The sequence below is a fragment of the Mycoplasmopsis felis genome (assembly GCF_034647055.2).
Lineage (GTDB): Bacteria > Bacillota_I > Bacilli_A > Mycoplasmatales > Metamycoplasmataceae > Mycoplasmopsis > Mycoplasmopsis felis.
The window spans coordinates 173,014-230,684 of the sequence record NZ_CP141047.2 but is presented as its reverse complement, the minus strand read 5'-3'; the positions used below and the strand labels follow the sequence as shown (position 1 = coordinate 230,684).

Sequence of the window (57,671 nt, the reverse complement as noted above, 5' to 3'; positions counted from 1 at the left end):
TTCCGCTACACATAGCACCATATAAAATTGCTATATTACCTCTTGTTAAAAAACTTTCAGAACCTGCTCTTGAAATATTCAACAAATTAATTGACAAAGGTGTTTCTGTAAATTATGATGAAACAGGTTCAATAGGAAAAAGATATCGTCGTCAAGATGCAATAGGAACTTTTTGGTGTTTAACTGTAGATTACCAGACCTTAGAAGACCAAACTATAACATTAAGAAATAGAAATTCAATGGAACAAATCAGAATTTCAATAAATGAAATAGACAAATATTTATAATCTGTAAAAAGGGGGATAATGAACAAATCAATTCCAACTGAATTATATAATTCAATTATCTCTCAAGTAAATATAGTTGATATTATTTCTAATTTTGTTTCTTTGTCTAAAAAAGGGAACAATTATGTAGGTTTATGTCCTTTCCATCAAGATTCAAGTCCAAGTTTTATGGTAAATCCTACCAAAAACATTTATAAATGTTTTCCTTGTGGAAAAGGTGGTGATGCAATAAAGTTTTTAAGAGATAAAGAAAATATGTCTTTTATCCAATCGCTAGAATATATAGCAAATCAACTTGGAATGGATGTTAACTTTGAAGAATTTAAAAATAATTCTAATTTCACTAGCAAATACAATGAAACTGAATTAGAATTATTAGAAATCTTAAAAGCTGCTAATGCTTTTTACAAAACTCAATTAATAAAAAATCAAGATGCTATTAATTATTTAAAACATAGACAAATATATCAAAGTGATATTATTGATAAATTTGATATCGGTTTTGCACCAGAAAATAATTCATTATCTAATTATTTAATTACTAAATTAAATTACTCACCTGAACAACTGCTAAAAGTTGGATTAATCAATGATTCAGGAAATGAGTTGTTTAGAAATAGAATTATGTTCGGAATAAGAAACTCATTTGGTGAGATTGTAGGTTTTTCAGGAAGAATTTTAAATAAAGAGAATTTACCTAAATACATTAATACTTCAGAAACCATTTTTTTTAATAAGTCTAAGTTATTATACAATTATCATAATTTCTTTGAATTAAGCAATAATTCTAATGAAATTATTATTGTTGAAGGATATTTAGATGTTATTGCTTGTTATCAAGCAGATATTTTTAATGTAGTTGCTTTAATGGGTACTTCTTTAACAAAAGAACATTTATATTTGTTAAAAAATAAAAAAATTAAGTTGTTTTTAGATAACGATAATGCAGGTTTAAATGCAACACTTAAAACTTTAAAATTTCTTTTGAGTAATAATATTAATAATATTGAAGTAATCAGAAATCCATATGAAAAAGACGCTGACGAGATTTTAAAAGAACATGGAAAAGATATTTTAATTGAATTAATAAATTCTTCTAAAATTGCAATAGAATGAATTTATAACTCATTAAAAAATATTTTAAATGTTAATCAGAATTCTGATATAAACACAATTAAAACTCTTGCAAACGAATTTACTGATTATTTAAATTATTATGATAATGATATACAAAATTATTTTAAATATAAATTTTTATCTGATTACAAATATGAATTAAAAGTAAATTCTTATATAGATGATAATACTTATTTAAATAATTCATTTATTAGTTCTGATGATTATGCATTTGATATTTATGGTCAATTACCACAAAATACCAAAAACATAGATAAAGATGAATTTTTAGAATCAATCAATGAATTAAAAAGGTTGAGATTTTTAATGTTTATGATAATGAATAATGATTTTTCTAATTTATTTTTAGAAGATGAAAATTGTAAAAATCTTTTTACTCAACCTGAAGAAATTAGAGATTTATTTATTAAAGTAAGAAGTTTTAACAAAGATATTAATGACAAAATTAGTCAAAATATTTATGAAAATTTTCAAAAAGCATATGAAAATATAAATATAGAAAACAAAATAAAAGAACTAAAATCAGAAGTTCTTAAAACTTTTATAAAAATAAAAAAACAAAGAAATGCAAATGAATTAACTGAAAAATTCAATGAATTTTGAATAGAAAAAGAAAATGAAATAAACAATGGTTTTCAAGAGCAAGCTTCTATTCCTTTATTTCCGATTGTTATAGAAGCAAAAAAAGAATATAACAATTTTATTTTAGAAGTAGGTTCAGTAAATCCTAAAACTTTTAGTAATTATATTAACTCAATAGAAAAATACAAAAATATCAAAATAAAATTAGAAAAGAGGTAATATGTCTGAATTTAAAAGCACAATAAAGTTATTAAAAAAAGATATGAAAATTCTTCAAAAAAAGACTCTTTCGCAAGAAGAAGTTTTTGATTTACTGGATAAACACAACATTTTTGTAAACGAAGAAGATTCAAACTTATTTTTTAGTGAACTAATTAATGAAAAAATAATGGAAAATCACTCTGATTTTGGTGATTTAGATGATGTTTCGTTTGATGATTTCCAAGGCTTTACTTCTAAAAATAAAAAAAATGAGATGGAAGATGATAAAGTAGATTTCAATCAAAAAATTGATGAAGATGATGATTTTATTGAATCTGATGAAGAAAATGGTGAAGAAATTCATTATGATTTAGATAATATTAAAGATATTCCTCAAGATAACGAAAATGAAGAAGAAGAAGAGGAAGAAGAAGCAGAAGATGAAGAAGAAAATTATTATGATAATTCATTATTAGAAGATGATAATGATATTAGTGATTTTAACTTTGAATTCCATAGTACTCAAACAACTCTTTTAGAAGCAGAAACTAAGAAAACTAAAAATCTTACTAATAAATTAACTGAAACTAATGATATTGTAAAATGGTACATGCGTTGGATTGGGAAGTATGGAAAACTTCTCGATGATGCTGAAGAAAAAAAATTATGTAATGAAATTGAAAAAGGTGGCTTTAGAGGTAAAAGAGCTAGAGATAAATTAGTTTTACGTAATTTACGTTTAGTTATCAATAATGCTAAAAAATATAAAAATAGAGGCTTATCATTCATAGACTTGATTTCAGAAGGAAATCAGGGAATAATGAAAGCTGTTCAAAAATTTGATGTAAGCAAAGGTTATAAATTCTCTACTTATGCTACTTGGTGAATTAGACAAGCAATTACAAGAGCTGTTGCAGACCAAGCTAGAACTATTAGAGTACCTGTACATATGGTAGAAACAATAAATAAAGTATCAAAAATTGAACGCGAATTACAACATGAATTAGGAATTGAACCTACCATCCAACAAATAGCAGATCGTTTAGGTGGCGAATTTACAGCAGATAAAGTAAGTCATATTAAAAGAATTAATATGGACCCTATCTCATTAGATAAACAAGTAGGTAAAGAAAACGATTCATCTTTTAGTGATTTTGTTAAAGATGAAGCAGTTATTAATCCTATTGATTTTGCTGCTAATGAAGAATTAACAGGGTTGTTATTAACTATGATAGATACAGAATTAGAAAATGATGAAAAGCAACTAATTTGTAGACGTTATGGAATTGGTTCTGATGCAGATGGACAAAGATATAGAGTTCACAGTCTTGATGAATTAGCAGTAGAAAGAAAAGTTTCTAAAGAAAGAATTCGTCAAATTGAAAATAAAATTTTAAGAAAACTTAAAAATAGTCCTAAATATGGAAAAAATTTAAAAGACTTTTTAAGATATTAATATGACACTAAAGAAATTTATTGAATATCTTGAACTTAAATATCCATTACAAAACAAAGAACCTTGAGACCCTTCTGGATATTCTGTTAAAACACAACAACATAAAAAAATTACTGGTGTTGTTTTAGCTATGGACTTAACTTCTGAAGTTTTACAAAGTGCAATCAAAAACAATTGTAACTTAATTCTTAGTCATCATCCTTTTTTATTTGAAGAACATTTAAAAGACGAACATATTAAAGCACCATATAAAAGAGAAATTATTAAACAATTAAGAAAACATCAAATTACTTCTTATTCATTACATACTAATTATGATGGGGCTTTATATGGTACTTCTTATCAAATAGTTAAATATTTAGATTTACTTGATTTTTATGATATAAATTCTGAAAAATATAGTGCAACTATAAATAAAGAATTTACTATAGATGAAATTTCTCACTTAATAAAAGAAAAACTTTTATTAAGTGAATTTAGAACAAATGTAATCAATCATAATCAAAAATTTAAAAAAATCTGTTTTTTAAGTGGTTCTGGATATATAGGACAAATCAATCAACTAGTTTTAAATGGAATTGATTTAATTATTACAAGTGATTTAAAATGAAGTGATTGAATTAATTATCAAGAAATAAAAGCAAATATTTTAGAAATCCCTCATTTAGACGAAGAAGTTTTTGCTTTTGATTTACAAGAACAACTAAATAATGAATTACCTGATTTAAAGGTAATTGTCAAGAAAATTAAACAACCGTATAGGAATATATAATATGAATAAAAATAAAAAAATTGGATTCTTTCTTTCGTTAATGATGTTAATAGGATCTGTAGTAGGAATTGGTATCTTCTTTAAAAATGGTGGTATATCTAGAGCAGTAAACGGTGATGGTCTATCATGATTACTTGCTTGAATAATCGGTGGAATAATTTCAATTACAGCAGCTCTAAGTTTTGCTGAAATTGGTTCATTTAAAAACACAAAATTAACGGGTTTAAGTAATTGAGCATATAAAGTAGGTAAAGCAAGGTTTGGATATTTTACTGCTACTTCTTATACATTATTTTATTGAGGTATTTTAGCAACTGTATTAGGACTTTTCTTTTCTGAAATATTCTTTCAGTTTCTTAGTACTGTAACTACATTAAATTTTAAAAATATACCAATATATGTTCATATAATAGTTGGTTTTGTTATTATGTTAATGTTTATAATATTGAATTATTTATCAACTGTAGCTAGTGGTTATTTCCAAACAATAGTTACAATTATTAAATTTATTCCTCTTATTTTTGCTTTATTTATTGGTATTTTATTTCCAAATACCCACAATGCAGAAGGAATGAATGCATTTTTAAAAAATTCATTTACTATTAAAGGAATAATAGCAGCATTACCTTTTGTATTATTTTCTTATGATGCATTTTTAGTATCTGGGTCATTATCACATAAAACAAAAAATCCGTCTAAAACATTACCAAAAGTTATTTTAATAGGATTAGTATTTGTAACCATTTTATACACATTAATTGCTTTATCCTCAATATTCCATAATGCTGGTTTTATAGGAACATTAATAGCTGATTCTATTAGTGTATCTGCAGCTAAATATGTTACACCAATTATTTTCTTCTTTTTAATTATTTCAACACTTGGTGTAATTAATGGTATATCTTCTGGTTTTACAAATGAAATTAGAAATTTAATAAATAGTAATTTGTTGTTTGGCTCAACTAAATTAAAAAATAAATTTGGTTATACAAAAACTACATTTATTTATATGGGTATAATAATGACATTATGATCACTTATTATATTTATTCCATCTATAGTTCTTAATTCAGATATCTTAATTGATGGGATTTCAAACTTTACTACTGTTTTCTTTTTTAGTATTTATGCAATTGTTATTTTACTTTATACAATTAAAAGAAACAAATTTAGTGAAACAACAAAAATGAATAAATATTTATACTATATAACTGCTATAACTACAATTATAGGGATTACTATTATAGAAATTGCTTTTGTTGTTATAAACATAGAATTCTTAAGTGATTTATCTAAAACCAATCCAGCAGGATGAGGATTGTTTTTAGATAACCAAAGCAATAAAATACCTGCTTATTTACCAATTTTATTATATGTAATCTTCTTATTTACTTTTATATCATTACCATTTATTAATTACTACTTAGAATTAAAAATAAATAAAAGAAATTTAATTAAATCATTTAATGAACTAGTTATGTTAAAACAACAAGATTAAAACAAAAACATAGAACTTAATGGTTCTATGTTTTTGTTTCTTTATTTACTTTCTTTTGATTATACAGATATTAGTCTTATACAAACATTTTTTGTAATAAACCTTCTTTGATTTGTTTAAGTTTGTTGAGTTTGGAATGGTAGAGAGTTATGAGGGAATCTATCTTACAAAAGAAATCTCCGATTTTTTGTTGTTCAGAAATATTCGGTAATAAAATATTTAGTTTCATAAATCTTCTATTAGATATATTAAATCTTGAAATACCTTGAGCAAGTAAAACTATGTCTTTTCTTAGTTCATTGTTTCTTAAGTTGTATGCAAGGAAGTTTATATAATAATTATTTATGTTGTTTAAACTTATGCCAAAACAAAATGAATTTAAATATATATTTTCCTTATCTTTAAAAGGTCAAATCGATGTAATTCCAACTTCTTCTGGTATTTCAGAAGAAGTTGTAACAAAAATATCTCCATACTTTACACTGTTTTGCTTACAGTCTTCTTCGATTCTATCTAGTCCTTTAAGATTAGCAATGGGGTTATTAAAAATATTTAAATATGTAATATACCTTGAATTACCATGACCAAAATCTTTTTTTGTTTTACCCGACAAACCAGTATATGTTTGTCCTATTTCTTCTAATTTCTCCTCTTTCCACTCTTCATTAAATCCTTTAAATCTTATTCTAGGTGTTTTTGAATTACCTTCCGGGAACATTTTTTGTAAGAGAGTTTCTTTAATTTGTTTGAGTTTATTGAGTTTAGTTTGTTCGAGGGTGATTAGATTATCAATATTTTCTATAAGAATAGATATTTTTTCTTGCTCAAGTTTATTTTTAGAAAAATTGATTAACACTTCATGAAGAACATTTATCATTAATTTAGGATTTCCAGCTTTTATCACATGTTTTTTTACTTTAACATTTATTTCATGTGCAAAATATGAACTTGGTTTTATGCTTGTTTTTTGGAGCATAACACCACAAACATTTGTAGCATAAAATAAACCATCTCTGTATAAAACTGTTCCAGCATTTGCTCCATCTGTTGTTCAGGTTATACTATTTTTAAATAAAAAATTATTATAAAAGCCCAAAAGACCATTATTTAATGTTTGAGAAGAAAAGACCGGATAAATATATTCACCCATCTTTTTGTTTCTAATTTTGCGTTGAGATAAAACCTCGCCTCTTGTTAATTCAAAAACTTCTCCTATGTTACCTTGCTCTCAGTTATCATCAAACCCTTTAAATCTAACAGATGGAACTAAAACTTTTTTCATAATTACCCTTATTTATTTAATTATAACATTATAAATATTTATAACTGTTTATAATACAAACTTAAAATTATAATTATTAAAAATTTAAATTTAGATAGTAAATTAATATTAAATTGAATATATCAAAAAAATCCGGAAGTACCCGGATATTTTTGTTGTATAATATACTTTTATATTTAATTTGACTAAAATTACTTATCGTTTTTTGGTTTACTATTATCATTAATAGTAAGTAATAATTCTGTTAGTTTTTGTATAAATCTTTCATCTAAAACTGAATAATCACTATTTTCTAAACCTTTAAGTTGTGCTAATTCGTTTGTGAAATTATGGTTTGCTTCAACGTCAATCAAAGCATTTTCCATTTGTAATTTTAATGACATTCTTGTATTTGCAATAAGTTGCTCATTTTTTGCTGATGCTTCAGCATCTGCTTCAAAACTTGCAATTGTTTTTCTTGTTGCTTTTTCTATTACATTTGTATATGCATCTATAAATTTGTCTTTATTAGATTTCTTTTCTTCGTTTGTACATGACATTGAAATAGTTGGTATTGCTATTGTAGAAATTAATGACATTGATATTAATAATTTTTTGTATTTTTTCATTTTTTCTTTATTCATTTGTTTAGAAAAGAACAATTTAAATTGTTCTTTTGCTTATATTATTTAACTACGTGTTCTGTAAATTTATCATTTTCAACTACTAAATATTTATCACCCTTTTGGATTCCATAAGGTAATAAAGCAGATTCTGCTTTTGATGTATCTTTTTTAACTTCAAAGAATAATTCTTTTGAATCTACAGAAACAAATACTCCTGAGTAAACTCCAAATCCGTTTAATAATTTTTCATCATTTACTAGACCGATTGTTATTGTATTTGGACGGAATTTAGCAACACGTTTTAATAATTCACCAGTTCTTGATAAAACGACTACGTATTTGTAATCTCCATCTTTTGCTTTTTTAGCTACATTATATGAAATTTGATTTCTTTTATCTGCTTGATTTACATTTGATCAAACTGACTCTAATTGTCTTTCATAGTAATTTCTTGAGTAGAATTCTTTTTCTGCACGTTTTGAAATTGAAGTCATTGTTTTAACTGCTTCAAGCGGGAATGAACCGTTAGCACTTTCTCCTGAAAGCATTGTTGAATCAGCACCTAGTTCAACTGCATAATAAACATCTGTTACTTCTGCACGTGTTGGATGAGGTGAATTTTCCATTGAATCTAGCATTTGAGTAGCTACTATAACTGGTTTACCTGCTTCTCTACATTTTCTAATCATTTTCTTTTGGTAATATGGAACATCGTAATAAGGTATTTCTAATCCTAAATCACCACGAGCTACCATTATACCATCTGATGCTTCAATAATTTCATCAATATTTAAACATCCTAAATGTGATTCAATTTTTGAAATAATTTGAATGTGTGAACCACCATTTTCATTTAATAATTGTCTTAATTCATTAACATTTTTTGCTGAGTTAACAAATGATGCAGCAATATAATTTACACCTTGACTAATTCCAAATTTAACATCATCTATATCTTTTTGTGCTAAGAATGGTAATGAGAAATCTACACCAGGTAAATTAACACGTTTGTTTGTTTTTAATTTATGAGTGTTTTCTGCTTTTACTTTTACATAACCACTCCCTACTTCTATAACAACTGTAGAAAGTTTTCCATCATCTATTAAAACTTGATTACCAACAGATAAATCTTGAGCCATATCATATGCTACTGTAATTTCTGTTGATGTTCCTTCTAATGATTCATATTTATCTTTTGTTGTATGTATTAAAATTTCTGTTCCTGCATTTACAACTTGTGCGCCATCTTTCATTTTTCCAATACGAATTTCTGGTCCTTTTGTATCTAACATTAGAGATACAGGAATTTTTAATTCTTTTGAAATTTGTTTTGCTAAGTTAAATTTATTTGCTTGTTCTTCATGTGAACCATGACTAAAGTTTGCTCTTATAGTTGTAACACCATTTTCAACTAATGAACGTAATGTTTGTAAATTATCACTTGAAGGTCCTATTGTTGCAACTAATTTTGTTCTTTTATCAGTAAGTTTCATTATTCTCCTAAAATTAAATATTTATAATTTTATTTTATCAAAAAATAGATTTTTAATTAATGAAAATTAAACAAAACCACTTCTATACTTTATATTTAAAAAACTTAAAATATAAAAATTTAATATATAATTTTAAATAATATTATTCACAAGGAGTTTGAATGAAAAAAACAATTAATGATCTTAATTTAAAAGGTAAAAAAGTCTTGGTTAGAGTAGACTTTAATGTTCCTTTAAAGAATGGTGTAATTACTTCTACAAAAAGAATTACAGCTGCATTACCAACTATTAAAAAAATCTCTGATGAAGGTGGTAAAGTAATTCTTTTATCACACTTAGGAAGAGTAAAAACACAAGAAGATTTAGTAAGTAAATCATTAAAACCTGTAGCAGTTGAACTTTCTAGACAACTTAACAAACCAGTTATATTTGTTCCTGAAACAAGAGGAGTAGTTTTAGAAAAAGCAATTAAAGATATGGAATTTGGTGATGTATTACTTGTTCAAAATACACGTTATGAAGACTTAAACGATAAAGCTGAAAGTAAAAATTCAGAAGAACTAGGTAAATACTGAGCATCATTAGGAGATGTATTTATTAATGATGCCTTTGGAACTGCACATAGAGCACACGCTTCAAATGTGGGAATTTCTAAAAACATTAAAGATTCAGCACTTGGTTATTTAATGGAAAAAGAAGTTTTATCATTAGAAAAAGCAATTAAAAATCCTGAACATCCTTATGTTGCAATTATTGGTGGTGCTAAGGTTTCAGATAAAATACAAGTTTTAGAAAACTTAGCAAAAATAGCTGATAAAATGATTATCGGTGGTGCAATGGCTTATACTTTCTTAAAAGCTCAAGGTAAAAAAGTAGGAACTTCTCTTGTAGAAGATGAATTTTTAGGATTAGCAAAAGAATTCTTAGCAAAATACTCTCAAAAAGTTGTTTTACCAATTGACCATGCTACTGCAACAGAATTTAAAGATGTCACACCAGTAATACAAGAAAATGAAATTAAAGATGGATACATGGGACTTGACTTAGGACCTAAATCAATTGAATTAGTTAAAGAAACATTAAAAAATGCTAAATGTGTTGTTTGAAATGGACCAATGGGTGTTGCTGAATTTGAAAACTACAAAGAAGGAACACTTGCTGTATGTAAATCAATATCACAACTAAAAGATTGTTATACAGTTGTTGGTGGTGGTGATTCAGTGGCTGCTGTTGAAAAATTAGGAATGGAAGATAAATTCTCACATGTTTCAACCGGTGGTGGTGCTAGTTTAGAATTATTACAAGGTCTTGAATTACCTGCTGTTTTAGCTATTAAAGACAAATAAGAATAATAAAATATCAATTTTAAATTGGTATTTTATTTTATACATAACTTAAAAATAAATCTATCCTTCTTTTTAAATGAAATTCTTCTTGATTTTTTTAAAATTAATAAAACATCTCCACTTTTAATATGAATATCATTGATAAAACCGCCACCGTTTAAAACAACTAGTTCAATATAATGATTAGTTAAATCAGTATTTATTTTAATACCTTGATTTTTTAAGTCTAATTTCTGTAATTTGAAATAATTTATTTTTAAAATACATTCTCATCTGGTTCTTTTTGAATTTATGCTTTTAAATTAAATTTAATAGTATCTAAAGATTCTTTTATATGAATATCTCTTTTTTTACAATTTATATCTAATCTATCATAATCATAAATTCCATATGTAATATCTGATGATTGTTGTAATTCAAAGACCATTAAATTACCTGGAAGACCATAAATCATTCCTGCATCAATATAAACAAATCCTTGTTATTTAAATTAATTTTATTTAAATAAATCTCTACAAGATTTGTATTAATAACACTTTTAAACTCGTTAATATCCTGTGTTTTTGAACCTAAAATAAATGGTTCATCAAAATTTTGTAGAACAGTATATGCAGTTATACCAATTACTTTTTTACCTTGTTATTGAACTACTTCTTTTTCTTTTGTTAAATATTAATTTAACAAATCAACTATTTCTTGTTCACTTGTTGTTGGTTTTAATTTAATTAAATTATCTTTATCTAACAACATTGTTGAAACTTTAGAAAGTGTTTCTAAATGAATATTATTCTTATTTGTTTTTGGTACAAGTATGCTAAAAAGATACTTAACTTTTGAACCATCAAATGTTTCTCATTCAATATTATTTTTTAATTTAATAAAAAATAATATAGGTTCCAAAATAGCATCAGTTTGTCCGTGAGGAATTGCTATTCCGTTTTCCATACCTGTAGAAACTTGATTTTCTCTATTCAATAAAGCTTCAAAAACTTCATTTGGATTGTTAGTTATTCCGATTTCTTTACTTTTTGAGCAAGAAACTGAAATACATCTTCTTTGCTATGAAACTCTTTATCTAAGAAAATCGTTTCCTTTGAAAAAATTTTTATTTTGCCTCCTATTTATTTATATATTTTTATTATAAATAAATAAAATGCTATCTTTTTTTATCTGAAAAAGATTTTTCAATTTAACAAGAAAAACAAAAAATTATTTTCAAATTAAAAGTATAATAGCAGTATGAATAAAAAGAGATTGAATTTATTTAAAATGCTTAGTTTAACCGTTCCTGTGACAGGCGTTATTTCTTGTGTTTCATGTAAAGAACCTTTAAAAGAAGAATACAAAATAAATGAAATTGAATTTACTGAAACAAATGAAAATGAAAGCATACTGAAGATTAAGTTTAATAAGGAAATAATTAATAAAGATATAAAAATTAACTTTAATAGCAATTTAAGTTATGAAATAAAAAAAGAAAATAATTTAGTAATTCTTGCATTTAATAATCTGGAAGAAAATAGAATTTATGAAATTAAAAGTATATTTATAGATAATAAAGAACTAACAAACCCTTTAGAATTAAACTATAAATTTAATAAAACTCTGAAATTACAAAAAGAAGTATCAGTTAAAGATTTAAATTTTTCTAATATAACTCAAAACTCAGCGAATTTAAATCTTAAATTAGAAAACTTTGTTAATAACATAGAACTTCTAATTAATTTAAATCAAAACACTTATACTTATAATTTAGATCAACCAGAAACAACTATTAATTTAAATAACTTATTAGAAGATACTGTATACAAAATAAATTGAATTAAAATAAACAATATTATTGTTAAAGTTGATAATTTTCAATTAACTTTTCAAACATTAAAAACTATAACTAATATAGATAATAAAAAAGAAAATACTATAACAGTTCAAGACATACAAATAAATGAAATTTCTAATAATTCTGCTTCTTTATTAATTTCTTTTAATGAAATCAATCAAGACCAAAATACCTTGTTAGTTGAATTAAACAATAGTTTAATTTTTGAAAAAATATTTTCAGTTAAAAATAACTTTAAATTTTTTATTAATAATTTAAATCCGGATACAAAATATCAAATCACAAAACTAAAACTAAACAATAAAGAAATTGAACTAACAAAAGAATATTCTTTTAATACACTAAGCAATCCGCCAGAAAATGATTTTATTAGGTCTTATGATATCCCTAATAGAAATCCTATTCATAAACATTATGCTGAATCTCTTAATATTTTAGATATTAATGAAACGCCTATAGAAATTAATGAAGTTTATAAAAACTTTATTAATAATATGAATAATGATGAAGTTAATGAGAATTTAGATATTTTTAAAGACCAATATAAACTAAATAATTATTTTATTAATGACAATCAAATAAATGCTTATTTTTCTATTTATGATGATGGTGAGTTTGTAATTAATTATAAGATTATTAATCCAAACAACACTATAACAACGCATTCAAAACCATTAACAAAAATTAACAAACAATATTTGTTTAACTTAGATAATATAAATGACAATATAATAATTATTGATAATATTACAAAAAACAATTCACCTCTCAGATATAATAAAGAAAAAATTCTTTTATTTAAGAAAAATAAAAATCAAAATTCTGATAATTTTAAATTATTAAATAATTTTGATTTTTATGCATATGATGAAACACAAAATGGTAATAAAGTTTTATCATTCAGTTCTAATATTTATTTAAAAGATTATTCTACTAATTATCCAGAAATATATTGGAAATATCTTGATAAAAACTTTCATATACAATCTGCACAACTATCTGGAAATAATTTAACAGGTTTATTTAAAGGGACAATAACTAATAAGGATAATTATTTAACCTCCCTAGGTTTATTTTTTAAAGAAGATAATAATTATTTTTATATAAATGACCAAGAACAAATAAAATTATTAGATGATACGAAAGATAATTTCAAAACAGCTAAAAATAAATATAAACTTGACTTAAATAGAATTAATATAGAAAATAATTTAATTAAAATTTCTTATAGTTCAAATTTATTTGATAACTTAAATAAAGTTCAATTATTAATTAAATCAAATAATCCCTTTGACAGATGATCTAAATTAATAAACACAAATATAAATAAAAACAATAATACACTATCATTTTCTCAAGATTTATTACCTAAACACATTAAGAGCTTTGTTATAACAAATTCTGTTATAAATGATAAAGAGATTAATGAGTATTATTTAAACAATAATAACCAATTTAATGTACCAAAAAACATAAATTTAAAATTAAATTCATTTAAAGTCTTTAAAGATAAAACAAATAATCAAATTTTTGGTTCATTAGATTTTAATTTTAATAATGAAAATATTGAAATCTTTAAAAATAAATTTTTTGAATTAAAATTTGATGTTGATTATTTATCATCTGAATATGAAATTAATTTTATTAATAATCCTGTAGTTTATGTTAAATTTAATGAATTAAGTAAATTTCCTTTATCAAACTTTTTAAATAATGTTAAATATACACTAAACTCAATTAAAGTTGTTGAACCTTATACACTTCAAGATTATGTAAATAATGTTGTTTTCAATGAAACAAATTATTACTTTGTAAATAATGATGTTATAAATAAATCAAATTTAAATGATTTAATAAATCAAGAAAATAGTGAATTTTCTTCTAATAATCAAGGCCTAATAACTAAAAAAACTAACCTTAATCTAGATGATTTAATTAACATTTGATTATCTGATGAAACCAAAAATTTAATACCTTATTCACAGGAAAATCTATCCTCTGTTTTAAAATATAATAAATTATATAAAACATTTTTCAGCAAAACTTCTAACAGACCGATTAAAAACTTTTTATTAATTGATGAAAGTGATAAAACGCAAATTATAAAAAGCTTTGCTCCTAGAGAAATACTAGAAAAAACTGTTTTTAATATTGAAAATAATAAAGCAATAATTACAAAAGATTTGTCAGAAATTACTAATTTAGAAGAATTATCTACAAATGAAATTTATTTAAATTTTGAATTTGAATTTGATTTCAATTTTAAAAAAGTTAGGGATTATTATAAAAATAATTACAGTAAATATTCATTTTTAAATATTAGGATTCCATATAATGCTATAAAAAATCAAAATCAAATTAATAATATTTATTTTGATGTGTATAGTGATTTTATGACTTATGAACAGTTGCAAGAACAAAAAAACTTAATTTCTTCTTTATTTAGTTTTAATATAAGAAAAAATAATAATAATTTAACACTTGAGATTATTCCTAAGGAAGATATTAAATTTTATGATTTGATTGTAGAACATAATTTATCTAATACAAAATCTGTTTTTATTAGTAATGTTTTATATTCAATCAATTATCTAAGTGAAGATGAGTTAATATATACCCAAAAGCCTTTAAAAAATCAAGAATCCGCTGGTCTTAATGAGCAAATAATTAATAATAATGAATTAACTTCTCAAATATCTCAACCAATAAATTCAACTAAAAGATTATATAAAGAAAATACTGATAAAGTTATAAATCAATACCGTTCACGTGCTTTTACTTTTAAAAGTAATGGTGGTTCATGAACTGTTTTAGGCAAAGTTAAACCTAATGACCCAAGTGATTATAGATTTTTTGTTACAACTAACGACCATGTTTGAGAAACATTTGCAAATGCTGACGAAATTCAAAAATTTAATAATCCTTGAATAACTAAAATTGATAAACAACTTGATTTAAAAGTTCCTAGAGTAATAGATAAAAATATTGCTACAAATGATATAAGTTCAACAATAGTAAGTGATTATGATACTAAATGAAATAATGAAGTTCAATATGAATTTGAATTGATAAATAACTTCTTTAATCACGCTGATTACCCACAACTAAATAGTTTTAAAAAAAATGATTTATCAGTAGCAAGCGGAACTTCTAAACTTTCTGATAATGTTATAGCTATTGTTAATTTTAAATTCTTTTTTGAGAATTTTGAAATTAACAAACCTAATTCTTGAAAATACAAAAATCAAACTTTAAATCAAAATGAACAAGAAATAGTCCAATTCATTCATAATTTAATTAATTTAGATTTATTAAATAGTTCAAAACTAAATAGGCATTTAAGTAATTTTATTAATTTAAATTATTATATAGCTGGTTTTCCAGCAAAACAAACATCAAATGAATTTTCACCTGTTGGTGATAATAAGAAAAGATGGAGAGAATATTTAGTAGGTAATTCTATTTTAGACTTACACTCAACAAATTATTGTCATGCTAGATTTAAATGTTTTCAAATGGATCATCCTTTTATTACTACAAACACACAAACAGTTGATATAAGTGCTGGTTTTTCTGGTAGTGGATTGTACGATTCTCAAGGAAACTTTGCTGGTCATCATGTTCTTGGAGATCTTGATGAATATGGGTATTCAAATAAATATGCATTTATTTTAGATAATCAAGAAAAAACAGTTTTAGGTAATGGAAATACACCATTTAATACTTCTTCATTCTATGAAAGAATGAGATATTTATCATATTTATATCCTGAAAGATACCAAAACCAATTTAACAAAACACCTAGCTATTAGGTGTTTTGTTATTTATTTCAACTATCAAGTATTTTTAAATTTTTATCCTGAGTTTCTAAGTTAATTAAGATAAAAACACGAAAACACCTATAAAATAGGGAAAATCGTCTTTTTATATATCTAATTTACTATGTATAAAATCTCTGAATTTGAAATAAATTAATAACTATTAAAAAATCTTTTTTTAAATACCAACATATTTGAGTTATTTAATACATATCATTTTATTATTTAATAATACTGATTTAAATGTATATGCTCATTATATGTCTGTATTTAGAGACTTATAATGTTATAATTAAATAAATAAGGGTAATTATGAAAAAAGTTTTAGTTCCATCTGTTAGATTTAAAGGGTTTGATGAAGAGTGGAAAGAGGAGAAATTAGAAGAAATAGGACAAACATATACTGGTTTGTCGGGTAAAACAAAAAAAGATTTTGGTCATGGTAATTCAAGGTATATTACATATTTAAATATTTTTAATAACCCCATTGCTAATCTTAAAGGACTAGATAGAATCGAAGAAGACTGTAAGCAAAACAGTGTAAAGTATGGAGATATTTTTGTTACAACTTCTTCTGAAATACCAGAAGAAGTTGGAATGACATCGATTTGACCTTTTAAAGATAAGGAAAATATATATTTAAATTCATTTTGTTTTGGCATAAGGTTAAACAACATAAATAATTATTATATAAACTTCCTTGCATACAACTTAAGAAACAATCAACTAAGAAAAGACATAGTTTTACTTGCTCAAGGTATTTCAAGATTTAATATATCTAATAGAAGATTTATGAAACTAAATATTTTATTACCGAATATTTCTGAACAACAAAAAATCGGAAAACTTTTAGACCAGATTTCTAATCTAATTACCATCGAACAAACTAAACTCAATAAACTCAAACAACTCAAAGAAACTCTCCTACAAAAGATGTTCCCTGAAGGTAATTCAAAAACACCTAGAATAAGATTTAAAGGATTTAATGAAGAGTGAAAAGAGGAAAAATTGGATGATATTTTTAAAGTTATTACTGGTGGTGAACCACCTAAAAACTATAAAAACTCAAAACATCCAGTAGGTATGTATAAATACCCTATATATTCAAATGGACAAGAAGCTAATGCGATATGAGGTTTTTCTGACAATTATTCAATAAACACAGAAGCAATAACAATTTCTTCAATTGGTACTATTGGTTTCCCGGTTGTTAGAAAAATGTTTTTCACCCCTATAATAAGATTAAAAACTCTATTACCATATAATAAAAACATGAATATTAACTTTCTAAATCTTTCAGTTAGTCAAATTAATTTTTCTTTTAATCAAGCTGGTATCCCAAGTATGAATTCAAATCAGTTAAAAGATAATATAATATTAATATCAAGAAATTTTTCTGAACAACAAAAAATCGGAGATTTCTTTTGTAAGATAGATTCCCTCATAACTCTCTACCATTCCAAACTCAATAAACTTAAACAAATAAAAGAAGCATTATTACAAAAAATGTTTGTATAATTTATATACCTTATTAAATTTTAGATATCCATAAAAAAATACTTAAACATAAGTTCTATATGCTTAAGTATTTTTTTAATCAACAACTCTTAAGCTCAAATATCATTACATATAAAAAGAAATAATAGTAATTTAAAATAATTTAATCAGACAAAGTGGTATAATATTATTAATTCAATAAATACTAGTTAAAAGGTTATTTTATATAACTTAATTGAAGGAAGATTTTTGAATAATAGAATGAAGGATATAAATAAGGGATATATTATTCAAAAATTAATAGGAGGGTAAAAAACACAATGTTGCAGATTGTGTTTTTTTTATTTAAATAAAAGTTTTTTTCTTTTTCCTTAAATTATAGTGTTTTTAGTAAAAAATATTATAATATAGATATAAATTTACAAGGAGATTTTTTAAAATGACTAAAAAAGAATTCTTAGCAGAAGTTGCTGATAGATTAGAAGTTAAACCAAAAGAAGTTGAACAAGTTCTTGATGCTATGTTATTTGTTTTAAAAGAACAATTAATTGCTGAAGATACAGTTAGATTATCTGATTTTGGAATTTTCTCTACTGTTGTTAAAAAACAACGTACAATTGTTAATAAATTCACAGGAAAAGAACAAGTTGTTCCACAAAAAAGAACTGTTAGATATAAACCTTCTAAATACTTAAAAGAATTAGTTGATTTTGGTGCTTAATCCAAAAAATTTAATATACATGGAAATTCTAAGAATAATTCCTTAGAATTTTTTATTAAATCATTTATATGCAATGATTTGATTTTATTTTTAAATAATGCATTAAGATAATTAATATTTACTTTAAAAAATCTGTTAATATGAGAAAAGAATAAAATAACAAAAGAAATCCCTTTGTTGTTATGAATTAAATTCAAATACTCTAACTGATGTTCTTTAAGGTTTGATAAATCAAATCTATCTTCATTACAACTCTTTGCTTCAAAACAAATAAATGAACCATTATAACAACCTATATAATCAACAGTACTTTTCTTATAAATATTTGAATCATTAACAACTAATTTATTATTAATTTTTTGAATTTTATTAATCTTTAAATCTAAACCTTTCTTTTGAATAAAAGCAATATTATTTTGTCAAAAATAATTAATTGTTTTATTTATAACCGCTTCTAAAAACATTCCTTTATTTTTCATATATTGTAAATAATCAAAAAGAGAATTAAAAACAAAACAAGAACTAATTTTGTTCTTGTTTTGTTTTTAATTCATTTCTTTTAATTTTATAATTTCCCAAAATTGAAATAAAACAAAGTATACCAATGACAATTGTAAAGAATAAGAATGAAAAGTAATATGAAGAATAAATTGTGATAAATGTACTTGTAATAGAAATCACACTATAAAAGATAATTCTTAATGCAAGAGAAATACCATTTTGGGTATGAAACTTACTTTTGTCAAATAAAATATAAGACATACTATAAAAAGTAGATAAGAATATACTAAATAATATTTGTTGAATTGCAACAATTGATAAATAACTATAAAATTGTACTTGTGTATTATTTATATATCCGAAAATTAATCATAAAATATTTGTTATTAAAAGTGGAAACAAAATGTAATTAATATTAATCTTTTTCTTTATTGAATTAAATATTCAATAATTCAATAAAGTACCAATTAATGAAAAAGCAGAAAATATTAAATTTAAGTATGGACCTCACTCATCTATTTTAAACTCATTAGAGTTTATATATTTAAAGAATGGAGTTAAATTTGCATTTCTAGGCATCAAGAAAATACCTATAATAAAACTGCTTGATAAAATAAATATTCATTTATAAGTTGTTGTTTTATTCTTCTGAGTTTCTTTATTTTCTGAATCAAACTTTGTTTTTGTTGAACTTAAACTTAATCATAAATATAATAAACCTGATATTATATAAGTAATCATATTAGCTATTATTAAAATAAAGAAATCCAATTTATTATATAGCAAGATAGTTAATATAGATGATATTAAGAAACCAAAAGAAGTACTAAATGTAGATAAAATATTAATATTGTGTAATTGTTTATTATTATAAGTTATATAATAAACAATATTTTTTAAATAAATAAATCTTAATGAATGTATAAAACCTAATATAGTACTAAAAGTAATTAAAATAATTGAAAATGCTTTACTTTCAGATTTTGGTAATACAAAAAACAATGTTAATAAAATACCTAATGTTAAAAAACTTAAAACATCACAGAAGAATAAAACATATTTATTATTAAATTTTAATGATGTTATTTTTGAACTCAATAAATAGATAATCAAAGATGGTATTTGTATTAATAAATACAATATAGTAACAAGTCAAAAATCTCCTGTTATTTTATAAATATATAATGAAGAAGCGAATTTAAATGTTTCAGAACCTACTAAAGAAATAGAAAGAGAGGAAGTATATTTAATGGAATTTTTAAGAAAGTTCATCATTTAACTCCAGGCAAATCCATAATAAATAAAAGAAATTCTTTAATAATGTTTCTGATTTTATACAATGAATCAGCGATGCAGATATTGATAAAGTAATAGCATTTAAATTTTGAAAATTCGTTAAATCTGTTGAACCTGATCCAAAGTGTAAAGAATAAGGAATATTATTATTTAGACAAATTTGAGATATTTCATTAATAAGTTTGACATTAGGAGCAGTAAAGTTATCTGCTACTCTAATTTGTATACCTTCTATATCTCATTGATCAGATTGATTTACATCTAAATTAATTATGTATTTATATTTATTTAATTCATTTAATACAGAAGTATCTTTAGAACCTTGTAATAATAATTCTTCTTTTGTTGTTAAAATTACATTTATATCTCCGTAATCTAATAAATTATTTAATAAGATATTTGATATCTTATTATCTTGATTTCTCGATTTTATTTTAAAACCACTAACAGATACTTCTTGTTTAGGTAATATTTGATAAATATTATTATCTAGGTTATTGCAAATTAAGTGTGGTCTATTAATCTTTCTATCCTTTTCCTCTGAATAAATATAATTATCGATTTTAAAACAACGAACTGATTTAATTTCTGATGAATTTTCATCATACAAAATGTAATCTCCATCTTCTCAATACATTGTACCTTGATTATAAACATTTTTATTTATTACTAAGCCACCGACTTCATCACAATGACTAACAAACACAATATTGTTTTGGGAATTTTTTAAAACAAAAGAAGCAGCATTATTTTCATAAGTTATTTTATTTTTAAAATATCTGTTTATGAAATTTTTTTCAAAACCAGGAAGACTTGGAAAATTTAAATAATTTTTAAAATCCGAGAGAATTTTTTCTTTGTTTTTTAACAATCGATCCATAAACTTCATCAATTTTTGTATTTTTGGGTGATTATTAATATAATCAAATAATTTATAGATTGACTTATAAATTTCTGGGTATTTAATTAAATTTGCAAACTTTTTAATTTTGTTTAAATCAAAATTAAGGTTCAACATCCTATCATAGTCATAATATCAATAAATATAAAAACTATTTCAAAATAAGTTATACAAAACTTTGTCAGAAATAATTTCATATTGATTATTTTTGATTAAACTAGGTCATATTTCATTTAAATCATTAATTATATTTGTCATTTTCGCATTAGCATTATGTGGATATACATCATCTAAAACATAAGAAATCATCATTATTTTTTGATTAAAAGCAAGACTTAAATTTATTTGATCTATATATTTTTGTTCTCTCTTTACTGTTGTACTAGAATCTAATGATTCAAGTAATATAAATTCAATGCTAATTCCGTTGAGTTTATATATATTTAGGTTTTCATCTTCTTTGATAATTTCAAGTTCATTATTTTCCTTCAAGGAATTGATAAACTTATTTCTTAAATTAAAAGAGTGTTCACCATAAAAAGAAAAATCTAAATCATTAGGAATTCTTTTTGTCATTTGTTTTTCATAAAACAAATAACTTCCTTTTAATATTAAATGTAAATCACTATTATTTGCTTCATTGAATTTCTCAAGGTTTTCTGAAATTAAGTTAAGTATAGTTTTCATTATGGTAATACCTCCAAATCTGTTTCTCTTGGAATTAATTGCACTTCTCTAATATCATCTTCACCTATCAAAAATAACATAAATCTTTCTATTCCCATTCCAAAACCTGAAGTTAATAATGGTTTTTCTGATTTCATTTTTAAGTATCATTCATACTCTTCTGGATTATTTTTATGTTTTTTAATTGAATTTATTGTTTCATTGTAATCAAAAGATCTTTGGCCACCACCTATAGTTTCTCCTATTCCAATTAACAAATCAGAATTGATTGCATAACCATTTATTGATTGTTGATAAAAAGGTACTAGTATTTCAGGGAAGTTATTTAATCAAATAATTTTTTCCTTAAATTTTTCAATTAAATATTTTTCACCAATAGAATTGATTGAAATAAAATTATTTTGTTGAGAAATCCCTTGTTTGCATTCTCTGTCTAAAATTTTTATTCCGTCATTAAAAGAAAGATTGATAACTTTGTTAGTTAATCATTTATTTAATCTTCATGAATTATCTTTATCAAAAAATTCAAGTTCTTTCTTATGAGTTTTTAATAAATTTTTAACTACATACTTTAGATATTTAATAATAAGTTTTTTAGACTTTTTTAAGTCATATTTAAACTCAACTTCAAAATGATTAAATTGATGTAAATGTCTTTTATCAACTTCTTCACCTCTAAAAGAAGATGAAATATAACCAACAGATTCAACATTTCTAACTCTTAATAATAATTCTAAATAAAATTGCATACTATCTGCAAGATAAAATTCATATTTGTTTTTCTTAGAAATAACTTTATAAGGTAATGAATCACTTCCTAAACCCATAGGACTTGAAACACTTTGAGTTGTAATTGGTAAGTTTACACATTTTATGTTATTTTTCTTCATTCATTTATAAGTTAAATAATAAATTTCTGAATATAATTCTGTTAATATTCCATATCTTTGATTTAAAACATAATCCAAAAAATTATTTTTGTATTTTTTAAAATTCACTTCTCTCTCCTGCCATAATTATAATAGACATTTAGTTTTATGAACCTCATATAAATAATATTCAATAAAAAGTACAATTTTTTAAAGGCTTTTTGCATAATATTTCCATATATAATTATTTTTTTTCTATTAGTTTAAAATAAAAATAATAGAATTTAAATAAATAAAATACACAAGGAATTTATATGAAAAAATTAGTTATTATTGGAAACTGAAAAATGAACAAAACATTTTCAGAAACACAAGAATTCTTAAAAGAATTTGCAAAAATTTATAAAGAGAAAGAGAGTTTAATTTATAATAAACTAGATTTTGCTGTTGCTAGTCCGTTTACAAATTTATTTGCATTTAAAGAAAATAAAATATCTGAATTAAAATTAGCAGCACAAAATGTTTCTCAACATTTATCAGGTGCTTATACTGGTGAAGTTTCAATTCATATGTTAAAAGATTTAAACACTAAATATGTTATTTTGGGTCATTCTGAAAGAAGAAGTTATTATGGTGAAACCAATGAAATTATAAATGCTAAAGCACAAACTGTATTAAGCAATGGGTTAATTCCTGTAATTTGTGTTGGAGAAACTTTAGAAGAATACGAAAACGGAAAAACAAAAGAAATTGTTAAAAAACAAATTGAAGAATCTTTAAAAAGTTTAGACTATTCAAAAATCATCGTTGCTTATGAACCTATTTGAGCAATAGGAACTGGGAAAGTTGCAACACCAGAAATTGCTCAAGATGTTTGTGAATATATACATTCAATTACTTCTAAAAATTTAATAGTTCAATATGGTGGAAGTGTTTCACCTAAAAATATATCTGAATTATCTTCACAAAAAGATATTGATGGATTCTTAGTTGGTGGAGCTTCACTGGATGCAAATAGTTTTGTTCAATTATTAACATTAGGTAAATAAAAATAGGAATTCAATTTCCTATTTTTTAGTATGCTTTTGCAAAAATTACATATCTATTTGTTTTGTTGTCACAATTTTCAAAAATACATTTATGCTTTTCATCAGGTTTTTCAAATTCTCTTATTGGAATACATCTAGATGATGCCCCTGTTTCTTCTTTGATTCTTTCTTCTGCATAATCTAAACAACAAAAAGGAGAATAAACAAATTTACCATTATTTATTTCTTTTTTAAATTCTTCATAATCAGTAACAAACACTGTATTATTGTCTAATCTTTGTTTTGCTGAATTATAAAGGTTCTCGTGTATATCATCCATTAAGAAATCAATAGTTTTTTTAACATCATTTATATTTGTTTGAATTTTTTCTAATGTATCCCTTCTTACTATTGTAACAATATCATTTTCAACGTCTCTTGGTCCTATTTCTATTCTAACTGGAACACCTTGGATTTCACTATTAGAAGCTTTAAAACCAGGATTTTTATCTGATGAGTCTAAGTTAACTCTGTATTTTCTACTTAAATCAACATATAGTTGTTTAGCAATTTTTTGTACTTTTTCAGATTTTTTTGAAAAGAATTCTAAAATATCAATTTGAGTAGGTGCAATCCTTGGTGGAATAATTATTCCTCTATTATCTCCATGAGTCATAATAATAGCACCCAATAATCTTGTAGATACACCCCACGATGTTTGATAAACATATTCTTCTGTGTTTTGATTATTTTTAAAAGTAATACCAAATGCTTTAGAAAAATTTTGTGCTAGGTAATGACTTGTTCCCGATTGAAGCGCTTTCCCGTCTTTCATCATTGCTTCAATTGTGTATGTAGAACAAGCACCAGCAAATTTTTCTTTTGGAGTTTTTTTACCAATTATTGTTGGTATAGCTAAATATTCTTTTAAGAATTTAGCATATGTTTTAATCATTTCACGAGTAAATCTTCTAGCTTCTAATGGTTCAGAATGACAAGTGTGGCCTTCTTGTCATAAAAATTCTCTAGATCTTAAAAAAGGATTAGTAGTTTTTTCTCAACGAACAACATTTGCTCATTGATTGTAAACTAGTGGTAAATCATTATAAGAATTGATAGATTTTTTAAATAAATCAGCAAAAAGAACTTCTGATGTAGGCCGTATATAGAATTTTTCTGCTAATTCTTTTTCACCCACGTGTGTTACAGTTGCTAGTTCTGGATTAAATCCTTCAACATGTTCTGTTTCCAATTTAAATAAACTTTCTGGGATTAAAAGAGGTAAATAAACATTTTTAATTCCTTTTTTAGCAAAAACAGAATTCAATTCTTTTTGAATTAACTCTCAAATTCCATAAGAATTTGGTTTAAAAATAATAGAACCTTTTGATTGTCCATAAGCAATTAAATTACCATTTTTAACTACGTCAGTGTATCATTTTGCAAAATCTTGTTCAAGTGGAGTAATTTTATCTATCTCTTTATTCATAGTTTGCATATTATACACTTTTTTATATATAAAAAAGGGGTAAAAGGATATAAAAAAACACCTCTTTGCAGAGATGATATGGCTGCCCCAGTTAGATTCGAACTAACGCATGTCGGAACCAAAACCCGATGCCTTACCGCTTGGCTATGGGGCAAAATGGTGGGGGGAGAGGGATTCGAACCCCCGAATCCTAAGAAAGTGGGTTACAGCCACCCGCATTTGGCCGCTTTGCTATCCCCCCATATTGCTAAATTATTATACCATTAAAAAATAAAATAAAAAATATTTTCATATTTAATAAATCTATATTATGTATTATATAATTAAAAATATGACTAAACAATATAATGCAGATAGTATTCAACAACTAAAAGGGTTACAAGCAGTTAGAAAAAGACCTGGAATGTACATAGGTGGAACCGATGAAAAAGGATTGCATCACTTAGTCTGAGAAATAGTTGATAATGCAATTGATGAAGCATTAGCTGGATATGCTAATAAAATCCTTGTAAATTTAAGAAAAGATGGTTCTGTTCTTATTTCAGATAATGGAAGAGGAATACCAGTAGATAAAGTTAAAGGTGATAATAGAACAGCTGTTGAACTTGTTTTTACAGAATTACACGCAGGAGGAAAATTTGATTCTTCTGCTTATAAAACATCAGGTGGTTTGCATGGGGTTGGTTCCAGTGTAACTAATGCACTTTCTAAAAAACTTATTGCAACTGTGCATAGAGATGGTAAAACTTATTTAACTGAATTTAATGGTGAAAAAATAGTACAAAAAACTCATGAAACAGGTAAAACTAAACTAAGAGGAACAGTAGTTGAATTTTGACCTGATTATGATTTCTTTAAGAAAGTTAAATTAAATATTGACACAATAGCAGAAAGATTAAAAGAAAGCGCTTTTTTAATCTCTAATTTAGAAATAACTGTTGTTGATGAAATAAAAGAATTTAAAGAAACATACAAATATAGCAATGGAATTACTGCTTTTATAGATTTTTTAAATGAAACTAAATCTCCAATAACTAAATCCATTTCATTCAAAGATAAAAAGAAAGAAATAGAAGTGGAATTCGGTTTTCAATGAACAGATTCATATTCACACTTAACTTTAAGTTTTGTTAACAATGTAAAAACTAGAGATGGTGGAACTCATGAAATTGGACTAAGAAATGCTATTGTTAAAATCATTAATGAATATGCTCTTAAAGAAGGTGTTTTAAAAGGAAAAAATAACTTTGATTTCGATGAAATAAAAGAAGGTTTGACCTGTGTTATTTCTCTTAAAGTTCCTGAGAATTTATTAGAATTTGTTAGTCAAACAAAAGACAAATTGGGTACTCCTGAGGCAAAACTAGTTACCGAAGAAATAGTTTATAAATATCTAGAAAAATGAATAAGTGAAAACAAAACAACATTCAAAAAATTATTAGAAAAAATAAAAAGAGCATATGAACTTAAAATAGAAGAAAAAAAACGTAAAGACGAAAGAAGACAAACAAATAAATCATTAAAAGAAAAAAGTATAATCAGTGATAAATTAACCCCTGCCATATCTAAAAAACCATCTGAAAGGGAATTATTTATTGTTGAAGGAGATTCTGCTGGTGGTTCTGCAAAAAGTGGTAGAAACAGAAACTATCAGGCTATTTTACCGCTTAGAGGAAAAGTTATTAATTCAGAAAAGAAAAGTATAACCGATCTGTTAAAAAACAATGAAATAGTCACAATCATTAATGCAATTGGTGCAGGATACGGAAACAACTTTGATTTAAGTAAATCAAACTATGGAAAAATAATTATAATGACAGATGCTGATACTGACGGTGCTCATATTCAAATTTTACTCTTAACATTCTTTTATAGATTTATGAAACCTCTTGTTGAAGCTAAAAAAGTTTATATAGCTATTCCTCCTCTTTATAAAATCACAAACAAGACAAGAAAAACAATTTCCTATGCTTGAGATGAAGAACAATTAAAAGAAAAATTAAGCAAAGAAAAAGGTTCTTGTGAATTACAAAGATATAAAGGACTTGGAGAAATGAATGCTGAACAACTTTGAGAAACAACTATGAATCCAGAAACTAGAACTCTTATTCAAATTAATTTACAAGATGCAATATTATCTGAGAGAAGAGTTTCTGTTCTTATGGGAGAAGATTCATCAAAAAGGAAAGAATGAATTGACAACCATATTGATTTTAGTATAGAAGATGTTTCATATATGGAACAAATAGTTAAAACAAACAAGAATTTATAATTAACTGAATGATTTTTCACGTCTTTCAATTACTTTATGTATAATTATATGTTCTTGTTTATGTCTAACAAGAAGGAAGTGTAGTTAATTTTGTGTAAATTCTCTTAATAGCAAATATTTAATTTAAAATATTTATATTAGGAGATTTTTTATGCAAAAGAAAAATACATTTAATCTTGATACTGAAAAATTATATAATCAGTATAAACCAAAAACTATTGAAGACGTTCAAGAAATTCTTAAGTCTCAAACTAAAGATTTAATTGAAAAAATTTTACAAGAAGAGATGAAAAATTATCTTGGTTATGATAGATATGAACATGAAAAAGCAATTAAAGATAATTACAGAAACGGTTCATATGATAAAAAAGTTAGATCACAATTTGGTGATATAAATTTAAAAATACCAAGAGATAGAAACGCTGAGTTTGAACCACAAGTAGTTCCAAAATTTCAATATGATATTTCTTTTATTGAAGGTGCAGTAATTAAACTTTATAGCAGCGGTATGTCCACAAGAGATATTTCTTCAACATTACATGAAATTTATGGTATTGATGTTGAACCATCATTTGTAAGTAGAATAACAGATAAAATAATGCCACAAATAATTGAGTGAAGAAACAGACCATTAGAAAAAGAATATGCTATGGTTTTTATAGATGGGATTAGATTTAAAGTTAAAGAAGAAAATAGATTGGTTGAAAAATCTGTTTATATAGTTATGGGTTATACACTTGAAGGACAAAAAGATGTCTTAGGTTTTTGAATAGGTGAATCTGAAAGTGCAAAATACTGAATGCAAGTACTAAATGACCTTAAATTAAGGGGTGTACAAGAAATTTTTATTATTTCAAGTGATAACTTAACAGGTATATCAAATGCTATTAAAGCAGTTTTTCCTAAAACCCAAATACAAAAATGTGTAGTTCACCAAATCAGAAACTCAGTTAAATTTGTTAATTACAAAGACTTAAAAGAGTTTACAAAAGATATGAAAAATATTTATCAGGCAAATAATATTGATGAAGCAACAAGATTTTTACAAATTTTTGAAGATAAGTGAAAAGATAAATATATGTATGCCATTAAAAGTTGAAGAGATAATTTTGAAGAATTAGTTACATTTTTTAATTTCCCAAAAGAAATAAGAAAGTTAATTTATACAACTAATATTATTGAAAACCTTAATAGAAACATAAGAAAAATTACTAAAACAAAAACTTCTTTTCCAACAGAAGAATCACTTATGAAATCAGTATATTTTGCTATAAATAATCAACTTGCAAAATGAGATAAAATTACTCCAAACTGAGGACAAATCTTAAGTCAATTATTAATAATATTTAAAGAAAACAACTAAAAATTATTTTTAAAATTAAAGTTTTTTGTCTTACTTTTTTTAAAAAAGTAAGGTATCCCTTGATTGCAATCAAGGGACGGAAGGGTTAAAAAAACAAAAACCAAACAAAATGTCAAAAAGCGGAAATGACATTCCGTCTTTTTGACATTTTGTTTGGTTTTTTCTGTTATAATAGAACCAGATTTGTGTTTTGCTATCACTTTTCTCTTACTTTAAAAAGTAAGTTAAAGAGAATTTACACAAAATATAATACAGTTCCAACAAGAACAGAAAATAATAATTTTCTATTTAGTATAAATATATTTAGGCATATGTCTCCTTTCTATATATTTTTATTCCTAAACTTTTTTTTGACTTTATTATAATTATATGTTAGTTTTTTTTGAAAGATTGAAAAGAAGCACAAACAAAACTTTTCTAATTATATTTTTAATATCTGATAATGAGCGTCAGTCAGATACTCCTCCTTTTTTTGTTTAATTCAATACTTAGTCACCAAATTTTATTTTTTTAATGTGTTAAACTGTTTTATCTTTATTCTTTAGAATTCGGACATAAATACCATCGCTCCATTCTCTCTCTTGTTTTTTAGTGTTATTTTGAGTATTTTCTCCTTTTTATTGTTATAATGTTTTTATTTTTATAAATTATTTATACTAATCAATAAGCATCGTTAATTCGGTGTTTTTTTTGACACTTTTAATAATAAAATGAGTTATAAAATTAAAAAATATTGAGATTTATAAATAAACTTCTTTTCAAAAAAATAAAATAATTATTAAAAAATACATTTATTTTAATAAATAAATATATTTTTTAATTTTATTCAATATTTATTAAGCATCTGTCTTAAGTAAATATTTATACTTCATAATATTTATATGTTTTTTAATTTAAAATAATGTTGTTCTTGTGAATACATTATCGAAAAAGCATCTAATGTAACTTCTGGTGCTTTTTTATTTTTATTATTTCTTTTCATGGATAAGGGAAATTTGCTGGAGTACTCCTTAATTTCTTTATAAAAAGGATTTTATTGTCTCTATCAATATTTGGTGAAAATAATTCTTTTATTCATATTTCGGCTTTTAGTTTATTTAAAGGAAAAGATGCTTCTTGAATTTCTTTTTTGATATTCTTGCTTTTTAACAAAATCATTGTTCCATTTAATTTAACTAAATGAAAACCTGCAAGTAACATTGTTTGAACATCTGCAACTGCACGAGCAGAAACTATATCATAAATATTTTTGTTTTTTTCTTCTTCCATTCTTTTTTTATAGATATTAATATTTTTTAAATTCAGAACTTCTTTAACTAAGTTTAAAAAATTAACTCTTTTTTGTAAGGGTTCAAAAATGTCTAATTCGAAATTAGGGTTGGCTATAAAATAAGGTAAGGAAGGGAAACCAACACCTGAACCTATATCTAGGAATTTAATATGATTTTGGTCATTAATTATAGTTTTCATAAAATTTAATGATTCTAAAACTCCGTCTCCTCATAGTTTGTCTCCAGAAAAACCAGTTAAATTCATAACTTTATTTTTTTCTTCAATGAGTTCTACATATTTTTCTAGTTTTTCATAATTTCAATTATTTTTAAGACATAGTTCATATACTACTTTTTGATTTTTATTCATAAAAGAATTTTACAATATTATAAAAATATATTTGTTAATAACAAATCAAAAAAAAAGATTATAAATTTCTTTTGATATATATATATATATATATATAATAGTTTTGTTATAAGCAAATACTGTAAATTTAAAAAAATTTTAATGTTTTTATCTTTAATTTCTTCCCCTTTATATATTACTTCATGTATTGATAAAGAAATAAAAATAAATGAAGAAGTAAAAAGCGATTTAAATGTTTATGAGGATTTAGATTTTAATGGTATTAAAGACATTGAGCAAAGAGAATTTACTCTAGACCCAGAAATCCAAAAATACAAAGAAAACCAATATAATGTATTTTTTGATGATATTAAAGAAACTGCTATTGATAACTCTCCTACTTTTTACTTTAATAGAAATGCTGGACAAGTTTGAAATACTAGTATGCAACATGCTATAAGTGTTTTAAATTATTCACACAAAATTAAAAATAATAATACTAAATTAATTTATGTTGGTGATAGCGATGTTTTAAAGGATGGAAATAGATTTAATTTAAATTATTTAGAAGAAAAATATGGTGAAAGTTTAATAGATAACAAATTTCATTTAGTAAAAGACACTGGGAAGTTTTCTTATTTATTTAACTCAACAGAAGAAGAATATAAAGTTATTCCTAGTAAAAATTTCTTAGAGTATATTTTTAAACCTTTTTTAATTGATAATCCTAATGCTCTTTTTAATATAGTTATCCTTGATATATCTTTAACTGGTTTAAAAGCAGATGCAAAAGAATATTTATTTAAACACACTAAGAAACTAACGATTATTTCTTATGGTAATGCTCAATTGAATAAATTTATTCCAGAATATTTTGAATATATAAACAAAAAAAGAACAACCGATAGAAATTGAAGATATAAAGAGTTCATTTAATACCAAGGAAAATATTAAAAAATACAACACAAGAGAATATTTAAGATTAATAGACAAAGTAAAAATATTTAATTTTCAAGGTAGTTATAGTATAAGTTTTAATAAAATTCTTGATAAATTAAATAAATCATGAGCAAAAATTGATGTTCATTCATATCCAACTTCACTATTAAAATTAAGTTCTGAAAGTTTTTTAAAAAACACAGATTACTTAAATGATATATTTTATCTTAATAATTTAAAAACACAAAATACAACTAAATCATCAAAAGATTTTATGATATCTGACTCTGATAAATATGATAAAAATAAGAAGAATATGATTTTTATTGGTAGTTCCCTTTTTAGAAATGGTGCATATAAAAATAATTCTAACATAAGAGAAACTGGAATAAAATATTTTAGAAAAATAGAAGAATTATATCCAAAAAGTGAATATAACTATCTCTTTAAACTTCACCCACATTACAAACTTGAAAACTCAATAGATTATATAAAAACACTATTAGGAAAAGAAGATATATCTGACTATATATTTCTAAATCCTTCTATTTCTTGAGAAAATATGATGTCAATTGATTATTACAACTTATTAAATAATCAAAATGAATCTGTTTTCTTTAAAAAAGAGAATAATAAAATTATTCCTGATTTTAAATTGTTTTCATTACAAGGTACCACTACTGTTTTATTTACAACTTTAGATTTTCTAGAGCATAATATAGAAGGATATGATACTTTACTTAAAAAAAAAGAAGTAGTGGACCCAAGTATAATACCTATAAATGATTATATTAATATTATTAATAGAGAAAATACAATAATCAAAGATTATTATCAAATTAATAAAGAAAATTTATACTGAATATATAAATGAAATCTTACAACTAATGACTTCTTCCCTATTCCTGAGTTCAAGAGACTTAGTGAATTAATTAATGAAAAAAAATAATCCTAATGGATTATTTTTTACATCCTTGAAATTTCTTTTTTATAGTCGATATAAATTTGTGAGATACTATCACCACCTAAAGAAGCATTTATTACTCTACCTAAGAAATCACCAAGAGAAACGATTTGTAATTTTTTAAACTTATTCAATAATTCATAATTATCAATACTATCAGTTATTATTACTTTTGAAACATCAGGATGATTTTCAAATATATCAAATCCTTTTGTAAAAATTCCGTGTGTTGCAGCTACTATAACTTTTTTAGCCCCATGTTTTTTAAGTGTTTCAACTGCTTTTAATATAGTTCCACCTGTGTCAATAATATCATCAATAATAACTGCATTTTGGCCTTCTATATTACCTAAAATACCCATAACCTCTGTTTGATTAACACCTGTTCTTCTTTTATCAATAATACAAATTTGCACAGTATCAGCAATTAGTTCTGCTAATTTACGTGCTCTTACTGTTCCTCCATGATCTGGAGATACAACTGTGAATTTTTCTCCTGTTTCTTTTAAAGCAATCGCAATAGGATATTGACCTTTTAAATCATCTACAGGTATATTAAAAAAACCTTGAATAGATGGATTATGTAAGTCAACACAAGTAATTTTTGTAATACCGGCTGTTTGTAATAAGTCTGCTACTAACTTTGCTCCTATGGGTTGCCTACCACTTGCTTTCCTGTCTTGTCTAGCATAACCATAATATGTTAAGCATACATTAATTGTTCTTGCGCTTGCTCTCTTTAAAGAATCAATAAATAATAATAGTTCTATTATATTATCATTAACTGGTTTGCTAGTACTTGCAATTATGAAAACATCTCTGTCTCTAACTGTTGGTTCTGATACTAACATTACTTCGCCATCTGCATAAACTGTTCTATTAATTTTTGATAGAGGAACATTTATTAATTTTGATACCTTTTCTGCTATTTTTTCAGCATTTTTCATTCCAAATAATACTGTTTCGTTTTTATTCATTAAAACCACCTTCCAACATAATTTTATATTTTTATTTTATTTTTAGTTATTTAATTTATCTTTTATAGGTTTATATTTTAATCTATGAAAATCCTTTAAAACTCCATATTTTTCAATAGCTTCTAAGTGTTTATTTGTTCCATAACCTTTATTATTTTTAAAATCATACTCTGGATATAATTTATGATAATCATCCATTAGTTTATCTCTATATACTTTTGCTAAGATAGATGCAGCAGCAATACTTTGTGAAACACTATCTCCTTTAGTTAAGTTAATTTGTTTATATGGTATATTAATTTTTTCATAATCAGTTAATACAATGTCTGGTTTATTATTTAAACTTATGATACATTGTTCCATTCCTTGAATAGACATTTCTTTTGGATTATAATTATTAATTTCTTTTACGTCTTTTGTTATTATTTTGTATTCTAAGCAATTTTTAATTATTTCGTCATATAATTTTTCTCTTTTAGTTTTTGATAACTTTTTAGAGTCTTTAATTTCTGGATTTATATAATTTGGTTGTAATATAACACAAGCAACTACCAAAGGACCAGCTAAACAACCTCTACCTACTTCATCTGTACCTGCTATATTTTTATAGTTTTTTAAAAATTTTAATTCATAATCTAACATAACATAATTTTACATTGATTAAAGTTGTCTTATAAATTACTTTGTTATAATTTTTAAAAGGAAAATATGTCTGTTAAAATATATAGTAAATGCAATATATGTTTAGGAAATTGGATGTATATGTTTGGTTTTGATAAATCTTTAGAAATTTATAGTTTATTTTTAGAAGATTTTAAAAAGTTTCAAAAAAATTTATTAGATAAAAATGAATTCGATGAATTTTATAAAGATAAAAAAAATCAAGAAAATACGGAAGAAATTCTTAATTTAAATTATATGAATATTATGGAGTTTTTTACTCAACAAGAAAAAGAATTATTAAAAAACAAAATATTAATTGATTATAAAATAGAATATACATCAGTATTTAAATTAAATGATATAGCAGATTATAGAGAGGTTTTTGTAGTTCCTACAATACAATTTAAATTTTTAAATGGTGAATTTTATCAAAGACAATATGATTATGATATAAAGTTTGTTGAATATGATGTTCAAAACAATTTATTAACTTGTCCATATGATTTAAAATTAAGTAGTCAAATTATTAATAAGGAGGATTTATAATGAATGAACAATACAATTTAGATTTTAAATTTCACACAAATTCTAGTGTAAAAAGAAAAGTTTGAGGTATTTCTTTTAGTGTTATGAGTATTATGTTTATAGGTGTAATTTTGTTAAGCACCCTGTGTTCATGACTGTTATATACAGCAGATATTTCTTTACAACATAAAATATATACTTCATTTATATTATTAATTGTTGGGGTAATAGGTTTATTATTAGTAAATTGAATCTCAGTAATTTTTACAAGAAATATTCAAAAAAAAGTTTTATTTTCTGCTCCTTTTGAATTTATTTTTTGAATCAGTATATTGACTGGTTTGCTATCTTATTTAAGATTTAGTAATGAAAACATTAATGTAGAAAATATCTTATTAGTTTCATTAATACCAATAGGAATCTTATTTCTTAGCGGTCTAATCGGTTATTTTGATTTAATCAAACAAAAAGTATTAATTATTTTAGGTTCCTTGTTATCTTTTGGATTGCTAATAATGTTTATAATTTCGTTTTTTGTTTTAAATATTCAACCATTATATTCAATTATCTCAATTCTCTTGATATCAATCTTTGTAGCAATAGAAATTTATACAGCAAAAAAAGAGTTAGAATCAATGAATTCTTTAGATATCAAAGAAATTAATTTATTTGGTTTATATTTAGGTGTTAGATTGTTTAGTAGTTCTATAGCGTTGTTTTACCACATCTTATTATTATTTTTTGGACGTAATAGAAAATAGTGACAAAATTAAAATAATGTAATAAAAGAAACAACATATTAATTTCTGTTGTTTCTTTTATTTTCTATCCATTCTTTAATAAAATCATTTACATCTGAATGTCTTGCTGGTTTTATTTTTGGATAACCCCTTACTTCAGTAACATATTCCTTAGATGAATCATTGAAAGAGAATTTTGTTAAGTGTTCAAATCTACCATTTGCATTTATATCCTCATATGAATTAATAATATTTTTTAAATCATCTTTATTTATATTGAATATTTCACAGAAATCTTCTATTTCTTTTTCTTCTGTTTGTTCTTTTTTGATATAAATACAATCCATTAATTTAAAATCTTTTAAATTTTTATAGTTTCCCTGAGTTTCCCAGTTAAAGAAAAAAAACGTTTTCGCCCTTAAATATAGGGAAAAAAGTTTATTTTTTTACTTGCGATTTTAAGAATTTATTATGTAATTTAAGAACTCATTAAAGAATTTTCAACTAATAGTTGAATCGGTATCTATATTTTTTCATACATTTAATGTTGTTTGACTGTAATTATCAATTAAAGCTGTTTTGTTTAAATTTTTAATTAAATTAATAAGAATTGTATCTGTTAACTTATCTATTACTCCTCATTTTTTATAAAAATCATTAACTAATTTTTTAATCATTTTAAATACAAACAATGTTACAAAACAAAGTAGAATATGACCTTCAATATGTTCGTCTGTATAAACATACATAGGTCTTATTGCAAAATTATTTTTTAATGTTCTAAAGTTTTCTTCAATTCTTCATTGTTCTGAATACATTGAAATAATTTCATTTGGATGAATATTTATTAATGAAGTCTCATAAACATAAATACCATCAAATTGCTTATCATATTCAATTTTCTCTACATCTAATACATATTTTGATTTATTAATTTGTTTGAAGTATTTTGCTTTCTTGCTTCCTATCATTGCTTTTTCATTGACATAACCATCTGCATTTTGATGTTTTTTAAAATTATTTATCTCGATGTTTCTATTATAAGCATCTACTTTTGCTCTTAATTTACTAATAGAAATAACTTGCTTTCTTTCATAAAGTTTAGAATCATCTTTGTTGTGTTGTATTAACATTTGTCTTTCTTTATATTTATAATCATCATTCAAAATAACGTAATCTGTTTCATTGAGTAAATATTCTTTATATTTTTTAGATGCTACTTTTGCTCTATAAGAAATTAAAAAATCTATTTGATTTCTTTCTAGAAATTTAATATTTTCTGCTGAACTCATTCCTCTATCTGCAACAACAATTATTTTTTTGTCAGGAAATAAAAGTTTAAACTCATTAAAAAAAGGAATAAGTGTTTTAACATCTGCAGTATTTCCTGGAAATACTTTATAAAATATTGGAATACCATTTATGTCGCATGCCATACCCATAACAATTTGGTCCTCTTTGAATTTTCCATCTTTGGAATAACCTGGTATTCTTAAACCCTCTCTTTGAAAACTTTCAAAATAAATTGTTGTTGAATCAAAGAAAACTTCTTCCTTTTTAGATTTATTACTTCTGATTTCATTCATATTCTTAATAATTTCATTTTTATTTTTTAATAATACTTCTAGTGATCTATAAAAACTGTTTTTAGAATAGTTTAAGTCTATTTCTGTTTTTTCTTTATTTAAATATGAATTTAGGATACTACCAGGATTTACTATTCTATTAGTGATTTGATATTTCAAAATGTCAATCATTCCTTTTGTTTTTCCAAAAGAAAAATTTTTAAATAAATTATTTTTATCTATAAATTTATTTATGATTTCTCCGCCACAAAATATATTTTTAGTCCCTGTTTCTCCATATTTTAAAGCATCGAAAATTTCTGTTTTTAAATAAGTTACATTAACTCTTTCATCATATTTGGTTATTATTCTTTTTATTATTTTTTCATAGTCCGGATTTATTTCTTTCAAATATAAACTATTTCCCAAACCTAAAATTTTTACATTTTTTCTATAAGAACCCGAATTATCAAAATATCCAATATTTTTATAAACTGTATTTTTACCTGATGTATTGTAAAGCATAAGTTTCATAATTTAATTATATCATAATAACAAGTAATAACAAGTATAAAAACTAAAAAGTTTATATAACATAGTTATATAAAAATCTCTAAAAACTAACTATTTTTAGAGATTCTGGGAAACTCAGGAGAAAATAGTGACAAAATTAAAATAATGTAATAAAAGAAACAACATATTAATTTCTGTTGTTTCTTTTATTTTCTATCCATTCTTTAATAAAATCATTTACATCTGAATGTCTTGCTGGTTTTATTTTTGGATAACCCCTTACTTCAGTAACATATTCCTTAGATGAATCATTGAAAGAGAATTTTGTTAAGTGTTCAAATCTACCATTTGCATTTATATCCTCATATGAATTAATAATATTTTTTAAATCATCTTTATTTATATTGAATATTTCACAGAAATCTTCTATTTCTTTTTCTTCTGTTTGTTCTTTTTTGATATAAATACAATCCATTAATTTAAAATCTTTTAAATTTTTATAGTTTCCTTCTTTAAATGGTTTAATACACTCTTCACCATATTTTTTTAAATCTGAAGGAAGTTCATTTAATTTGTCATCTAATTTTTCAAGTTCTTCTTTAATGTTTATACTATTTTTTCTTTTATCAATTATTTTTTGTAATAAGTCATTAATATATGAATTATCCACATTAAAAGTATTATATTCTGAAAATACTTCATCATAATCAAATGCAATTTTGATTTCATCAATAGAATCAGTACCTTTAGTTCCTGGTTTTTTTATTATTCATCTAGGGATATCTTTAACTCTTGCTTTTATTTTTAAAAAATCGTCTTCATTTAATTCTAATTCTTTTGAATTTTCTCAAGTAAATCCAAGAATTTTTGCTGAGTTAATATCATTATGAATCTCTAAAAATGCATAGACTAATTTTTTAAATTTGTCACGTTCTTTTTCCTCGATGTGATTTTCATTTATAATTGGAATACTTTCAAATTTTTCAAAACCTCAATCTTTAAATACTTCTTTTATTTTTTCAAAATTTTTATTTATCTTATTGATATACTCATTTATGTCTTTTGAACGAACTTCTTCAAATGAAGCATAAGCATAAATTTTAAGTGCTTCATCTAAGTTTTTTTTCATTGTGTTAGGTTTTCTATAAAAATAAACCGAACCAAAAGGTTTGTTATTATCTAAAACTCTATTAGTTCTTGAGATAGCTTGAATTAAATGTTCATATTCCATTATTTTATCAAAGTATATTGTATTTATGTATTTGGAGTCAAAACCTGTCAACATTTGATCTACAACTATCAATAAATCAAGTTTTTGTGTTGGTTCTATATTTATAAAACTTCCTTTATGAGCTAATCTGTTGGCAACATCTGTTTTAAACTCTTTATAAGATTCAAAATTATAATTTGTTCCAAAATCTGCATTATATTTTTGAAGAATATCTACTAATGCATCTTTTTTATAGTCGACATCTTCTTTTGTCATATCAATCGAAGGATCAAAAAGAACAGTGTGCTTTATGTTACTTCTATTTTTCTCTATTACTTGTTTAAAATAATTAAAATATTTAATTGCATCTTTTATTGAGTTAACGGCTAATATCCCACTAAAGAAATTACCATGACTACGATATTTTCAATGTTTAACTATTTCATCTGTTATTGCCGCTTTAAGCATACGCTGTTCTCAAAAATTAATTAGTTCTGTATCTTCTATTTCAATATTTTTGTTGACGTTATCTTGATTAGAATTAGTTAAATTATTTAATTTTTTATAGATATCCAATTGAGATTCTTCACTTTTATTTGAAGAAGTTTTTTCAACCTCTTTTTCTAGTTCTTTAATAGTTCATTCTTTATTTTTTAATTGGTTTCCAACACCCAATTTTAAAAATAATTCAATCAAAATAGGAAAATATATTGTATGAACATTAAATGGAAGAACTTTTTTATCATATATACCATTTTTAATTGTGTATTTATGCAGTTCGGGTCCAAAGTTATCAATAGTACTTAAACCATTTTTGTTATTTTCTACTTTTATAGGTGTTCCTGTAAAACCAAATAGAATAGACTTTGGAAAAGAATTAATAATATTATCATACATCGAACCAAAAGTACTTCGATGACATTCATCAAAGATAAAAACAACTCTTTTATCTTTTAGTTTTTCAAGAGTTTTTTGATCAAAATTCTCTGGATTTATATTATTCTGTTTTTGAATTGAACTAATAATTAAAGCATTTCTATTACTATTTTTTAATATAGTTTTAACTAATTCTTTTGTACTTTTAACCTTTAGTACATTTAAAGAATTTTGATCTCCAAATGATCCAAATTCTCTAAATGTTTGTGTACCTAACTCTGTTCGATCAACAACAAAAATAACTAAATCTGCGTATTTATAATCTAATAACAAATGCCCTAATTTGAAACTAGTTAATGTTTTACCAGAGCCTGTTGTATGTCAAACGTGTCCACCCTTAATACCTTTAATATTTTTACCTTCAATTTCTTGTTCTCAAATCTTAGAACCTAAATTCTTAAACTTTTTTTCGATGATATTAATAGCATGAAATTGATGCCCTCTAAGAATTTTTAATTCATTATCTTGTGAATCTGGTATGCTAAAATCAGAAATTAATCTATGAGCCATAGGAATACATAAAAAATTCTCTACAACTTTTTGTGAATGAGTAATTTCTATATTATCAAAATTTGTTCAACTATAAAATGAATTATGATTTAAGTTTTTAATATTGGTTATATTTGGAGTATACACCATTTTATTAGGTTGCATAGCAACTAAAATTTGTACTAATGAAAAAATACCAGTATAACTTTTATCTGAAGCATAATTTTTTATTTGTGTTGTTGCTGCACCTATGCTTTCATTATCTTTTTTTAACTCAATGTGAATAACCGGTATTCCATTAATTAATAACATTAAGTCCGCTCTTTTTGAATGTCTCTTTCCTGGGAATTGAACTTGTCTAGCAACTTGATAAACACTCTTTCCAGCACTTATATCCTTCCTTCCGAAAATATACAAGAAAACTTCTTTGCCATACTTTTCAATATGTTTTGGATTATCTCTTTTAATAGTTATATATTCACCGTTTAAGCATTTATTTGCTTGAACAAAAGAACCTAATTGATTGAATTTCTGAATTATTTGTCCCATTTCAGTATCTGTTAATTCAATATTATTTAACTTCTCTTTATTATTTATAAAAATTATATTTTTTAAGTTTTCATTAAGTTCTTTTTCTGATACATTATACAATACAACTTTGTTTTGTTTATTAAAGTCTTCAATATTTTCTTTATTTGAAAAACTCTTTTGAGAAAATCCTGTTCATCCATTTTTTATCAATGAATTAACTAGTTCTTTTTCAAATTGAGATTCTTTTTTAAATTCTGGCATATAACCCCTTTTAAATTTTTGTTTTATTTAAAAGTAACAAATTTATTTATTTGCTTTAAAGATATTAATTAATTCGTTTATTGCTAATACATCTGTTTCATCACCTGTCAATTCTGAAAACATATTAGATAATTCATTTTGACTATTAGAAATATTTTGATTAATATCAAATAATGTTTCATTATATTTTTCTTGTAAATGTTCTAGTTTAGAAATGTAATCCTCAATTATGTTTATTCCTAACTCATTTGCTTGATTTTTAAAACCAGAAGTTCATTTATTGATTAATAAGTCAATAAATTCTAATTCGTTTAAAGATAAATATTTTTCATAAGAATTTTGATTCAATTCTTTTTCTTTATTTTTAACTGATTTGTTGTATTCTGATATTTTTTTGTATAAATCAAATGCTTGAATTAATTTGCTCTCTAATGAATCGATTGGATATGTATTATTTTGTTTTAATATATTTTTGACTTGTTTTTCTAATTCTTTTTTATCAAATTCATTTTCTTTAAACAATGATTCATTTGATTTATCTTCGTCTTCGATTGATTCAAATATTTCTTTTATTTCATTTTGTGTTGATTCGATTTGTTCTTTAATTGAAGAAATTTCATCAAATGAATCACTTAAGAATTTATTTCCTAATAATTCATATGAAAAAATTGACGAGTTTCATGTAATGACTTGCTTAGTTTTTTTGTCAAACTGTACATTTAATTGTTCTAATAGTAATTCTTTTAATGTTTCAGGTTTTGAAATATCTGGATACTTTTGGATTAATTTAACATCTTCATTAAATTCGTTAATATGATTCATTCATAATTGATAAATACCATATGAATCAACTAGTTTAAGACCTTTAACTAAGTTAAAGATAAATTCTGTAATTTCATCTTCAAAATCATGTTCTGAAATATTTTGAACATCAGAAAGATTTTTAAACTTTGTTTTGAAAAGTTCTTCTAGTGATCGTCCAATACTTCTAAACTTATCTAAAAATAAGTTAATTTCTTGATTCTCTAAAACGGTGTTTCTAATTTTATTATCATCGTTTTTTATCATCTTATTATAGTCGTTCAAACCACTATTAAAAAGTTTGCTTTTAAGTCCTGGAAATTGTTCTCAAAATTCCTTAAGTTTTTTTAATTCATTTTGTGAAACTCCACCAAACATTAATGAATATAAATCAAATTCTTCTGACTTATTAAAATTATCTATATATCTTGAAATATTAAGGTTATAATCATTTTTCTGGATTTCTTTAAAACTTATAACTTTTGAGAAATTTTCAACTTCCTTTTTATTGTTAACAACATCCACAATTTTCTTAATATGTGAAGGAAGTAATTTGTTATTTTTGTCTTCTTTAACAAATAACTTAGAAGCATCTACAAATTGAATATCTCTACCTTCTTTTTGTTTTTTTAGAACCATAATAATTGTAGCTATACCGGTTCCATAAAAAATGTTAGAAGGAAGTCCTATAATTGTATCTATTTGTCCTTTTTCGATTAATTTTTGACGAATGTCTTTTTCAGAACCACCTCTAAATAATACTCCATGAGGTAAAACTATTGTCATTATTCCATCAGGTTTTAAGTGATATAAATCATGTAAAAGAAAGGCTAAATCTGCTTTTGATTTAGGTGCTATACCATATTCTGTAAATCTAGCATCATGTTCTTTGTTAGTAGGATCTCAAATTAATGAATATGGAGGATTAGATACAACAGCATCTACAGATCGGAAAATATACTGGTTATCATCATTATTTTTAAAGAAAGGTCAATCTTTTTCTAATGTGTCTCCACACCTAACATTTATATCAACCGGATTAATGTTATTCATTACTAAATTCATACGAGTTAGGTTATATGTAGATTGAATTTTCTCTTGAGCATAATAAGTAATTGAATTTTCTCTTTTATTATATTTCTTAAAAGATTCACCCATAGTTAATAAAAGCGAACCAGAACCTGATGTTGGGTCATAAACACTAATGGTTTCTCTATCTTTTAGGTGATGAGCAACAACTTGAGACATTAAAACAGAAACCTCATGAGGTGTGTAAAATTCTCCTCCTTTTTTTCCAGCTGAAGAAGCGAATTTACTTATTAAATATTCATAAATGAAACCTAAAACATCATAATTTTGCTTGTTTGTAGGAATGTCATCTATTGTATCCATTAATTCACTTAATAATTTAGTTTGTTCTGTAATTGAACTACCTAAACTTGATAAGCCAGATTCAAATATTTGGAAAATTCCTTCAAATAAGTCTCTTGTTTTTTCTGCAATATTTCTATTAAATTCTGTAATAGCATCATTTAATAGTTTTGAACTAAAATTATTTTCTTTCTTTCAATCTTTATTTTTTCAAGTTTGATATAAGAAATTATATGGAATAAAGTACCCACAATCTTCTTTAATATTTTCTATATGATTGTAAACATCATCTTTACCTCTAAGACTTACTGTTTTATCAAAATCAATCTTATTGAGATTAATGCTAGAATCGAAATATTTAAAATCTTCAATATCTATTTCTCTTTTAATCATATAATCTATTTGTTTTTGAGACAAGAATTTATATAAAATTAAACCTAAAATATAATTCTTATATTCATTTGCTTCTAGATTTCCTCTTAATTTGTTTGCTGATTCCCAAATCATTGAAGCTAGTTTTTGTTTTGGCATTTTACTATTATCCATTAATTACTCCTGTGAAAAATAGAAAAAACTTCTTAAAGTTAAACATAATAAAAAATTATTTTGTCTAAATTAAAGTCAGTCTTTTTTATTTATTATTTATTATTTATTATTTATTTTAAAATCTTATTATTTTTTAAATTATATCAATTAATAAAATTTTATTTTTTATAATTCATAAAATTAAGTTTATTAAAATTAAAAATACTTTATTTTGAAATTGAAAAAAATAAAATTAAAAAAATCGAAAACTAATATTGTTTTCCACTCTTTGATTCTGAATTAATTTATAATCTTATAAATTTTTATATTTTTGATGTAGCATTCCTTTGTTTTGCTATTTTATAAAAAAGTAAATTATTTAATCTCTGTTATAATTTAATCAAGAAAATAATAGATTGATGACAAATTTATAATAAAAATTTATTTTATATAATTAATATTTTAATCATTAGGTTTATATAAGAATATTAAATCGTGTTATAAAACACAGAATTGTAAAGCTGGACAAAAAAGTTAACATTATAATGTTAATTTTTTTGTCCAGCTTTAAAAGAACGAATATTTTTTAAATCAACTTTTTTATAAATCTCCTGAAAACACATACAATAGATATTTTGATAAAAAAATAATATTGATTTGACAATATTATTTTTTGTTATGGTGCGCGAAGAGGGACTTGAACCCTCATGCTGTAAAGCACTAGAGCCTAAATCTAGCGTGTCTGCCAATTTCACCATCCGCGCAAAATTGATTATTGAATAAAAAAAGCACTCGCTATGGTGCCGTCTATAGGACTCGAACCTACGACCTACTGATTACAAGTCAGTTGCTCTACCAACTGAGCTAAGACGGCATGGTGGAAGATAAGGGACTCGAACCCATGACATTTGCCTTGTAAGGGCAACGCTCTCCCGGCTGAGCTAATCTTCCAAAATGGCAGTCTGTACGGGGATCGAACCCGTGCATGCATGGATGAAAACCATGTGTGTTAACCGCTTCACCAACAGACCATAAATGGCGCCGATTATTGGGATTGAACCAACGACCAACTGGTTAACAGCCAGCTGCTCTACCGCTGAGCTAAATCGGCACTTTCTAGCGATTGCTTTATTATTATAGCACTATTTTTAAAAACTATTAAAAAAATATAAATTATTTTTTTAATATTTATTTTTTATTTGTTTCGCTATTTACATTTGGTAATAATGAATTTCAATTATTAATATAATCATTAATACTTGAAAAAATCTTTCTGTTCTTATCTATCTTTTTTGATAAATATGAAAATATTACATCACTTAAAAAGAAAGTAGAAATTTTTGAACCTAAAGAACTTATACGATATGTTTGATTAATACTATCTATATATAAAACGTTTGATGCTTTTTTTAAACTTAATTCTGTGTTTCTTGTTCATACAGAATAAGGTAAATCATTTTCATTCAAATACTTAAGAATATTTTTTATTTCCAATGTATTCATACTTCTTGAAATTAAAGTAACGTGAACTTTTTTTAATTGTAATAAACCACCAAAACTAAAAAATGTATGAATATCATCTGCAAAAATAACATTAAACCCTATTTTTCTTAAACTAGTAGAAAAGTATTTTGCTACTATTCCTGATTCTCCTATCCCAAATACAAGTTGAATTTTAAAATCTAGAAGAGTTTTTATGTATTTTTCTACGTTATGAGTTTCTAAATTTTTTTGTGCTGTTTTTTCTATTGCAAACAAATAATGATTCATTATGTTTTTAAATGTTTCTTCAACTGTGTTAAATTGATTTTCTTTTTCTAATATTCTATCTTTTAAATATTGAGTTTTTCTAGCTACATATAATTTTAATTCTTGTAAATTTTTAAAACCTAAGAACCTTGAGTTTCTAGATAAAGCAGATTGAGAAACTTTTAAAGTCTCAGAAATTTGCAATGTATTTGATTGTAAAAATTTATCTGTTTTATTTTCAATATAATCAATTAAGTTATTTAAAACTTTTCTTTTTTTCTTTATTTTTAACTGATTTAAAAAAGATTCATCAAAAATTTCGAATTTCATATCAAAATTATATAGTAATTTATTTATATATTTTGTTCATAAAAAATTATTAAAAAAAGACTTTCAATAATTAAATAGATGTTTATTGAAAGTTCTTTTTTAATTAAAATGGTTTTTCGTTAGTTTCTTCCGGCCTAGAAAAGACATAATAACTTGTTTCTGTAACTAAAACGTCATCTTCTATTCTAGCACCACCTAAACCAGGAATATAAATACCTGGTTCAACTGTTATTATCATTCCTGGTTCTAAAATATAATCTGAACGCGAAGATACGTTAGGTAATTCATGAACATCAATACCTAACCCGTGTCCCGTTGAATGAACAAAATATTGACCATAACCTTTTTGAGTTATATATTCTCTACATACATTATCTATTTCTGATACTTTAATTCCTGGTTTAACATGTTTTCTACCTAATGCTGCTGCTTCTTGAACTATTTTTAAAATTTCTTTTTCTTTTTCAGTGGCTAGTTCTTCATCACCAAAAATAAATGTTCTAGTAATGTCTGCTGTATAACCTTTATATTGTGCACCAAAATCTATTTTTAATAAAGAGTTGTTTTTTATTTGTTTATCAGTTGGATGATGGTGTGGTTCAGCAGAAGATTCTGCCGTTGCAATTATTTCATCAAAACCTTCTTTTTCTGCACCTTTTAGTTTCATTAAATAATTTAATTTTGCAGCTACTTCTTTTTCTGTCATACCTGGTTTGATAAATGATTTTAATTCTTGTAATGCTCCCAAAGAAATATCAACTGCTTTTTGAATTAGTTTTAATTCTTCTTTATCTTTTAGTATTCTTAATTCCTGAGCACTAACTCATTCTATTGATTCTGGTTGAACTAAAGAGACTATTCTATCTTGAATATTTTTAACTAAATATTCTTTTTCTAATGCAATTTTTTTAAAATTTTTATTCTTAAATCATTGAGACATTGCATTACCTTGAATTAAAACTATTTCAACATTTTTTGCATATTTTTGTGCATATTCAATATATCTACCATCAACAAATAATGTTGCTTGATTTTTTTCAATAACTATAAATCCATCAGTAGTTTGTATACCTGTATATCATAATCTAGTTTGTGGTGCTTCCGAAATCAAAGCATCAACACCAGTTTTTGTAAACATTTCATCTAATTTTTTTCTATTCATATTTTTCCTTTATTAATAAAAAATCACAACATGTGTGATTAATATTATTTCTTTTCTTTGTGTGAAGTATGAGCATTACATTTTGAACAATATTTATTTAACTCTACTTTTTCAGGATGAGTTTTCTTATTTTTCTTAGAAATGTAATTTTCCATTTTGCAATCTGTACATGCTAATGTGTAACCTTCTCTTGCCATGTTGCTCCTTTAATATTATTTTATATAAATATTCTTAATAAAATTATAAGTTAAAAGGGTTTTTTTTAAAATAAAAAATGATTATTTTTTTAACAATAATTCTATTTCTTCTTTATAAATTGGTCCAGTTTCTTTTCATGGAGTTTCTAAAATAATTGGGATATTATCAAAGTCTTTATCATGAACGAATTTTTTTAGCGTTTCTGTTCCAATTGTACCTTCACCAATATTTGCATGTCTGTCTCTATGAGAGAAAATTTCATTTTTTGAATCGTTTAAGTGAATAACTTTAACATTTTCTAATAAATTTCACCTTTTTAATTCTTTTTTAAATTCTTCATAGTTTTGTATATCATAACCCGAATCTCATAAGTGGCATGTATCTAAACAAACTTGAACTCTATCAGATTTAACTGAATCTAAGATATATCGAATTTGTTCAAAATTAACTCCTATTTCTGTTCCTTTGCCACTCATTGTTTCTATACAAATAACTACGTCATTTGTGTTTTCTAAAATATATTTTAATGAATCAATTAATTGGTCTAAAGCTTCTTGAACACTAAATTCAGTATGTGCTCCAGGATGTAAAACTAAGTATTTTAATCCTAAATAATTCATTCTTTTTATTTCTTGGATTAAAAAATCGTTTGAGAAAGAATATTTTGTTAAACTAGCAGGATTAATGATGTATGGTGCATGAACTATAATATCTTCTTGTTTTATTTTATCTGAGTAATCCTTTAAATATTCATCTAATTTATATTTTTGGACATCTACTCTTTTTGTAGTTTGTGGAGCACCTAAATAAATCATCATTGTATTTGCCTTATTATCTAAAGATTCTTTTACTGCTCCAGGTAAATAATGTGGTGCTTTAAAAGAAATATGAGACCCCAATTTAATCACTTTTATTTTCTCCTTTATGTTTATATTTATTTTTGATATGTTCTTGTGTTTCGTTTAAAAATGCGCCAGCAATAACCCCTGATGGAATTGCTATAATAGCTAAAGCTATTAATGCGTTTAATGAAACTATTATTTTAGTTAATGATGAATGAGGTAAATAATCACCATAACCAATGGTAGTTAGTGTTATTGTAGAAAAGTATAATGCATCAATAAAAGATACAACGTATCCGTTAGATAAATCTTTATATTCTTGTAATATCTCATTAAATCTACTTAAGTTTGGTTCAAGAATTTCTTTATTGCTATTAAAAAATATTTCTTGTTCATTGTCAAATAAACCTAAGTAAGTTAAATAAATTTTTCAATGAGATTGATTAATATTTTTATCTGATAATCATTGTAACTGAGTTTCTTCTAAATGAACACCTTCTGTATTTCATATTAATATAGAAAATACTAAAATTAACAAAAATGCTATTAATAAAACATAAGTTAGTATTTTCTTTTGTTTTGAAAAAGCATTAACTATAATTGCAAATGGTGCAAAATAAGTTAAAACAATAAACAATCTTAAAAATCTAGATAAGTTTAAGATTTTAAATAAATTAACTGTTTTCAATGTCTCATTATCTATATATGCTATATATTCTATAACATGAAGTGATGTTAATATGCATAATAAAATAAGAATTCCTTTAAATGAAAAAATATATTTTAGTGTGCTTTTTCAGATTCTAGTTTTTTTGTCTAATTTCTTATATTTTCTATATGTAATAAAGTGTGTAACATAATCAAATAAAAAGAAGAAAAAGGTAAATATTTGTAAAACAATTACCATTGTTCCTCATTCCTCTTGAATAGATTTTGGTGGTGTAAGTAATGAAAAAACAGAAATCAAGGAAGTCAGAATAACTAAAATTACATAAACTAATCTTAATAAATTCAGTTTTCTTAATTTTAACTTAATTTGACTATCAAATTCTCTTGTAGATCAAACAATACTTGTTAATAATATATGAAAACTATCATATTTTTTTTTAATTTTTTGCATTTTTCTCCTAATTTAATAAGAAAATAATCAGAAAATTCTGATTATTTTCTATTTGGATCTACTATTTCTATAGGAATTATTTTAGAAACAGTTTCTCTATGTTCTTTATAGACAGTAATCATATTTTCTATTTTAAAACCTATATTTGGATAATCTATAAATATTTTTGCTGTATATTTTTTAATATTATCATAAATTGACTGATAACCTATATCAGTAAAAAAGTATTCACGAGTTCCTAAAATTAATGCCAATGAAACAAAAACTTCATGAGTTGAACAAATTACATTTTTAATTTTATGTTCTTTCATATAATTATGCAATTTAATTACATCATCAATTTCTTTTTTAGAATTTAATTTAAATTCATGAATTTCTCAATTATTTTCGATACAAGCTCTTTCATAACCTTGTCTTCGCTCTATTGCTTGAGATTCTGATAAACGCTCATCAGTTACAAAAATAGATTTGCGTTCACTAAATTTTGAATTATTAACAACTTTGGTAGTTAAATCAAAAAAACCTTTTGTGATATCTGGTTTAATTCAATTGCAATTTTCAACCTGGTGTCCATATATAATAACTGCCATATCTTCTATTTTTCTTATGAAATCAAACAATTCTTTATCATATTGAGGAATAAACACAACAATAGCAGTTGGTTTCCAAGACATAACATATCTTAATGTTTCAATATATTCTTTTGTTGATGGACCAGAATAAGTAGTGTTTACTTTTCTTCCTGACTTAACACAAGCTATACTAATACCACTGACAATACTTGCATATAGGTTTTGCGCCCAAATTGGCATTATAATAAATACTGAATTATCTCTTCCTCTAATCAATCTTGCTCCATGATTTGGATAATATTCTTTTTCTTTTACAACTCTTTGTATTTTTTCTTTTGTTTTTTTCGAAACATAACCTCTGTTATAAAATCTTGAAATTGTTGATATTGAAACACCAGTTTCTTCTGAAATATCTTTATATGAAAGTTGTTTTTTATTAATCATTTATTTATTATATAAAAAATAAAAAAATGTGGAAATTTACACAATAATTTTTTTGTATGAATTTTTCCACATTTTTTTCTATATATTTGAGTTTGTTGTATTACCTAGAGTTGTATTTTTTAAATATCAGAATGAATGATATGGTGCTGCTCCAAATGTTTTACCATCTTCTTCTTTACCTAAATATTTATCATAAACTTCTTGATAAAAGTATCCATCAATTAATGCTCTATCTATTGAATATAATAATTTAGAAGCAGCGATTTCTCTTGCTCTGTTATTTTGGAACGCTACTTTAAATGTATAAGTTTTTGATCCATTTGTAGGTGTTTGATCATAAAATTCTTTTAGAATTCTATTTTTTAATGCTATTAAATTCTCTTTTATTGTTTGTTCTTCTTCATTTAGTTTGTAAGTTCTAACCATTTGTGGTGTACTTGAATAAATAGCAATGTAATTATTATTTCTAGTTGTAGTTATAGTATTAACTCTATATGCACCATCTGATAAAACAGCAGGTGCATCACTTGGAACTCTAGTTGCTGAATAAGGTGTATTTCTTGTATACGCATTTTCTGTTTCAAATAAACGTGGCTTATGTGTTCTTATTAATCTAACTATTTCATCACGTATTGTTTTAAGTTCTTCTTTTGTTTTTGCAGCATCTATTTGAGAAATAAAATCATAGTTGCTATTTGGTTCATAACTTCTAAGAGTTTTTTCGTTTGTTAAAGTCAAGTCGCGATCTTTTTTAAATTCTTCTTGATATTTTGCTCTTGCTTCTGTAAAAATTGTAAGTAATTCTTCTAATGTAGAATTGTCAGTAACTTTTTTCTTTATTTTATTTCCTTCGGTTGTTGTTAATTTTTTAACCTCTTGATTAATTAATTCTTTTACTTTATTTATTTTTTCTTGTGTTGATGTACTTCCATATGCGTTCTTAACTTCAGTTAACAATGAATCTGCCTCAGTTGAATTTTGAATACTTGTTAATTTAGAAGCAAAATCTTTATCTCCAATTTCTTCAGTGGTCAATAATGTTAAATATGTTTCTATTTCTAATTTTTTAGATTCAAGTTCTCTTTGTTCATCTAATTTTTCTCTTTGGATAATTGCTTCTAATTCTTTTGTTTCAAAATTGATTAATTCAGAATATTTAGTGATTTCTGATACTTTATCAGTTAATTCTTTTTTTCCTTTTTCATCTAATTTTAATGCTTGTATTTTTTCGTTTACTGAAGTTTTTTTACCATCTAATTCGGGCTGTTTTTCTTCATCATATTTATTTATTACTTTTTGAACAAATTCTGAAAATTTTACTTCGCTTTCTTCTAATGAATTCATTTCCTGAACTAATTCATCTTTATTATTAATTTTATTTAATCATTCCTCTGTAATATTTGTTTTTAATTGATTAAAGTGATTGTGAAATTCTTGAATTACTTCAGTAATTACTTCCTTGTTACTTGCTAAAGACAGTTTAGTAATTAATTCAGTTTTTACTAAAGATGAGTCATTAAATGCATTTTTAACTGTTTCTAATCAAGTTGTTTTTTCTTTTGAAATTTCACTTGTTAATAAACTTTGTAAGACTAATTTTAATAATGATAAATTATTTTTATCCCCATTTTCTATTTGTTGTGCATAATCACCTTTTTCAGTAATTTTACCCAATAATTCATTTAATTCAGATCTTAATTGTTTTAATTCTCTTTCTTCTGGTGTTTCAATTTTTTCAGGTTCTGGTGTCTTTGTTGTCACTGGTTCTTTATCATCTTTACATGATACTACACTTGCAACCGAAGCAATTGAAGAAACCAAACCTAATGATAAAATGATTTTTTTAATTTTTTTCATAATTCCCTTTATATATAATAAAAAATTTAAATATTATTTTATTTTATAATATTTTTAAAATTTTAAAAATTTATAAGGTAAATAAAAAAGACATTTCTGTCTTTTGAAATTATTATGAGAAAGGAGAGTTATCTCAAGCAGTGATATATAAGAATAATATATCTCATTCTTGTTTAATTAACAAGGTTCACCTATATTATACATCATTTTTTCTTTTTAAAAATTTTTCTTTACTATATTTAATTTTATAAACTGATTTTCAAAATCACGATAAACCAAAAGGTATCATAAATCCTATAACAAATATCAATAAATCTAAAAATACAACTAAATATATATTTCCTTTTTTATAGAATAAAGGTTCTACAAAATCTAGAAATGAATATATTATAACTCCTTGTTTTTTACCAAATCATTCTTTATATGTACTAAAAAACAATATGAAACTAAAGAAAAAGTAAACTAAAACATAAATTGAAGTATAGGTGAATACTTTTTTGTTCAATTCAATTTCTTTTTTGTAAAATCATAAAAAGATAAAACCTATTATTGGATGAATGCAATGAGTTGTTATTGACCTAATTGAACCTAATCAGTCACTTCAATTTGAGCTTCAAGAAATTAGTGCTCAATAAATAATAAAAGTTATGCTTATTAAAACTGTTGTTCCAAAGAATAATTGTTTTCTGTGTTTACAATTTGGTTTAAGTGATAATAATAACATTGCTATACCTAGAAATAAATTACTTTGGTTAGTAAAATAAAATAAAGATGTATAGTTTTGAAAAATTATATGAAAAGTTATTTTCGATCCTTCTTTGAACTCTTTTGGTTTAAAGTTAACAATATTCTCTATAACAAAAAAAGAAGTTAAGAAAATTATTAATAAACCAAATATAAGTAACAATAATTCTCTTTTTTTAAATTTTGTTTTCATTTAATTAATATATCACTTTATAAACAAAATTAAATGAATTTTTAAAATATGATTTGTTTACTTGAGTATATATAGATATATTAGATTAAAATGTGATATTATTATTAATAATTATGGATAAATCAAAAATTAAAAATTTTTCTATTATTGCTCATATAGATCATGGAAAAAGTACTTTAGCTGATAGGATTTTAGAAAAAACAAACACCGTTGCTTCTAGAGACTTAAAAGAACAATTTTTAGATTCAATGGAATTAGAAAAAGAGCGTGGTATAACAATAAAATTAAATGCTGTTCAAATAAAACACAAAGACTATGTCTTTCATTTAATAGATACTCCTGGTCATGTTGATTTTACTTATGAAGTTTCTAGATCACTTGCTGCATCTGAAGGTGCGTTATTACTTGTGGATGCAACTCAGGGAATAGAAGCTCAAACACTAGCTAACGTTTATTTAGCTCTAGAAAATAATCTTGAAATTATTCCTGTAATAAACAAAATAGATTTACCATCTGCTGATGTTGATGGTGTTAAAAAAGAAATAGAAGATGTTATTGGAATACCTACTGAAAATGCTGTTTTAGTTTCTGCTAAAACTGGTTTAGGTGTTGATAATTTGCTAGATGCAATTATTAAATATATTCCAGTACCTAAAAATGCAGATGATAACAAACCTCTAAAAGCATTAATTTTTGATAGTTATTTTGACTCTTACAGAGGTGTTGTAATGTTAGTACGTATCTTTGAGGGTAAACTAAAAGTAGGTGATAAATTTAAATTTATGTCTCGGAAAGATGATGCTAATAATTATCATGTTATTGAACTAGGAATAAGAAATCCACACGAAAGTAAAAAAGAATGATTAGAAGCAGGTGAAGTTGGTTGAGTATCTGCTGCAATTAGAGATGCAAAAGAAGTTAATGTCGGTGATACAATAACATTAATAGATAATCCTACACAAACTGCATTACCTGGTTATAAAAAAATGAAACCAGTTGTTTTTACTGGATTTTATCCAGTTGATACAAGAGATTATTCATTATTAAAAGAAAGTTTAGAGAAAATTTCACTGAGTGATTCATCAATCTCATGAGAACAAGAAACATCTAAAGCGCTTGGTTTTGGTTTCAGGGTAGGGTTTCTTGGTTTATTGCACATGGAAATACTTCAAGAAAGATTAGATAGGGAATATAAAGTTGGAATTATTGCTACTAGTCCTAGTGTTGAATATAAAGTTACTACAACCAAAGGTGAAATAGAAATGATTGCTAACCCTACTTTGCTTCCTGATAGAACATTTATTGAAAAAATAGAAGAACCTTACATACAAGCAAATATTTTTATACCTAATGAATATATTGGTAATGTAATGGAACTATGTCAAAATAAAAGAGGTATCTATAAATCTTTAGAAATGATTGATTCTAAGCGTTCTTCTGTTGTTTATGAACTTCCTTTAGGAGAAACAATTTTTGATTTTTTTGATAGATTAAAATCTACTACTAAAGGATATGCATCATTTGAATATGAGTGAATTGGTTATAGAGAAAGTGATTTAGTTAAAGTTGATATTTTATTAAATAGTGATAAAGTAGATGCTTTTTCTATTATTGCACATAAAGATAAAGCATATGAACAAGCAAGAGAATTATGTGTTAAATTAAAAGATGCCATCCCTAGACAAAACTTTGAAGTACCAGTTCAAGCTACTATTGGTGGTAAAATAATAGCAAGAGAAACAATAAAAGCATATAGAAAAGACGTTACTGCTAAACTTTATGGTGGTGATGTAACCAGAAGACAAAAATTACTTAAAAAACAAAAAGAAGGTAAAAAGAGAATGAAGAAACTTGGAAGTATTGAAGTCCCTCAAGAAGCTTTCTTATCTGTTTTAAAAACAAACATTGAAACTAAAAAATAAAAAGGAGAAATTATGAAACCATTATTAAAAGATGATTTTTTTGAATATGTTAACTATGAATGATTAAAAGAAGCAAAAATACCAGATGATAGATCATCAATTGGTTCTTTTGTGGAATTAGATATGAAATTAGAGAAACTTTTAAAAAATTTAATTTTTGATTGAAGTACTAATAAAAAGGAAATACCGTCTAAATATCCTTTATTAAAAGAAATGATTAAGTTTCATTCAATGATTTTAGATGAGAATAAACGTGAAGAACTTTCTTGAAAACCTATCAAAAACTACTTAAACAAACTTTTAGAAATAAACTCATTTTCTGATTTATATAATCAAGATAGGGATTTTTGATTATCTTATAATTCACTTCCTGTAGAAATTCAAGTTTATGAGGATTTTATAGAAAATACCAAAAAAATTGTTTGGTTAGATTCTTTAAGTTGTATATTACCTTCTAAAGAAACATATCAACAAGAAACTGAAAAAACTAAATTATTAACTTCTTGAAAAAATATGGTTGTAGATTTATTAATAGATTATGGATTTAGTAAGCAAAAATCTGAATCTATGGTAGAAAACGCAATCAAATTCGATGACTTATTAAAAGATTATTTATTAAGTTCTGTAGAACAAGCAAATTATGTTGCTTTATATAATTTAAAACAAAGAGATGAATTAAATGGTTATATCAATAAATTTAATCTTATTAATTTATTAGATTTAATTATTGGTCAAGAGGTTACAGAAGCATCTATTCCTAATTTAAGACTATATGAAAATTTTGACAAAATTTTCTCTGAAGAAAATTTTGATTTATACAAAGACTTATTATTTATAAACAATTTATTAAGTAATACAAGTTATTTATCAGAAAAAATCAGAATTAAGGCAACAGAATACAAAAAAACTGTTTATTCAATAAATAAAGAAAGAAGTTTATCAGATTATGCTTTTGACTTAACATCTAAATACTTCGGAATGCCTTTAGGTATGTTTTATGCTCATGAATATTTTGGTAAAAAAGCAAAAGAAGATGTTGAATATATGGTTAAATCAATGATTGAAATCTACAAAGAAAGATTGCAAAAAAATGATTGACTTTCAAAAGAAACAATTCAAAAAGCAATTATTAAATTAAATAAATTTGATTATATGGTTGGATTCCCAGAAGAAATAAGACCATATTATGAGAAATTTATGGTTAAAACATATGAAGATGGTTCAAATATTTTTGAAAATATAAGAAAATTTAGTAAACATATTACTAATTACAATCTTTCTTTATATCATAAGAGTGAAAGCAAGAAATTATGAGGTATGTCACCTGCTACTGTTAATGCTTATTATAATCCAACTAAAAATCACATTGTCTTTCCTGCTGGAATTCTTTCTTCTCCTTTTTATAATATAAATGCATCTAAATCATCTAATTATGGATCAATTGGTGCTGTTATTGCTCATGAAATTTCTCATGGGTTCGATAATAATGGAGCTCAATTTGATGAAAATGGTGCATTAAATAATTGATGAACTGAAAATGATTTAAAAGAATTTCAAAATAGAACTCAAAGTGTCATTGAATTGTATGACAAAAGAGAAACTAAATATGGTCCAGTTAATGGTAAATTAACTGTTTCTGAAAATATAGCAGATATCGGCGGACTAAGTTGTGCTTTAGAAGCTGCAAAAAGAGAACCAGACTTTTCTCTTGAAGAATTCTTTATAAGTTGGGCAAAAGCATGAAGATCTGTTTATAAAGAAGGAACTGCAAAAAGATTATTAGATTCTGATGTTCATGCACCCGCTAAAATCAGAGCAAATATAGTTGCTGCTAATATGGATGAATTTCAAGACTTCTTTAAAATAACCGAAAATGACAAAATGTACATAAAACCATCAAAACGTGTAAAGATATGATAAAAGATACTATAACGTATCTTTTATTTATGTTTTTAAAATTAAATGTTGATATACTTTAAACGGAGAATTATGAAACCTTTTTTAAAATGAGTTGGTGGTAAAACACAATTATTAAATAAAGTTAATGAATTAATCCCAAAAGACTTTAACACATATATTGAACCTTTTGTTGGTGGTGGTGCAGTTTTGTTTAATATAAAACCTCAAAATTTTATTATAAATGATGTTAATAGTGAATTAATTAATCTATATCAAGTAATAAAAAATAGAAAATATTTTAATGATTTGTTAAATAATTTAAAAATTCACCAAAATAATCATAATGAAGAGTATTTTTATCAAATCAGAAATATGGACAGAGTTAGTGATTTTAATTCAATTAATAAAGTTACCAGAGCAGCAAGAATGATTTATTTGAATAAATCTTGTTTTAACGGTTTATATCGAGTTAACTCAAAAGGTTTTTTCAATGTTCCCTCAGGAAAGAAAGAAAAAGTAAATTTATATGACTATAATAATATACTTCAAATTCATCAATATTTACAAAATTCTAACAATCAATTAATGAACATAGATTTTCAAGAGTGTTTAAAATACGCAAACAAGGGTGATTTTGTCTATTTAGATCCTCCTTATGATAGTTATGAAAATAAAATAACGTTTACTTCATATGATCAAAATAATTTCAATAAAAATGATCAAATAAGACTTTTTAAAGTATTTCAAGAATTGGATAAAAAAGGTGTGAAATTAATGTTAAGTAATCATAATACAGAATTCATACAAAATTTATACAAAGATTATAAAATTTTTGTTGTACATGCTAAAAGAAATATAAATTCAAAAGGTGATGGTAGAGGAACAGTTGAGGAAGTGTTAATTATTAATTATGAAAGATAAAAATAAAAGAGATTTTAAATATTGATTTAATGATTTAAAAGACACAATTACTGGTTGAAAGTATTTTGTTGATTTTCAAAAATCTTTTGAGAATGTACAAAAATACAAGGTTGAATTAAATATTTTAAATTCGTTGATAGGGTCAAA

45 protein-coding genes and 7 tRNA genes (2 of these 52 only partly in view) are annotated in these 57,671 nt (G+C 24.1%); 20 read left to right on the top strand and 32 right to left on the bottom strand.

The genetic code is table 4. The features are described from left to right. The 5 genes in view from RRG59_RS01040 to RRG59_RS01020 are tightly spaced (at most 18 nt apart) and all read left to right on the top strand, a layout consistent with a single transcriptional unit that may run on beyond the window. Nucleotides 1-287, top strand: the 3' end of a protein-coding gene (locus RRG59_RS01040; RefSeq protein WP_322902727.1) for a glycine--tRNA ligase. 1,054 nt of this gene lie to the left of the window's left edge; only the last 287 of its 1,341 coding nucleotides appear in the window; its start codon lies off the left edge, out of view; it ends in the stop codon at nt 285-287. 18 nt (nt 288-305) lie between these two features. After that, nucleotides 306-2,225, top strand: coding sequence for a DNA primase (gene dnaG, locus RRG59_RS01035; protein WP_322902526.1), 1,920 nt, complete (start codon nt 306-308; stop codon nt 2,223-2,225). Nucleotide 2,226: 1 nt separating this feature from the next. After that, nucleotides 2,227-3,663 carry an RNA polymerase sigma factor gene (locus RRG59_RS01030; RefSeq protein ID WP_322902524.1) on the top strand — a complete coding sequence of 479 codons (1,437 nt, stop codon included), beginning with the start codon at nt 2,227-2,229 and terminating at the stop codon, nt 3,661-3,663. Between the two features lies 1 nt (nt 3,664). Further along, complete coding sequence (locus RRG59_RS01025; RefSeq protein ID WP_322902522.1) at nt 3,665-4,435, top strand: Nif3-like dinuclear metal center hexameric protein; 771 nt, start codon at nt 3,665-3,667, stop codon at nt 4,433-4,435. Between the two features lies 1 nt (nt 4,436). Then, entirely contained in the window at nt 4,437-5,933 is a 1,497-nt protein-coding gene (locus tag RRG59_RS01020; protein WP_322902520.1) for an APC family permease, read from the top strand. Between the two features lie 76 nt (nt 5,934-6,009). Here RRG59_RS01020 and RRG59_RS01015 read toward each other — a convergent pair whose 3' ends face one another. The 3 genes from RRG59_RS01015 to pyk all read right to left on the bottom strand — a co-directional run bounded on the left by RRG59_RS01015 (nt 6,010) and on the right by pyk (nt 9,313). Further along, nucleotides 6,010-7,215, bottom strand: coding sequence for a restriction endonuclease subunit S (locus RRG59_RS01015; protein WP_322902518.1), 1,206 nt, complete (start codon nt 7,213-7,215; stop codon nt 6,010-6,012). Nucleotides 7,216-7,406: 191 nt separating this feature from the next. Beyond that, on the bottom strand, nt 7,407-7,823 hold the full coding sequence (locus RRG59_RS01010; protein ID WP_036431139.1) for a hypothetical protein: 417 nt from the start codon (nt 7,821-7,823) through the stop codon (nt 7,407-7,409). Nucleotides 7,824-7,879: 56 nt separating this feature from the next. Next, on the bottom strand, nt 7,880-9,313 hold the full coding sequence (gene pyk, locus RRG59_RS01005) for a pyruvate kinase (RefSeq protein WP_322900605.1): 1,434 nt from the start codon (nt 9,311-9,313) through the stop codon (nt 7,880-7,882). A 161-nt stretch (nt 9,314-9,474) separates the two neighbouring features. On the opposite strand from pyk, the gene RRG59_RS01000 reads away from it, so the two are divergent. After that, nucleotides 9,475-10,659, top strand: a complete 1,185-nt coding sequence (locus RRG59_RS01000) for a phosphoglycerate kinase (protein ID WP_322902516.1) — start codon at nt 9,475-9,477, stop codon at nt 10,657-10,659. Between the two features lie 289 nt (nt 10,660-10,948). On the opposite strand, the gene RRG59_RS00995 is transcribed toward RRG59_RS01000, so the two are convergent. After that, entirely contained in the window at nt 10,949-11,113 is a 165-nt protein-coding gene (locus tag RRG59_RS00995; protein WP_322902515.1) for a cupin domain-containing protein, read from the bottom strand. A 218-nt stretch (nt 11,114-11,331) separates the two neighbouring features. Then, nucleotides 11,332-11,706, bottom strand: a complete 375-nt coding sequence (locus RRG59_RS00990; protein ID WP_322902725.1) for a PTS sugar transporter subunit IIA — start codon at nt 11,704-11,706, stop codon at nt 11,332-11,334. 192 nt (nt 11,707-11,898) lie between these two features. On the opposite strand from RRG59_RS00990, the gene RRG59_RS00985 reads away from it, so the two are divergent. From RRG59_RS00985 to RRG59_RS00975, 3 genes are all read left to right on the top strand, one after another. Continuing rightward, on the top strand, nt 11,899-16,311 hold the full coding sequence (locus RRG59_RS00985; protein WP_322902514.1) for a hypothetical protein: 4,413 nt from the start codon (nt 11,899-11,901) through the stop codon (nt 16,309-16,311). A gap of 318 nt (nt 16,312-16,629) precedes the next feature. Further along, the gene (locus RRG59_RS00980) at nt 16,630-17,835 is read left to right on the top strand and encodes a restriction endonuclease subunit S (RefSeq protein ID WP_322902513.1); all 1,206 of its coding nucleotides are present in this window, start codon (nt 16,630-16,632) and stop codon (nt 17,833-17,835) included. 418 nt (nt 17,836-18,253) lie between these two features. Further along, nucleotides 18,254-18,535, top strand: coding sequence for an HU family DNA-binding protein (locus tag RRG59_RS00975; protein WP_036430670.1), 282 nt, complete (start codon nt 18,254-18,256; stop codon nt 18,533-18,535). Here RRG59_RS00975 and recU read toward each other — a convergent pair. Genes recU through RRG59_RS00955 form a run of 4 tightly spaced genes read right to left on the bottom strand, consistent with a single transcriptional unit; the run spans nt 18,532 to nt 22,918 of the window. Next, nucleotides 18,532-19,014, bottom strand: coding sequence for a Holliday junction resolvase RecU (gene recU, locus RRG59_RS00970; RefSeq protein WP_322902512.1), 483 nt, complete (start codon nt 19,012-19,014; stop codon nt 18,532-18,534). The two genes, RRG59_RS00975 and recU, sit on opposite strands and share 4 nt — an antisense overlap. Before the next feature lie 43 nt (nt 19,015-19,057). Next, entirely contained in the window at nt 19,058-20,308 is a 1,251-nt protein-coding gene (locus tag RRG59_RS00965) for an MFS transporter (protein WP_322902511.1), read from the bottom strand. After that, on the bottom strand, nt 20,295-21,920 hold the full coding sequence (locus RRG59_RS00960; RefSeq protein ID WP_322902509.1) for a zinc-binding metallopeptidase family protein: 1,626 nt from the start codon (nt 21,918-21,920) through the stop codon (nt 20,295-20,297). Before RRG59_RS00960 ends, RRG59_RS00965 begins: the two co-directional genes overlap by 14 nt. Continuing rightward, nucleotides 21,920-22,918 (bottom strand): asparagine synthetase A, encoded by a 999-nt coding sequence (locus tag RRG59_RS00955; RefSeq protein ID WP_322902507.1) that lies wholly within the window; start codon nt 22,916-22,918, stop codon nt 21,920-21,922. The genes RRG59_RS00960 and RRG59_RS00955 overlap by 1 nt, the downstream gene beginning before the upstream one ends. Before the next feature lie 185 nt (nt 22,919-23,103). On the opposite strand from RRG59_RS00955, the gene tpiA reads away from it, so the two are divergent. Further along, entirely contained in the window at nt 23,104-23,838 is a 735-nt protein-coding gene (gene tpiA, locus RRG59_RS00950) for a triose-phosphate isomerase (protein ID WP_322900500.1), read from the top strand. Nucleotides 23,839-23,863: 25 nt separating this feature from the next. On the opposite strand, the gene proS is transcribed toward tpiA, so the two are convergent. From proS to RRG59_RS00935, 3 genes are all read right to left on the bottom strand, one after another. Beyond that, on the bottom strand, nt 23,864-25,306 hold the full coding sequence (gene proS, locus RRG59_RS00945) for a proline--tRNA ligase (RefSeq protein WP_036430702.1): 1,443 nt from the start codon (nt 25,304-25,306) through the stop codon (nt 23,864-23,866). A 79-nt stretch (nt 25,307-25,385) separates the two neighbouring features. After that, nucleotides 25,386-25,460 (bottom strand) — tRNA-Gln (locus RRG59_RS00940). A 3-nt stretch (nt 25,461-25,463) separates the two neighbouring features. Then, nucleotides 25,464-25,547: transfer RNA gene (locus RRG59_RS00935), tRNA-Tyr, on the bottom strand. A 90-nt stretch (nt 25,548-25,637) separates the two neighbouring features. Here RRG59_RS00935 and RRG59_RS00930 point away from each other — a divergent pair. Both RRG59_RS00930 and RRG59_RS00925 read left to right on the top strand, forming a co-directional pair. Beyond that, a complete protein-coding gene (locus tag RRG59_RS00930; protein ID WP_322900501.1) occupies nt 25,638-27,578 on the top strand; it encodes a DNA gyrase/topoisomerase IV subunit B in 1,941 nt (646 codons plus the stop codon). Between the two features lie 151 nt (nt 27,579-27,729). Then, on the top strand, nt 27,730-28,941 hold the full coding sequence (locus RRG59_RS00925) for an IS256 family transposase (RefSeq protein ID WP_322901548.1): 1,212 nt from the start codon (nt 27,730-27,732) through the stop codon (nt 28,939-28,941). A gap of 936 nt (nt 28,942-29,877) precedes the next feature. Here RRG59_RS00925 and rsmG read toward each other — a convergent pair. After that, entirely contained in the window at nt 29,878-30,582 is a 705-nt protein-coding gene (rsmG, locus tag RRG59_RS00920; protein ID WP_322902505.1) for a 16S rRNA (guanine(527)-N(7))-methyltransferase RsmG, read from the bottom strand. Nucleotides 30,583-30,723: 141 nt separating this feature from the next. Here rsmG and RRG59_RS00915 point away from each other — a divergent pair, with 141 nt between their 5' ends. Together RRG59_RS00915 and RRG59_RS00910 are read left to right on the top strand one after the other, a co-directional pair. Further along, on the top strand, nt 30,724-31,497 hold the full coding sequence (locus tag RRG59_RS00915; protein WP_322902503.1) for a hypothetical protein: 774 nt from the start codon (nt 30,724-30,726) through the stop codon (nt 31,495-31,497). 277 nt (nt 31,498-31,774) lie between these two features. Beyond that, on the top strand, nt 31,775-32,449 hold the full coding sequence (locus RRG59_RS00910; protein WP_322902502.1) for a hypothetical protein: 675 nt from the start codon (nt 31,775-31,777) through the stop codon (nt 32,447-32,449). A 17-nt stretch (nt 32,450-32,466) separates the two neighbouring features. On the opposite strand, the gene RRG59_RS00905 is transcribed toward RRG59_RS00910, so the two are convergent. Then, nucleotides 32,467-33,441, bottom strand: coding sequence for a ribose-phosphate pyrophosphokinase (locus RRG59_RS00905; RefSeq protein ID WP_322902501.1), 975 nt, complete (start codon nt 33,439-33,441; stop codon nt 32,467-32,469). Between the two features lie 42 nt (nt 33,442-33,483). Further along, nucleotides 33,484-34,083 carry a ribonuclease HII gene (locus RRG59_RS00900; RefSeq protein ID WP_322900506.1) on the bottom strand — a complete coding sequence of 200 codons (600 nt, stop codon included), beginning with the start codon at nt 34,081-34,083 and terminating at the stop codon, nt 33,484-33,486. 120 nt (nt 34,084-34,203) lie between these two features. Between RRG59_RS00900 and RRG59_RS00895 the strand changes: the two genes are divergently transcribed. Beyond that, the gene (locus tag RRG59_RS00895) at nt 34,204-34,650 is read left to right on the top strand and encodes a hypothetical protein (RefSeq protein ID WP_322902500.1); all 447 of its coding nucleotides are present in this window, start codon (nt 34,204-34,206) and stop codon (nt 34,648-34,650) included. Next, nucleotides 34,650-35,390 (top strand): MAG0110 family membrane protein, encoded by a 741-nt coding sequence (locus RRG59_RS00890; protein WP_322902499.1) that lies wholly within the window; start codon nt 34,650-34,652, stop codon nt 35,388-35,390. Before RRG59_RS00895 ends, RRG59_RS00890 begins: the two co-directional genes overlap by 1 nt. Before the next feature lie 38 nt (nt 35,391-35,428). Here the strand turns inward: RRG59_RS00890 and RRG59_RS00885 are convergent, their stop codons facing one another. The 17 genes from RRG59_RS00885 to RRG59_RS00805 all read right to left on the bottom strand — a co-directional run bounded on the left by RRG59_RS00885 (nt 35,429) and on the right by RRG59_RS00805 (nt 52,782). After that, nucleotides 35,429-35,716, bottom strand: coding sequence for a hypothetical protein (locus RRG59_RS00885; RefSeq protein WP_322902498.1), 288 nt, complete (start codon nt 35,714-35,716; stop codon nt 35,429-35,431). Nucleotides 35,717-35,827: 111 nt separating this feature from the next. Continuing rightward, nucleotides 35,828-37,468 carry an IS1634 family transposase gene (locus RRG59_RS00880; RefSeq protein ID WP_322902496.1) on the bottom strand — a complete coding sequence of 547 codons (1,641 nt, stop codon included), beginning with the start codon at nt 37,466-37,468 and terminating at the stop codon, nt 35,828-35,830. Between the two features lie 166 nt (nt 37,469-37,634). Continuing rightward, a complete protein-coding gene (locus tag RRG59_RS00875) occupies nt 37,635-40,874 on the bottom strand; it encodes a type I restriction endonuclease subunit R (RefSeq protein ID WP_322902494.1) in 3,240 nt (1,079 codons plus the stop codon). Between the two features lie 42 nt (nt 40,875-40,916). After that, on the bottom strand, nt 40,917-43,592 hold the full coding sequence (locus tag RRG59_RS00870) for a type I restriction-modification system subunit M (RefSeq protein ID WP_322902493.1): 2,676 nt from the start codon (nt 43,590-43,592) through the stop codon (nt 40,917-40,919). Nucleotides 43,593-44,250: 658 nt separating this feature from the next. Beyond that, nucleotides 44,251-44,335, bottom strand: a tRNA-Leu gene (locus tag RRG59_RS00865). Between the two features lie 34 nt (nt 44,336-44,369). Beyond that, a tRNA-Thr gene (locus RRG59_RS00860) sits at nt 44,370-44,445 on the bottom strand. Nucleotide 44,446: 1 nt separating this feature from the next. Next, nucleotides 44,447-44,522, bottom strand: a tRNA-Val gene (locus RRG59_RS00855). 4 nt (nt 44,523-44,526) lie between these two features. Continuing rightward, a tRNA-Glu gene (locus RRG59_RS00850) sits at nt 44,527-44,602 on the bottom strand. A 5-nt stretch (nt 44,603-44,607) separates the two neighbouring features. After that, a tRNA-Asn gene (locus RRG59_RS00845) sits at nt 44,608-44,682 on the bottom strand. A 77-nt stretch (nt 44,683-44,759) separates the two neighbouring features. Further along, nucleotides 44,760-45,650 (bottom strand): MurR/RpiR family transcriptional regulator, encoded by an 891-nt coding sequence (locus RRG59_RS00840; protein ID WP_322902492.1) that lies wholly within the window; start codon nt 45,648-45,650, stop codon nt 44,760-44,762. A gap of 103 nt (nt 45,651-45,753) precedes the next feature. Then, nucleotides 45,754-46,812, bottom strand: a complete 1,059-nt coding sequence (locus RRG59_RS00835) for an aminopeptidase P family protein (RefSeq protein ID WP_322902491.1) — start codon at nt 46,810-46,812, stop codon at nt 45,754-45,756. 44 nt (nt 46,813-46,856) lie between these two features. Continuing rightward, complete coding sequence (gene rpmG, locus RRG59_RS00830; RefSeq protein WP_036430808.1) at nt 46,857-47,009, bottom strand: 50S ribosomal protein L33; 153 nt, start codon at nt 47,007-47,009, stop codon at nt 46,857-46,859. 81 nt (nt 47,010-47,090) lie between these two features. Then, nucleotides 47,091-47,918: a deoxyribonuclease IV gene (locus tag RRG59_RS00825; RefSeq protein ID WP_322902490.1), complete on the bottom strand. Its 828-nt coding sequence runs from the start codon at nt 47,916-47,918 to the stop codon at nt 47,091-47,093. Then, a complete protein-coding gene (locus tag RRG59_RS00820) occupies nt 47,911-48,972 on the bottom strand; it encodes a potassium channel family protein (protein WP_322902489.1) in 1,062 nt (353 codons plus the stop codon). Before RRG59_RS00820 ends, RRG59_RS00825 begins: the two co-directional genes overlap by 8 nt. 41 nt (nt 48,973-49,013) lie before the next feature. Beyond that, nucleotides 49,014-49,988: a LacI family DNA-binding transcriptional regulator gene (locus RRG59_RS00815; protein WP_036430802.1), complete on the bottom strand. Its 975-nt coding sequence runs from the start codon at nt 49,986-49,988 to the stop codon at nt 49,014-49,016. A 78-nt stretch (nt 49,989-50,066) separates the two neighbouring features. After that, on the bottom strand, nt 50,067-51,845 hold the full coding sequence (locus RRG59_RS00810; RefSeq protein ID WP_322902487.1) for a Vmc-like lipoprotein signal peptide domain-containing protein: 1,779 nt from the start codon (nt 51,843-51,845) through the stop codon (nt 50,067-50,069). A gap of 196 nt (nt 51,846-52,041) precedes the next feature. Continuing rightward, complete coding sequence (locus tag RRG59_RS00805; protein WP_322902485.1) at nt 52,042-52,782, bottom strand: MAGa3780 family membrane protein; 741 nt, start codon at nt 52,780-52,782, stop codon at nt 52,042-52,044. A gap of 113 nt (nt 52,783-52,895) precedes the next feature. Here RRG59_RS00805 and lepA point away from each other — a divergent pair, with 113 nt between their 5' ends. The 4 genes from lepA to RRG59_RS00785 form a co-directional block, all read left to right on the top strand. After that, complete coding sequence (gene lepA, locus RRG59_RS00800; protein WP_322902484.1) at nt 52,896-54,704, top strand: translation elongation factor 4; 1,809 nt, start codon at nt 52,896-52,898, stop codon at nt 54,702-54,704. A 12-nt stretch (nt 54,705-54,716) separates the two neighbouring features. Next, entirely contained in the window at nt 54,717-56,624 is a 1,908-nt protein-coding gene (locus RRG59_RS00795) for a M13 family metallopeptidase (RefSeq protein ID WP_322902483.1), read from the top strand. A gap of 69 nt (nt 56,625-56,693) precedes the next feature. Beyond that, entirely contained in the window at nt 56,694-57,524 is an 831-nt protein-coding gene (locus RRG59_RS00790; RefSeq protein WP_322902482.1) for a DNA adenine methylase, read from the top strand. Beyond that, a protein-coding gene (locus RRG59_RS00785) for a type II restriction endonuclease (RefSeq protein WP_322902480.1) crosses the window boundary here: on the top strand, nt 57,514-57,671 show its beginning. Its footprint extends 739 nt past the window's final position; only the first 158 of its 897 coding nucleotides appear in the window; the start codon lies at nt 57,514-57,516; the stop codon falls past the right edge of the window. Before RRG59_RS00790 ends, RRG59_RS00785 begins: the two co-directional genes overlap by 11 nt.